Source organism: Streptomyces sp. NPDC006879 (genome assembly GCF_042869595.1).
GTDB lineage: Bacteria > Actinomycetota > Actinomycetes > Streptomycetales > Streptomycetaceae > Streptomyces.
In genome coordinates this window covers 55,267-112,525 of sequence record NZ_JBIAGC010000016.1, presented here as the reverse complement: position 1 = coordinate 112,525, position 57,259 = coordinate 55,267, and the positions used below count along the sequence as shown (strand labels likewise).

The following is a 57,259-nucleotide window of genomic DNA, read 5'->3' as shown; positions in this document are numbered from 1 at the left end:
GTCCGGGAGCTGAGGGAACTCGACGAAGGTGGTCACGCTGCCGGCTGGTGGAGTGACCCGGACCAGCTCGGGGATGTCGGCCGCCCACTCCAGCAGGATCTTCAGGTTGGCACCCGCGTGCTCTCGTTGGAGCGCCACGATCCGGTCGGCGTTGCGTACGGCCTTCTCGGCGAAGAACTCCAGCACGGGCGAGACGTACAGTGCGATGTAGTCGCGCAGCACCGCCATCTCCTCGTGGAGTCGCCTTGGCGCCAGGCACCAGCCGACCCGCATGCCCGCCAGGCCGTAGCTCTTGGAGAGCGTGCCGAAGGAGATGACCTTGTCGTAGCGGTCGTGCGGGAGGCGCAGTGGGGCCGAGGCGTACGTCATCTCTCCGAACGCGTTGTCCCACACCAGCCAGGCACCCGACTCGGCCGCGATGGCGATGAGCTCGTCCTGCTGCTCTGCCGTGATCGACACCCCGGTCGGATTGTGCGGGAAGTTCACCACGATCATCCGGGGGCCGGACGCGGCGAGTTTGCGCAGCAGCTCCAGGTCGGGGGCGAAGCCCTGGTCCGCGCGCAGGGGCCATCGGGTGATCCGGCAGCCCCTCGACTGGGCGATGTCGTAGAGCTGTTGGTAGGCGGGGTCGACGACGATCACTTCGTCGCCCGGGTTGAGCAGCGTGTGCATGACGATGTAGATCGCCTCGCTCGACCCGTGGGTGACCATGACCGGGTCGACGTCGCCACCGGTCCAGCGGTCCGCGAGGGCGGTCCGCAGCCCGGGGCCGCCGTACGCCTCGCTGTCGTGCAGCACCAGCGAATCCAGCTCGGACATCTCGAATCCGCAGAGCGCGCGCAGTTCCGCCATGGACAGATCGCGTACCCCGCTGCTGCCGATGTCATGGTCGACCTTGTGGTAGTAGTCGCGCATCCAGGCTTCGAGCTTGGCTATGGCGATGCCCATACGTAATTCCATCCCGTCCGCGGCTACTTCGGTGGGAACCTCGACGCCGACATTCGACAACTTCCCCAGCCTCAGCCAGCCTCCTGCACCGCCCCCCGCGCCCGCATGTCGTCCTTTCATGTGACACCGCTGCTCCGACTCGGCACGGGTAGTTTCGAAGCCGCAACAGCCCTTTTCGGTTTCCCCGGTTCAGCAAGGAGAGGTGGTCAGCCGGTGGACTTCGAGATCCACACCTGTGAGCGGCCGGTGTCGGACGAGGAGCGCGGGGCCGTCCTCGCCGCGCCCGGGTTCGGCAGGACGTTCACCGACCACATGGTCACCGTGCGCTGGGACGAGGGACTCGGTTGGTACGACGGCCGCCTCGAACCGTACGGGCCGATCAGCCTTGACCCCTCCGCCTCCGTCTTCCACTACGGCCAGGAGTGCTTCGAGGGCATGAAGGCCTACCGGCAGGACGGCGGCGGCATCGCACTGTTCCGGCCGGAGGTCAACGCGGCCCGGTTCAACCGCTCCGCGGCGCGCCTCGCGATGCCCGGCATACCGGAGCAAACCTTTCTGCGCGCGCTGGAGATCCTGGTCGCCCAGGACAGTGACTGGGTTCCCGACGGCGCGGGCAACAGCCTCTACCTGCGCCCCCTGATGATCGCCACCCAACACGAGCTCGGGTTCACCCTGCCCTCGCGCAGCTACCTCTTCGTGGTCTTCGCCTCACCCGCCACCGCCTACTTCGGTGCGGAGGGCGTCCGGCCGCTGACGGTGTGGCTGTCCGAGGAGTACACCCGGGCAGCACCCGGCGGCACCGGTGCGGCCAAGGTCGGAGGCAACTACGCCGCCGCCTTCGCCGCCCAGCGTCAGGGCGTCACCGAGGGCTGCGACCAGGTGGTGTGGCTGGACGCGGCCGAACACACCTGGGTCGAGGAGATGGGCGGCATGAACGTCTTCTTCGTGCTCGACGAAGGAGACGGCAGCCGCCCGCGGATCGTCACACCGCCGCTGACCGACACACTGCTGCCCGGCGTGACCCGTGATTCGCTGCTACAGCTGGCCCCGAAGCTCGGGCTGGACGCCGAGGAACGGCCCATGTCGGTGCCCCAGTGGCAACAACTGTGTGCGGCCGGGAAGATGACCGAGGCGTTCGCCTGCGGCACGGCCGCAGTCATCGCCCCGATCGGCAAGGTCAAGGGCGCCGGTGGCAAGGCGTGGACGATCGGCGACGGCGAACCGGGACCGGTCACCATGCGGCTGCGCGAGGAGCTGCTCGGTATCCAGTACGGACAGCTTCCCGACCCCAGTGCCTGGGTGCACAAGGTCTGTTGAGGGGCCGCCAGAGCCGGAGCCCGCCCCCGTGACCATCCGCCCTGCGTTGAGCCCGGGGCCCGGATGTCGTCCTTTCATGTGACAGTACGCGCGGGTTCCCTGCCGGTAGCTTCAGCTTGACGTCCAGCAGTAATTGGGCGGCCAGAGTGTGCAATTCGTCGACAATTCCGGGGCGACGCCGAAGCCGGCGCTCCATGAATCCCTGGTGCGGTATTCCAGCCCGACCCGCTCCACTCACAGCTGCCAAATCAAGGAGCCGATGAAATGAATCCCTTCGACGATTCCAACGGGACCTTCTCCGTTCTCGTCAATGGTGAGGAGCAGCACTCGCTCTGGCCCGTGAAACTGGATGTTCCGGCCGGCTGGACCGCCGTCCACGAGGGCACCCGGCAGTCCTGCCTGGACTACATCGACCAGAACTGGACCGACCTCCGCCCGCTCAGCGCACGCCAGGACCCGGCGGTCGCCTCCGCCTCCAGTTGAGCCTGCACGGTGTCGGTGAGCAGAGCCGAGCAGAGAATCACAAGGTAGGGAATCAGTGATGGGTAGCCTTCAGCCAGCTCGCTCGCCGCGCTGCGTGCACGACATGGTCGCGGAACAGGCCGCGCGGACACCCGAGGCGACCGCGGTCAGCCATGGCGACCGCAGCCTCAGCTTCCAGCAGCTCGACTCCGGCGCCGACGCCCTGGCACGGCGGCTGCGCGCGGCCGGTGTCGGCGGCGGGAGCACTGTCGCGGTGCTGCTCGACCGTTCGATGGACCTGATGGTCGTGCTGACGGCGATCCTCAAGGCGGGCGGCGCCTACCTGTACCTCGACCCGGCCGAGCAGGCGGAGCAGCGAGCCCGCATTCTCGACGACGCACAGGCACGTTTCGCCGTCGTGGACTCCGGCACCGCACCCCTGGCCCAGGGCATCGAGCACGTGCTCTCGATCGACGACCCCGCCGAGCCCGGAGCGGCCGAGCCCGGCCTGCTGCCGGCCACCGAGATCGGACCGGACAGCCCCGCCTACGTCTGCTACACCTCGGGCTCCACGGGCACGCCCAAGGGCGTGGTGGTCTCGCACCGCGCGATCTTCAGGCTCGTCGACGCTCCCTCCTGGATCGACGTCCGACCGGAGGACGTCTTCCTACAGATCACCCGCGTCGGGTTCGACGTGTCGACCTTCGAGATCTGGACCGCGTTCGTCCGCGGGTGCCGGCTCGCCCTGGCTCCGTCCGGCCGGGCCGATCTGGAGGAGATCGTCAAGACGATCCACGACGAAGGCGTCAGCATCCTTTGGTTGACCTCTGGCCTCTTCCACAAACTCGTCGCCCACCACCTGGAGAGCCTGGGCACGGTCCGCCACCTCCTCGCCGGCGGCGACGTGCTCTCCCCGGACCACGTCCGGCGGGTCCTCGCGGCTCATCCGCACCTGACGTTCACCAACGGCTACGGCCCGACCGAGAACACCACCTTCACGACCTGCTGGACCACCCGCACCAGCAGCGACAACGAGCGCGTCCCGATCGGTACCCCGATCGACGGCACCACAGCGGCCATCCTCGACGACGCCATGCGTCCCGTCCCGCCGGGGGAATGGGGCGAGCTGTGGGTCGGCGGAGAGGGGGTGGCCACCGGCTACCTCAACAAGCCGGGCGCCACCGCCGAGAAGTTCGTCGCCGACATCTTCGGGGACCAACCCGGGCGCCGCATGTACCGCACCGGTGACATCGTCCGCGAACTGCCCGACGGGGCCATGGACTTCCTGTGCCGAGCAGACCGCCAGGTCAAGATCCGCGGCTACCGGGTGGAGCCCAGCACCGTGGAGACGGAACTCCTCAAGGACCCGAGGGTGGAGGAGGCCGCCGCGCTCACTCACACCGACGGAGCCGGGGACACCCGCCTGATCGCGCACGTCGCCGTGGGCAGCATGCCCGAGGAGGAGGCGGCGGCACTCGGCGCCAGCCTCCGTGAGCAGCTCGCGGCCACCTTGCCGGCCCACCTCGTCCCCTGGGCGATCCTGGCCCTGCCGGAGATCCCGCTCAACGCCAACGGCAAGGTCGACCGTGCCGCCCTGCCGTCCGCGAAGATCCCGCGCAACGTGTGGAACGAGTACGTCGAGCCCACCGACGACCTCGAACGCCGCCTCGCGCAGATCTGGAGCGACGCCCTCGACGTCGAGCCCATCGGGATCACCGACAACTTCTTCGAACTCGGCGGGCATTCGTTGATGGCCGCCGAACTGCTCGCCGCGCTTCAGAACGACTTCAACGTCGAGCTGCCGGCCCGCACGCTGTACCTGCGTCCGACGATCGAGGACCTCGCCGAGAGCCTGCGGCAGCACGAGGGGACGGGCCCACTGACCTCGGCTGCCGAGCCGCGGCCGGATCAGCAGCCCGAAGCGACGAAGGAGGCCGCGGATGCGACCGTTCGATGAATCCACCGGGACCACGGCCGGAGCACGCGTGCCCGCCACCGGCTGCCCGGTCGGCAAGGCCGCCATGGGCCTTGCCGACCCCATGCTCTACAGCGACGGGGACTACCACCCGCTCTGGGCCGAGCTGCGCGAGAAGGACCATCTGACCTGGCAGCAGGTGGACGAAGCCAACGGTTTCTGGTCGGTGGCCAACTACCACGAGGCCGACCAGGTGTTGCGCGACTCCCATACGTTCACCTCGGAGCGCGGCACGCTGCTGAACATCCTCGGTGTCGAGGATCCGGCGGGCGGCAGGCAGATCGCGGCCACCGACCCACCGCGACACACCATCATGCGCGCCCGACTCCAAAAGGCCATGGCCATCAAGGCCATCGAACGCCAGGAGGAGATGATCCGGGAGCTGGTCCTGGAGATCCTTCAACCCCTCCAGGACGGTGGCCCCTTCGACTTCGCGGAGGCGATGCTGGCCCTGCCGGTCGCCGTCGGCGGTGTCTCCATGGGCCTGCCCCGCGAAGACTGGCCCTGGCTGGCCAAACTGCTCAACTCCTCCATCGCCGCCGACGACCCCGCCTACCGGCGGCCAGGCGGCACCCAGGAGACGCTCGACCACGCCCACCGCCAGCTCTTCGCCTATTTCCAGGACATCTACGGTGAGCGCCGACGCAATCTGGGTGACGACCTCATCAGTGTCCTGATCACCACCGAGGTGGACGGTCGGACCATGACGCCGGGTGAGGTGATGTCCAACTGCTACAGCGTGCTCCTCGGGGCCGTGGTCACCACCCCGCACTCGCCCAACTACATGATGGCCGAGCACCTTGAGGACGGGCTGCTCGACAGCTGGGCCTCGGACCTCAGCGTCACGCCCACCGCCGTGGAGGAGGCCCTGCGCATGGCCTCGCCGGTCAGCCATTTCATGCGGTACGCGGTCAACGACACCGTCATCCGCGGTACCCGTATCAGGGCCGGAGACGCCGTGGTGGTCTGGCTGGGGTCGGCCAACAGGGACGGGGCGGTGTTCCCGAATCCCGACACCTTCGACCTGCGCCGCAGGCCGAACAAGCACGTGGCGTTCGGCATCGGCCCGCACTACTGCGTCGGACACACCGTCGCCAGGGTCACCCTGAAGATCCTTTTTGCCGAACTCCTGGGAAGGTTCACCGACTTCGCATACGCGGGGGAGAAGTCCCGGCTCCAGTCGAACTTCATATCCGGCTACAAGAACCTCCCGATCACCGCCCGGCCGCGCTGATCCCCCTGCCCGGGACGACCGTTCCTCCACCACCCCGACCCCTGGAGACCCGCCGATGAACCACCGCCCCTCCGGCCGGAACCCATGGCTGCCGCACAGGCCCGCGGCAGGTGCCGCAGCGCGGGTGTTCCTCATCCCCTACTCGGGTTGCGGCGCCAGCATGTACCGACAGTGGCCACGACAGTGGAACGGGGTGGACCTCATCCCGGTGGAACTCCCGGGCCACGAGACACGGTTCGCCGAACCCAACTTCACCACCTACCAGGAGCTCGCCCGGGCGATGGCGCCCGGGCTCGCGGACCACCTGGACGTCCCCTTCGCCTTCTTCGGACACTGCGGTTCGGCGCTCGCCGCCTACGAGGTCTCGGCCGAACTGTCCCGCAGAGGCGGTCCCGTCGCGACCGAGCTGTATGTCTCCTCGCAGGTCGCCCCGCAGGACGGACCGGCGGGCCGCTTCCTGACCATGGACGACACTGAGCTGGGTGGCGAACTTGACAAGCTGATGAGGCGGATGGGTGGTGACCCCAGCCCGGAGATCCTCTCCTTCTACCTGGAGATCCTGCGGGCAGACGTCGACACCAACAAGCGGTACGTCATGCCGGACCCCTGTCGGCTACCGGGCCGGATCACCGCCATCGGGTGGACCGAGGACGACGAGATCCCCTTCGCCGACATGACGGGCTGGACGGAGTGCGGAGAGACCACCTCCGTGCTGCTTGAGGGGCACCACCACAAGTTCATGGAGGCACCCGAAAGCCTCCTCGACACCATGGCGGGCAACCTGCTGAAGGCGGGGACCCCGTGACCGGCCCGGCCCGCCCCGTTCCGGACGTCGATCGTCGCTGGTTCAAGCGGTTCGGCCGCAGCGGACCTGCCGAAACCCGGCTCTTCTGCTTCCACTTCGCTGGTGGCAGCGCATCTTTGTTCCGCCAGTTGCCGCAGCAGTTGCCCTGGTACATCGAGCCGGTGGCGGTGCAGCTCCCAGGCCGCGCGGACCGGTTCACCGAAACTCCGTACGAACGGATGCAGCCGCTGGTGGACGACCTCATCGAGGTGATGGAGCCGCTGCTCGACAAGCCGTTCGCCTGCTACGGCGTCAGTATGGGGGCCCGGGTCTCCTGGGCGCTGGCCCACGCCCTGCGCGAGCGCGGACTGCCGCAGCCGCGGGAGCTGTTCCTGGCGGCCAGCGTGGCGCCCGCGTGCGACGACGGCCAGTGGGAGTGGGACGGTCGGGAGGACGGCCTCGTCGGATATGTGCGTGACATGGGCGGAACACCCGTCGAGGTCCTGGAGCAACCCGATCTGCTCGCCGGGCTGCTGCCGACCCTGCGGGCGGACCTGACGGTGCTCACCACCCACGGCTTCCGGCCGGCCACGCCGCTCGACATGCCGATCCGGGCCTTCGCGGGCACCGAGGACCAAGAGGCCCACCCCGAGCGGATGGCGGACTGGTCCAAGGAGACCACGGGCCGGTTCGACCTGACACCGGTCCCGGGCGGTCACTTCTTCGATGCCGAGGGCCAGCGCCAGGTCGCCCGCACGATCGTCGAGCAGCTCACCTGACCACTCGCGACTTGAGGGACCTGGCGGATTCTGTCCGAAGATCGTTGGTCCACCGGTGGCTGCCCCGGTCTGTCCACGGGACAGCCCTTACCATGCGTTTATGGTGAATTTCGTGCTGGTGGCGGGTGCTTGGCTGGGAGCCTGGGCGTGGGACGAAGTGGTTCCGGAGCTACGGGCGGGCGGGCACACAGCCCATCCGCTGACGTTGTCCGGGCTCGCCGACAAGCAAGGGACCGCGGCCGGACAGCAGACCCACGTGCAGGACATCCTGGACGAGGTGGAACGCCTCGACCTCCGTGACGTCGTGCTCGTGGGGCACAGCTACTCGGGCATCCCCGTAGGTCAGGCGGCCGATCGGCTCGGCGAGCGACTGACCCGTGTGGTCTTCGTCGACTCCAATGTTCCGGCCGACCGCGAGTCCTTCGTTTCGGCCTGGCCGGATGGCAGGGACATGGTCGAGGCTTCGATCGCCGAGAACGGGGGCTTCTGGGCGCCGCTGGCCGCGGCTGACTACGAGGGCCAAGGGCTCACCGAAGAGCAGATCGGTCGGATCGTGGCCGGCTCGACGCCACATCCAGGTGCCACGCTGACCGAGCCCGCCGTGTTGACCCGCCCGCTCGGGGAACTGCCGGCGGTGTACGTCAAGTGCCTGCTCGACGGCGACGAACCGAACGAGGACGTGGTGGAGCTGCTGACCGCCGAGCGCTGGCGCCTGGTCGAGATGGACACGGGCCACTGGCCCATGTTCTCCCAGCCACGTGAACTGGCTCGGGTCCTCCTGGAGGCGGCTGCGCGTTAGCCGCGGCGGGCACGGGGCGCCGGGGTGGTTCGACGTCCTCGGCGCGCCGAACCGCCTCCGTCAGCCGTCAGCCGTCAGCCGTCAGCCGTCAGCCGTCAACCGTCAGCGGCCCGAAGGCAGTGGCCGCGGTGCCGCGTGCCTTGACAGCATGGAATCCCGACCGACCCGACCGCCCCGCGCCCACAGGAAACGGAACCCCGCCAGATGACTGTCTTCCGTATCAGCCCCGCCGTAGCCGAGGCCTTTCCCGACACCTGCATCGCCCTGGTCACCGCCACCGGGTTGCGCGGCCACGAGCCCTGGCCCGAGACCACCGGCGCCGTCGCGGACCTGGAGCAGCGGTTGGCGGACGGCTCCTGGCAGCCTGCCGACGAGGGCGATCCGCGCATCGAGGCGTGGCACACCGCCTACCGCTCCTTCGGCACCAACCCGCGCCGCATCCGGGCCAGCGTCGATGCACTGGGCCGACGCGTGGCCAAGAAGGGAACGCTGCCGCGGATCAATCCGGCCGTCGACTCCTACAACGCCGTCTCCGTCCGGCACGCCCTGCCTGCCGGCGCCTTCGACCTGGACCGGGTCGAGGGCGACGTCGAGATCCGGTACGCGGACGGTGCGGAGCACTTCACTCCGCTCGGCGAACCCGACACCGTGGAGACCCCCAAGCCCGGCGAGATCATCTATGCGGACGCCATCGACGTCCTGACCCGCCACTGGAACCACCGTGATGCGCACCGCACCCGCGTCACCGAGGACTCCAGCCATGTCGTCTTCATCCTCGAAACACTCCACGCCACCCGTGACGGAGGCCTCCTCAAGGACGCCGCGCACGAGTTGCAGGGCCTGCTCAACCCGCACGCACAGGACACCTCCGTGCACCACCTCAGCCCGGCAGATCCCGAGATCACCCTCTGACGCAAGGCCGGGAGGGGCGTGCCGCGGCCTGGTTGCTCGGTGGCGTGGCCCGGGGTCAGGGGGTGGCCTCCGCGGTCTGGCCCGCCCGCGGGGTGGCGTCGAGGACCGTCAGGAGCCCCTCCCGTGCCGCGGCGACCGACTCGTAACAGGGGAACACCCTGGTGAGACCGGTGATGCGGAAGATCTCAAGCAATGGCGCCCGGGTGCACACGAGGGCGATTCCACCGTTGGTCTGGCGCGCACGCTTGAGGGCGCCGACCAGAAGGCCGAGCCCGGGGCCGTCCATGCGGACGACGGCTTGGAGGTCGATCAGCAGCAGGTGACGTCCCTGATCAAGCAGGCTGTGCAGGGTCAGGCGGAGCCTGGGGACGCTGACCGCGTCGAGCCCGCCCTGGAGCGTTATCAGGGACATCACTGCGGAGAGGGGCTCATGGGTGCACTCCAGCCCGTCGGGGGCCTGGTTGAGGAGCGCGGAGCGTTCGCCGTCCTGCGTGGTGTTGCGGGGGCGCCGGAACAGCTGGGTGATCAGGGGCAGTCCCACCTCGGCCTCGGACACGGTCGAGTAGATGGGGAACACCTTGATCAGGCCTGAGCTCTGGAGGATCTTCAGGAGCCGACGGTCGGTGCACACGATGGCCACTCCGCCTTCGTGGGCCCTCGTCCGCTTGAGGGCTCCGACCATGACGCCGCAGGCGGTGCTGTCCAGGAAGTCGACCTTGCTGAGATCGATCACCACCTGGCTGTAGCCGTGGTTGATCGCCTCCACGATGCTCTCGCGCAGGAACGGCGCCCCGTAGACACTGATCTCGCCCACCGGTTTCACCACCGTCATCAACTCGGAGACGTGCTCATGACTGATGGTCAGCTCCATGACACTCCATGCTCCGGATGCCGTTTCAACAAGCGTACGTTCCATGTCGTCAACGTCCCCTGGATACCAGGACTTCGGTCCACGAGGTGAGTTGTTCGACGATGCGACGGGCCTTCGAGCCGTCGCCCCGCAGGAGGGGGAGGACAGCTACCGCTGGCAGGCTGGCCAGTGTCACCAGGACGAGTGGCAGAGACAGAACCGCCACCACGAGCACTCCGCACCCCGCATCGCCGAGCTTCCCCAGCCTGGCCACCCAAAGACTGAACATTCCTACCTCCGCCTCAGGTTCCCCGGTGCACCCTGGATGCGCACCGGGCCGTCGTTCCACCATGGGCCCGGTGGAATCGCCGTCGGTCGGGAGGCGACGGACGGCGATCGGACGGGGAGGACGGGAGACGGATGGCGATGAGAGGCGCCGAACGCCGCGGTGAGGGTCGCCGACCGCGGCTGATCGCCCCGCCGCGGGTGCCACCGGGACCGCTCAGGGACTTCAAACGGCACGTGTATCACCTCTATCTCGCAGCCGGCGCACCCGCGTTGGAGGACATCGTGAAGCTCGTCACCGAGGACGACACGCTGCCCGGCTGCCCGAGCAAGGACACGGTGAGCCGGCTGATCAGTGGGGGGACCCTGCCCGGTCTGCCGGATGCGGAGACGGTGGCCGAGGTGCTCGCGAGGGCCCAACCCGGGCCCGTCGATCCCACCGAAGCGGTGGCCCGGACCAGGAAGTTGTGGATCGAAGTCAATTCGAACCCGACGGCGCGGCCCCACACTGCCGAGCAGTGGGGAGCAGCCCGGCTCGGGGTGCTCCCGGCCGTCGGCGGGGAGGACGCGGAGGACACCCTCACTCCGTACCTCGTGCGCGCCCACGACCAGGTTCTTCGTCAACGAATCCGGCAATCGGTCGCCGACCGGGTCTCTGTCCTGGCCCTCCTTGTGGGGCAGCCGTCCAGTGGCAAGACCCGAGCAGCGTACGAGGCCGTGTGCGCGGAGCTCGGGGACTGGCCGGTGTTGATCCCTTCGGGCCCTCGGGAGCTCCTCGACTGGATCGGCACGGACTCGGTGGACGCCTGTACTGTGGTGTGGCTCGATGAGGCAGAGCGTTTCCTCACGGGGCCGCTGGGCGAGGAGACCGCGCTCGCGTTGGGCACCCTGCTGGAGCGGATCTCTCCTTGTGCGGTGTTGGGCAGCATGTGGCCCGAGTACGCACGCCGGTTGGCCAGCAGGGCGAGCGTGGCGCCGGAGGCACCGTTCCATGGGCGGGCCCTCCTCAAACGCAGCCGGGCGGAGATCCACGTGCCCGACTACCTCAGTGCGGACCTGCGGGTGGCTCGCCGGCTCGCGGCGCAGGACCCCCGGATCGCGGCGGCACTGCGGGCCGCACTCGTCGCCTCCGAGGACCGACCCCGACTGATCCAGCAACTGACGGGTGGGCCAGAACTGGTGCAACTCTATGGCCGTGGTCCAGGCAACGCCTTCTCGGAGATCGAACACGCGTTGCTGAGCGCGGCAGTTGACGTCCGTCGGCTCGGTCACAGCGGTGTGTTGCCGTCAGCGCTGCTGGCCGAGGCCGCCGTGGGCTACCTACCGGCGACCGCGCGGGTCACCCATGACAAGGCCTGGTTCGCCAACGCGGTCGAGAGTCTCGTCCAACAGGGGGCCCTGGTTCCAGGTCGTCTCGCCGCGGGGCTGGGGGAACCGGACGGCTACCACGTCTGTGACTACCTCGACCAGAGCGTTCGGCGCTCGCGAGCCCATCTTGCTCCGCCGCCCGAACTGTGGGGGGCGGTGGTGCGGCACGCCCCGGGGGCGGAGGACCTGTGTGCCCTGGGCGAGGCGGCGCAGGACCGCCGTCGTTACGGCCACGCCGTGCGCCTGTACCGGCGGGCGATCGCAATGGGCAGCGAGAACGCGCGGTCCGGTCTGGCCCTCCTGCTCGAAGAGGTCGGTGACGGGTCGGGCGCGGACACGGCGGCAGGCACGAGCGCCCGGGCCTGGCTTACGGTCGCCGTGGCCAGGGAGAACGCCGGCGATCCGCAGGCCGCGGTGCGTGCCTATGAACTCGCGGCGGAACTGGGTGGGGCAGGAGCCTGGGCTGCGCTGGTGCGGCTCGTGTACGCACAGGGCGGAGCGGGCGGTACCGAGGTGGCGGCACGGGCTGCTCGGGCCGGCGACGCCGGGGCTTGGATCGCCCTGGCCCGTCTGCACGAGCAGTCCGGTGCGACCGAGCCGGCCCGGCAGGCCTATCGGGCGGCTGCGGCGGAAGGGGAGCCCTGGGGGTGGATGGGGCTCGCGCGCTTATGTGAGCGGGCGGCGGATCTCCTGGGGGCTGCGATCGCCTACGGGACCGCTGCCGAGGCGGGTGTCTCGTCGGCCTGGCGGGAACTGGTGCGTCTGCACTGGGATGCGGGGAGGCGAGGGGACGCCGAAGAAGCGGCGCTCACCGCCGGGGCTGCCGGGGCCGAGGCCTGGCTCGACCTGGCCCGCAGGCGGTCGGCGTGCGGTGACCTCAGGGGTGCCGAATCTGCCTACCTCGCGGCCGAGTCGGTTTGCGTCGGCAGCGCGGCCACGAAGCTGGTCGCTCTGCGTGAGGCCGCCGAAGACCCACGAGGGGCGGAGGAGGCGGCGGCGAGTGCGGCGCGCTCCGGCGACGGGCAGGCGTGGGGTCTCCTCGCACGGCTTCGGGAGCGCGGTGGTGACCCGGTAGCCGCTGATCGTGCTGCTGAGGAAGCTGCTGCGGTGGGGGACCTGGAGGCGTGGGTGGTCCTGACCCGGATGAGGGAGGCTGCCGCCGACCGGCCGGCGGCTGAGCGGGCGGCGCTCAAGGCTGCTCAAGCGGGTGAGCCAAGTGCTTGGTCGGCGTTGTCGCGGATGCGTGAGCGCTCTGGTGACCGCGAGGCTTCGGAGCGGGCGGCGCATCGTGCGGCGGAGCTCGGCGAGGTCGGTGTGTGGACGGCACTCGGCCGGGTGCGGGCGGAGACGGGGGACCCGGAGTCGGCCGAACGGGCCTTCGAGCTCGCGGTCGGCGCCGGTGATCCGGAAGCGTGGGGTCCGATGGGTGGGCTTCGGGCGGCGCGAGGTGATCACGCTGGGGCGGAGGAGGCCTACCGTTCCGGTGTTGACGCGGGCGATACCGAGGCTTGGGAGGGACTCCTGCGCACCGTCGGGCGCCGGCGGCGCAAGTCGGGCGAGGTCTGGTTCGGCCTGGCCGACGACGGCGGGCTCGTTTCCCGTCTAGCCGACGAGGAGTGGGAGGGAGGCTGATGTGGAGGGGTGCGCCGGCGCGTGGTGACGGGCACCGGGCCGGGGTCCCACGGGTTCCCAGCCCCGGTGCCGATCTCCGCGGCGGGTCAGCTCGGGATCCGGGGACTGCTCTCAGCGAGGCCGATCGCGGCGACGAGGTGCGCCATCTCGGGGTTCCGGGAGGCTTCGGCGAGTGCGTCGCGCAGCACCGCGTTGTGCTCCGGCCTGGCGCGGTCGAGCAGGGCGAAGCCGGCCGGGGTGACCTCGCTGTAGATGCCCCGGCGGTCCTCGGGGCACAGGCAGCGTGCGAGTAGCCCACGGTCCTCCAGTCGGTTGACCAGCCGTGTGGTGGCTGCCTGGCTCAGGGCCATGGCCTTGGCCAGTTGTCCCATCCGCAGGTGGTGTTCCTCCTGGCGGGACAGCAGTTCCATGACTCCGTACTCGCTGACGCTGAGTTCGAAGCGCGCCTGTAGGACCCGCCCCAGTCGCGTCTCGATGCGGGCGTGCAGTACGGCGAGCAGGCGCCAGCCGTGCACCTGGGCCTCAACCTCTTCGTCAGCCAGCGACACGGGCTCCTCCTCCGACGGACCTGCTTCCACGATATCGCCCAACGAGGACTACCCGCGCCAGCAAGGATCTGCTGGCGCGGGTAGTCCGCTTCCGGCCGGAGGTCAGCCGGCGGCGCTGCTCAGCGGCTCGCGGGCGGCCGGTGCCACCTGTGCCTGCGGCTTCAGCGAACCGATCACCAGGACCAGGAGGCCGGCCACGGTGACGGCGGCGCCGACCCACAGGGGGGAGACGAACCCGAACCCGGCGGCCAGAGCCAGACCACCCAGCCACGCACCGAGGGCGTTGCCCACGTTGAAGGCGGCGATGTTCGCGCCGGAGGCCATGGTGGGGGCGTCCTGGGCGTACTTCATGGTTCGCAGCTGCAGGCCGGGGGCGGTGGCCAGGCCGACCGTGCCCATCAGCAGCAGCGAGACGATGGTCATGACCTTGTTCTGCGCGGTCAGGGCGAAGACGCCGAGGACCACGGCGAGCAGGCCCAGGATCACGATGAGGGAGTTGTTCAGGGACTTGTCCGCGGCCTTGCCGCCGAGGTAGTTGCCGACGAAGGTGCCCGCTCCGAACAGCACCAGCAGCCACGGCACCGTGGTGCTGGCGAAGCCGCTGACCTCGGTGAGGGTGAAGGCGATGTAGGTGAAGCCGCCGATCACGCCACCGAAGGCGAGGGCGCTGACCGCGATGGAGACCCACACCTGCGGCCGGCGGAACGCGCCGAACTCACTGCGGAGGCTGGTCTCCGCGGGGGCTGCGGTCTGGGGCACCAGCAGTTTGATGCCGGCCAGTGCGACGACACCGATGATCGTGATCGCCCAGAAGGTCGAACGCCAGCCGAGCTGCTGGCCCAGCATGGTGCCCAGCGGCACACCGAGCACGTTGGCGGCGGTCAGTCCGGCGAACATCAGCGAGATGGCTCCGGCGCGACGGTTCTCGGCGACCATGTCCGCGGCGACGACCGCGCCGACGCCGAAGAAGGCGCCGTGGCAAAGAGCGGCGACGATCCGACCCGTCATCAGCACCGAGTAGACCGGGGCGATGGCGGAGATCAGGTTGCCCGCGATGAAGAGCACCATCAGCGAGAGCAGGACCTTCTTGCGGTCGTAGCGGGCGATCGCTGCGGTCAGCGCGACGGCACCGATGGCCACGCTCAGCGCGTAGCCCGAGACCAGGTAGCCGGCTACGGATTCGGTGACACCGAAGTCCGCCGCCACCTCGGGCAGCAGACCCACGATGCCGAACTCCGTGAGCCCGATGCCGAAGCCCCCAAGTGCCAAGGCAATAAGCCCGATAGGCATGTCCAAACCTTCCGATTGTAGATCAAACTGGATTTTTATGCCGCGTGCGCAATCATTGCACGCGCGGGCTATCGTCACAAGCGCCATAGTTTGGAGTGGCATGGCTGCTGTGACCACGGGTCCCTGAGCTGCCCTCCTGTGAACTTCTCGTTCAGGCAGTGGTCTTGAGGCCGGGTGGGGCCGGCGCTCCTCAGGTCCAGCTGCGGGCGTGAGCGAGCAGCAGGTCCTGAGCGGCCAACACGTGGGGGCGACTGACATCGGCTGATCTCGTCGCCACGTAGGCGGTGGTGATGGGAGGGACCTCGGGTTCCACGAGCTCCACCAGATCCCCACGGGCGAGATCGTCGACACAGAGGTAGGTGGGCAGGACCGAGATGCCGACGGAGGCCTTCACCGCGGCCAACACGGCGCGCTGATCAGGAACCACGACGTCAGGGTCCGTGGGTTCGTGGACGTGGAAGACCGACCACCAGTAGTGATCGATGAGCGGTAGGGACTCGGCGAAGGCCACCAGCGGGTACTTGGCGAGCACCTGCGGGCCCTCTTCGGCGATGCGCCCGGGCGGGATGTCGCGGGCGGTGTCCGCCGAGGCCACCAGGCTGCACTCCTCGTCGTAGAGGGGCAGCGCGGTAACCCCCTTCAGTCGGGGCCGCCCGCGAGCGACGACGATGTCGAGTTCACCGGAGGCCAGTTGGTCGATCAGGGAATCGGACCGGGTCGGGGAGGAGCGGAGTTGTACGCGGTCCCGGAGCATGTTTGCGAGTACGGGCAGGATGCGCTGGCTGATCAGGTCGCTGGGCGCACCCAGACGGAGCAGACGAGCTTCCCCACCCGTGCCGAAGTGCCTTTGCACCACTGCGTCGAGAGCGTCGACCGGGCCCATGGCGTCACTGGCGAGCGCGTCAGCCGCCGGCGTGGGCCTGGAGCCGGTGGGATTGCGGATGAACAGACAGGTACCCAACTTCTTTTCCAGGGCGCGGATCTGCTGAGTGACGGCCGGCTGCGAGATGTTCAGCCGTTGTGCGGCCTTGCCGAACGAGCCGGTGCGGTAGACCTCGATGAAGGTGCGAATCCAAGCTGGGTTCACTGGTCCCATCTCCCCCGATCGCCGCCCGTGTTGCGGGACGGCCCCTCAATGTGTGGCCCCATGTGGTCCGCCGCCACCCCGTGGCCCGCGGGCGCGTCACGGGCCGAGCGGGGCTGCCGTACGGCTGGGGGTGGTGCTCCTCGGGTGGGGCGGTGGCCCTGGGGAGTGGTCTCGCCACCCGGCTGCGTTGACGGGGGCACCTGCATGGTCGGTCGTTGTGCGGCCCGGCCGGTGGTGGCCGGAGGACTCCTGGTCGCAGAGGCCGGGTCGGTGGGCCGGTGTGGTGCGGCGGGACATCGAGAGCCCTGGCGCCGGGCTCTTCGGCTGGTCGGTCATCTGAGTGGGTCGGTTCGGCTTCGCCGGTGTGGCGGTCGGGAGAGTACGGGGCGGGCGGCGTGGAGTGCCCGAGCGGAGTTCGAGGGGGCGCCGGTCCGGGGCCGGCGGGCTCGTGGTGGTTGATCGGACCATGGGCATCGCGCTGTGGCCCGGTTGACGTCGTGGGCCGCGGTCGCGGTCGGGCGGTCGAGTAGCGGTGGTGCGGTCGAGGGGTTCGAGAGGTTCGCTGCGAATCGGAGGTTGGACACGCAATGACCTTTCTCGTGACAGAAGTTCGGCTTCGACCGAATGGAAGGTAGCAACGAGGGTGGCGCTCGTAGGCAACTGCGTGGTAATGCAGTGTCATTGCACGATCACGGGCTTCCGGTACGGGCTCCGGGCGGGTCCTGGCGACAAGGGGGTCCTCGGGGCGCTCATGTGGCCCGCCGACACCTGATCGCAAGGCGGTGCGCAAGGCCGCAGGGCGTCGCGGTGGTCAGACGTGAACGCGCCATTCGCTCCGGTCGGGGCGGTGCGGTGAGGAGGCCCCGCCCGAAGGTGCCGCCCCCGCGGTCTTGATCGCCGCTGGTCGTGCCCAGAACCGGCGTACCGGTGCTGTCGGGGCCCGCGCGCACCGGGGCGCGGCACGTACGACGTAGGGCGTGAATCCGCCACCGGCCCGATAAGGGAAGTTATCTCCCTGATAGTGGCCGTTATTTGACGCTCAGATGTTCCCGTTGTTCTAGTGGTGATCGGTCAGCCCTCCCCAGACGGCGCGGAATTTCCTGGGGGCTCCATGTGGATGGCATTCCGCAGCTGCCCGAGCTGGCCCTCTCCCTTCCTCCGTGTGCCGTACCCATCTGAGAACGAGAACGGGCTGGGATCGCTCCCAGCGGCGTGAGCGACCAGTCAGAACATGCTTCCCAAACCTGGAAACCCGATCCTCCCGGGCCCTGGCAGAGGGCCCACCGTCCAGACAGTCGATCCAGGTGCTCCACCTGCCGCCGCACCTTGATGCCCGGATTCACAGGCGGAACGGCTGTGACCGACCCGAGCCGGCCGGTGACGGCATGTCGCTGCCGAATTCCGCTGCCTGAAAGATTCCAACGGCCGTGCTGGCCATTACTTGTGGGGGAAAGCTGTGCCCGCCAAAGCTTCGGAAGTCTCACGTCAGGACCTTGAACTTCGCGCTGCTACCGCGCCAGCCGTGGAAGTCAGTCCGAGTGAGGATCCGGACATGGATGTGGTGAGCGGACCTACCCTTCCGGGGTTCTCGGGCAGCAGCGCGCCGCCAGGCTTTTCCCGGTCCTCCGCGACGGCCCGCTTCGTGGGATTCTTCCCCGGTCTCGGAAGCCGTGCTGTCTATCAGAACCTGGGCCGGGCTCTGCTCGACTGCGGAATCCCGGAAGTGGTCGCCGTCTATGAGGAGGGCGCCCGGGCAATGGGATTCCCCGGGCAGCCCGAGAAGATTCTGATGACACCGCAGAACATGCCCACGGGAAAGATGGAGCAGCAGGGTTTCATAGGTGCGGCGTTCTTGGTTCACAACCTGGCCCTGGAGAGCCGACTGCGCACCCTCGCACGGCGGCGGTCGACGGGTCCGCGCTTCGTGGCCTACACGGGGGAGAGCTTTGGTGCCCTCACCGCCGCGGTGGCCAGCGGGTCCTTGTCCGTGGGAGACGGGGTCAAGATCGCGCGTGCGTTCACCCCGCTGATGCTGTTGGCCGCATCCGGTGGGACCGCGAGTGACGCCTTCACCCGGGACATGGTTGCTTACCTTCCCGAGGAGATCAGGGGTGTGAAACTGGTCCCCGAACCCTTCTGCGTGGTCGGGCTCAAGGGCGCGCCGGAAGACCTCGCACAGCTGCTCAAGAGCATTACGAGAACATACCCGAAGGCTGATGTCGAGCTTCACAAGCTCTATTCGCCAACGCAGCGGAACATTTACGTCCGGACCGGTATGAAGTCCGACTTCGATCGGTTCCTCCAGGGCTTTCCGGCTGTGCAGGCCGACGAGTTGAAGAGCCCCACCACGTTCTTGGCCCATTCGGAGCGAATGGGTGGGGCCCGCTCTGCTCTTGAGCGCTTCATCGAGGATCAAGGAGTCCTGTTCAAGGAGCCCCGTACCCCGGTGGTTTCGAACCACCGCGCCGGACTTCTCACCACGGCCGAGCAGGTTCGTGGCGGAGTTCTGGCAATGACCGACGAAATCATGGCATCCCAGACGACGGTAGAGATCCTGGGCGGCCTTCATCCTGATGCGATCATTGAGCTTGGATTGGGGAACAAGTCCATGCAACTCCTGACCGACAACCACGTCGAAGCGCCTGCCATGGCTTACACCGGGAACCGTGAAGAGACGGATCTCCTCCTTCGCGTAGCGGAGATCATGGACGGATTGATGGCGGACCTGGAGAAGCTCTACATATCCGGCGAGCAGCTGCACGGGCAGCATTACGAAACCCTGCGCACGCTATTCCAGTTGGCCGATAGAAGCCCCTTCTGTGAGAGCTATTTCTACCGGGCGATGGGGCGCGTCGTCACCGAGGAGATGCTCCAGAAGGAGCGGGAGGGATCGCCGGCCTTCTACCAGTTCCTGGAAACCTTCCAGCACACCTGCAACCACCGGGAAAGCATCGACCTCGACAAGGGTGAGCTGGTGCTGCGGGCACGGCTGCGGAAGAGGCTCGTGGGACACCCCGACTCGGTGGGCAAGGTCTATGCCGAGCTGAAGGTGATCGACGGACGGGGCGAGGTGGTCGACCGCAGTTCGACCCGTGTCAGGCAGCCCGAGGTGGTGGTCTTCCACTTCGACCGGCTGGGGGACCTTGAGTACCCGCAGTTGGTCCGGCGGACGCTCGCCCTGCTGGAGGCCCAACCCGTGGCCCGTCAGATCCACCAGGACCTCCTGCGTGAGCTTCGGATCGAGGACCAGGACCTGCACGCTCCGGGCGGCCCCGGCGAGCCCACCGCCGCGCAGCTGGCCGTGGGAAGGGTGGTCTACCAGTCGGCCCTCTTCCAGACGCTCCGGCTGGAGCGCCCGGCGCTGTTCGCGCAGAGCGACCACTACCTGGAAGGAAGCGATCCGCTGGGTTGGCTGGTGGCCCTCGCGGCCTCCGGGGCCGTGCCGCTGGCCGAGGTCGTGGAGCCGTACGCGCTGTGGCTGCTGGCGAGTCCCGGAGAGGAGCGGCTGCGGACCGCCCTGGAGCGGATGCTCTCCTCACTCGTGGCGTCCTCGGTTCCGGTGATCTCCCCGGGCGGTGTGCCGCTCCAGTCGAAGAAGGACCTGGAGGCCGCCACCCGCGCAGTCTTCCTCGACGGCGCCCTCCAAGCCGGCGTCCGGCGCATTCACCTCAACGGGAACTGCCAGATCCTCTCGCTCGGCTCCGACTTCGACCGGGCCCGGGTGGACGCCGGGCCGTACGCGACGGGCGTGATCAGCCTGCTCACGCCGAGTGAGGTCTGGAAGAAGCAGGTCAACTTGGCCCTTGATGCCTTCGAGGACCTCTCCACGTGGACCCTGACCAGTGAGAACGAGAGTGTGCTGCGCTATGCGCAGAGCCGGCGTCTGCTCAGCAGCACCGTCTACGCCTACGTCAACAGCGGTGAACGGATCGTCGGATTCGGTAAGGGCGGCAGCGAGTCCATGACCTTCTTCCTCCAGAAGGAGGGCGAGAGCCGGATCACTGTTCGCAAGATCCTCAGCGAGGCGCTGACCACGGCTCACTGGAACCCGGACGGAGAGGGGGTGATGCTCCCGCCCTTCGCCAAGGCCAAGAAGCAGGCGGAGTACCTGCAGGCGTTGCCCGACGCGGTACGCGGGTACTTCCCGGAGGTCTACGAGGTCCTGGAGAGGGAGATCCCGGTCCCTCCCCACCAGCGCGCGGCGGGAAAGAGCACCTTCGAGGAGGTCATCTACGAGATGAGCTACGTCGAGGGTGAGGAGGTCAGCCGGTTCATCGAGAAGCACTCTCCGCCGCCCGCCGTCATCGCCCGCCTCTACGAGCAGATCTTCCGGGTGCTGAACGACGAGGTGCACTCCGTCAACCGGACCCCGGCGCCCGGAAGGTCCTTGGACGTTTCCTACTTCAAGAAGATCGAGGACCGGTTGGCCCTCTGCCGCCAGACCGCCCCGAGGACCTTCAGCCGCGAGCTGCTCGACACCGAACGGATCGTCATCAACGGTGTTCCGTACCGCAACCACGCGGTGCTGCTCAAGCGCTTCCGCGAACGCCCGGAGTACCTGAGGATCCTGGAGCCGCAGTTCCACTCCCTGGTCATGGGGGACACGAACACCGAGAACATCAAGATGGCCCATACCGAACCGCTCCTCGCAGCAGCGCGGTTGGTGCAGGAGGGAGCTGCCCAGGAGGAGATCGACAGGGCGCTGGCCGCGATCACCCCGGAGTCCCTCGGCATCAAGTTCCTGGATCCCCGCGCGATCGGATTCCGGAGCGACGGTGGTGACACCCGCGACGACGCGATGTACGACAACAAGCCCTGGCACAACTCGGTGGGCCACTACGACGAGATCCACTACGAGCAGTTCCGGCTGTCGGTGCGTACCGGACGGGGACGGACACCGCTCGTGGACATCGAGTTCCACGAGTCAAACCCCTACCAGCAGGCCTATCGCGTGCGTGATGTGGCGGCGAAGGGCGGTCGCATCGACCCGACCGCGGCCCCGCAGGGGATGGAGGACTACTTCGCCCCCGTGATGACGGCCGTGTACGGGCTGGACGATCCGCAGTCGCGAAACCTGCGGGACGACCCCTACTGGCTCATCCGGTTCGTCTTCATGATGGGGACCCACTTCACGGCCATGCCGCCCTTCCACTTCCAGGCCGAGCTGGACGGGACCCTGACGGACACCTATCAGACCCAGCGGCGCCCGGTGGCCATCTACTGCGAGGGCATCAAGTGGCTGAACTGGGCGCTGGAGATGCTGGAGGGCGAACGCGAGGAGTTCCTGGGCATCGAGGTGCCGCCCCTGTTCCATCTGGCGGAGGTGGAACAGGTCCGCTCCGAGGACCTTCCGGTCAGGTCCCTCCAGTCGCACGCGCTGGTCTGAGCCGGCGGTCGTCGCCGGGTGCGGGCTCCGCCGCCCCGCACCCGGCCCCCGCAACGGGCGCCGCAGAGCCCCGCTCCTCAACCCCTCTTCGCACGCGGTCAGTGATGACCTCTACAGGGAAGGCCTCAACCATCATGGCCCTCGCTTCGAACTCCCCCGTCCTCCCCGTCAAGGGGCTGGCCGACCTGTCGAACGAGTCGCGGATGATCGCGACTCCATGGAGCCGCATGGTCCGTGGCATCGGTCTGGGCCAGTACCCGGTGGACTACGATCCGGCCACCGCCACCCGCATCCGTCGGGCATTCGATCTCCTGGCGGTGAAGGTGCCCGCCTCGAACTCCTACACCCTCTTCTCCCGACGGCTCGCCGAGTTCGTCCTGAAGTTGGTCGACCCGGAATGCGAGTTCGGCTCCGCCGAGACCCAGCGCGACCTCGATGGAGTGCTCGCAGCCGTCAGGTCCGAGGGGAATCCGTACTGGCGGCTGATGGCCGGCTGCATCCTCATGGACGCGTTCGCCAAGCTCCGCCTGGACCGCACGCTGCTGGTGAACGAGCGCCTGGACTTCCCGGCCGAGGTGCTCGCACTGGTGGACCGGATCGAGCCGGACCAGATCAAGGACGAGAACGCCGGACGCCACGGGGACTACGAGAAGCTCTCCGCCTTCTCCGCGGTATTCCTCGCCCTAGGGCAGTTGGGCCTCAAGGAGCGGCTGGTCACCAGCGACCGCCACTACGTCAAGGAGTCCCTGAACCTCCTGGAGAGGGTCCCGGCGCCCTTCTTCCGCGGGCGCGGCGGTTCCATGCTCTTCTCGGTGATCTCACTGCTCGGCCATGACGCTCTCATCTTCGACGGAGAGCGCAACTACATGCGGGAGGTCCTGGACCACCTGGACCGTGCCGATGACTTGGGTAGCCCCCCGGCATTTCCTCAGCCCATGTCGGCAGAATTCTCGAAGATATACCCGCTCGTCACCATGTTGAACGCCGTCGCGATGTCCGGCAGGTCGGAATACCTGACCTACGGCCGTGACCGGCTGGCACAGATGAAGGAGTTGTGGGCCGGCATCAGCCCGGTGGAGCGCACCCACATGGGCCTGTACTACCTGGTGGCGCTGCACAACCTGGGGCGCCTGGAAGACCAACTGCCCGACAAGGACGCCTTCGTCGAGGGTGTGGTGGGCATGTGGGAGCAGGTGGATCCGGGAGCGAACTTCTTCCTCAACGGAATCGCCTACGCCTACATGATCGAGACGGCCATGCTCACCGGCCGGATGGATCTGATCACCGAGCGGATGCTCGACCGGGTGGTCGATTCCTATCCCGATCTGGACCGTACGGACCTGGACCGGGTCAACCGCCCTTATCCGTTCGCCTATCTGGTGAACATGCTCGGCGAGATCGGCCAAGCGCAGAGGCTGTTCAGCGGGCGTGAGCGCTATGCGGGTGAATCGGCCTTCGCCTGGGTGGTGGACCACCTGTCCCCCGCGGCCACCGAGGAGGGCAGCCGGCTCTACATGCTGGATCACGCCCTGATCAGTCAAGCGCTTCGGATGCGTGGCGCCGAGCGTGCCCAGACGAGCCTGTTCGAGGACTTCCGCTTCCGTTCCGCAGCGCCCGCGGAGATCTCAGCCGCTCTCCCGCGCTGACACGGAGGACAGGGCCGAGACCGGCGGCCCACGCAGCCCGACCGGGCCGTACGTAGCTCCAAGTACCGGCGTACAGAAAAGACATGACCGGCTGCCGCAGCAGTCGCACGGTGAGTCGACCCGTCTGCACCACCTCGTGCGGTCAGGTCGCCTCCCGTGACCTTCGGCCTGATAGGAGAAGCATGAACACGGTGAAGCGGCTTGTCAGCGAGGGCGTGGCGATCTGGCTCGCGGTGAACAGCGAGGCGCTGGACGCCGGTCATGTCCGAGAGCTGGTCACCGAGGGTGTGAGTGGACTGCGTCTGCCACCGGGGTCACCCTGGTTCGCCCATGACGTCCAGGAGGCCTGCTCGGCACTGGGCCCCGTCCATGAGCGCACGGCCGGCCGGGACGGGCTGGTGTCGGTACCGCCCGGGTCCTGGCTGCCCGGAGACGCGGGGGCGCTGGTGGCCGCTATCCGCTCGGTACGCAGGGAGGTGGACCGGCCGAACCTGCTGGTGCAGATCCCCGCCACCGAGGACGCGCTGCCTGCCGTGACGGCCTGTCTGGCCGAAGGCATCGGTGTCGAGGTGACCTCGATCTGCTCGACACGACGGTACGGCGACGTGGTCGACGCCTTCCTCCTGGGGATGGAGCGGGCCCGCTCCACCGGACGTGACCTCTCGGGCATCGCCTCAGTGGCTTCCTTCCCGCTCGCCGCCTTCGACGCCAGGATCGACGGCCTGCTGGAGAAGGCCGGTACCGCTGAGTCGAAGGCCCTGCGGGGAAGGGCTGGCATCTCCCTGGCCAGGCTCGCCCACCAGGTGCGGGAGGAGAAGTTCGGCACCCACCGTTGGGCGGCTCTGGCCGCGGCCGGAGCCCGGCCGCAGCGCCTGCTGTGGGAAGCGGCCGGGGCGGCGGGAGGCCCTCGCGTCGACACCCGATACGTCGAGGAACTGGTGACCCGCGGGACCGTCAGCGCCATGCCCGCGGCGACCTTGCGAGCGGTGGCGGAGCACTCGCTGATCGGGGGCGACCGGGTGCGCCGGCACTACCGGCGGGCCGCACAGAGCCTGCACTACCTGAAGTGGGTGGGAATCTCACCGGAGGCGGTCGCCCGCTCGCTGGAGGAGGTCGGCCAAAGCGTTTCGACGGGGCAGCGCGCGCGGCGAGTCACCGCGTCACCGGTGCTCTGACCTCCACGGCAGTGCCGCTGCGTAGATGGCACCCCGCGGCCGAGTCGGACCGGCGCGTGGTGGGCGTTCGGGGCGCACCGCGGGGAGTCAGGTCACCCCCGGTGCCGGCGGGTGGCGCGATTTCGCGTACGCGCGGGGGCCGCGGTGGGAGGATGGCCGCTGTGGTCCACGTCACCAGGGGGTGCCATGAGCGCTGATGCACGCGACAGGCTTGCCGGACTCGGCGTGGACCTTCCGGGGGTGAGCCCGCCCAAGGGGGCCTACGTCCCGGCGGTGCGCAGCGGCCGGCTGGTTTTCGTCGCGGGACAGATTCCGCTGGTGGACGGCGAGTTGGTGGCCGTCGGCAGGGTCGGGGCGGAGGTCTCGCCCGATCGGGCCCGGGAGTTGAGCCGGATGTGTGGGCTGGCCGCGCTGGCGGCGGTCGACTCCGTGGTGGGGTTGGAAGCCGTCGTGCAGGTGGTGAAGGTGGTGGGATACGTCTCCTCCGCCGAGGGTTTCACGGGGCAGGCCCAGGTGGTGGACGGGGCGAGCGAGCTCTTCCTGGCCGTGTTCGGGGAGGCGGGTCGGCATGCGCGCAGCGCGGTCGGGGTGGGCATCCTGCCGCTGAACTCGCCGGTGGAGATCGAGATCGTGGTGGAGGTCGCCGGCCCCTGAGGTCGGCGGAAACCCCGACCCGCCGCTTTGCGGTTCGCCCCGCCACGCCTGGCGCCGCGGGATGACCTCCAGGGGCCGCCGGGACAGCCCCCGCGGAGGTCAGGGCCGCTGGGCGCGGTGTGTTCGGTGAGCCGCGCCTGTCAGTGCAGTGCTACCGCGGTGCCGGTGACCTTGATGCCGGCCGTGTGGTCTTCGGGGACACCGACGGTGATCAGGCTCGGCCGTCCCATGTCCACGCCCTGGTGGACGGTGAGCGTGGTCGGGGTGTCGACCAGCCCGAGCTCGCGCAGATAGCCGCCGAAGGCCGCGGCTGCGGCTCCGGTCGCCGGGTCCTCCACCACTCCGCCCGGCGGGAACGGGTTGCGGGCATGGAAGACGGTGTCCGACTCGCGCCAGACCAGGGCGACGGTGGCCCAATCCCGGCGGGCCATCAGGGAGCTGAGGGCGGGCATGTCGTAGTCGAGGTCGGCGAGCCGGGTCCGGCTGGCAGCGGCGAGGACCGGGTGCCAGGCTCCGGCGTAGGCGGCGCGTGGTGGCAGCTTCGGGTCGAGGTCTTCGGCGGACCAGCGCAGCGCGGTGAGGAGCTCGGCCAGGTCGGGATCGGTGAGGGCCGTCGAACGGGGCGCCACGCTCACCAGGGTGGCGAGCACGCTTCCGTCGGCCGCGGTCTCGGTGGTGACGGGGACCGGGCCGGCCTGGGTGTGCAGCAGCAGTTCGCCGACCCCGTGGCGCTGTGCGTGTGCCACGGCGGTGGCGATGGTGGCGTGACCGCAGAAGGGCACCTCGGTCTGCGGACTGAAGTAGCGGATGCCGAGGCTGCCGTCCTCGCGCGGCACCACGAAGGCGGTTTCCGAGTAGCCGACTTCCGCTGCCAGGGCTGCCATGGCGGTCTCGTCGACGCCGGTGGCGTCCAGTACCACCCCGGCAGGGTTGCCCCCCGAGGTGTCGTTGCTGAAGGCGACGTAGCGCAACAGGTCCATCGGCTGAACGTAGCGGCGCCGCGGGAAGGGCGTCAAAACCCTTGTACGGCGCCGCCCTTGGGCTTCCAGCGCGAAAACGGGCTGTTCGTCGGCGCTGTCAGGCCCAGGTGAGGAGCTCGGCGGTGTCACTCAGCCCCACCGCGAATCCCAGTGCGATTCTCCGGGCGCCGTCGCTGGGGCGCACGGCATGGAAGTTCCGGGGGTCGATCAGCAGGGCTTCGCCGATCTCGGGCGAGATCTCGATGGACTGCGCGTCACCCACCACCTCCTCCGCGTAGCCGTAGGACCCTGGAAGTCGGAATGCCTCGTCGGCGGGGTGCCAACGGTGACGCCACAAAATGGTTTCGCCCCCCGCGGGGGGCACACTGAGGTAGAGGTTGAAGGCGAACTGGGCCAGGAGGGCGGAGTCCAGAAGGTTTCCGCTGTACTCCCGCAGAGCATCGTCGAAATGGACCTGAAAACCGCTGTTGGGCTCCCGTGCCACCCCGTCACCCAGCTCCCGGCCGCCGCGACGGCCGACGCTCACTCCGCCCGGCCACCGGGCTCCCAGCTGTTCCCGGCAGAGTCGGAAGGGGTCGAAGGGAAGGCCGAGGCTGCGCCAGGCCTTGTGGTGGCCCTCCAGGGCGTCCCAGTAGCTGTCGGCGACGCCCCCCTTGGACATGTGGTCGCTGACGCCGATGCCGAAGCGCATCACCGGCGGATCGACACGGGCCGTGCCATAGACGTCGAAACGGCTGCGCTCCAGCGCCTCCCGCACCTCGGTGCACCGACCGGGTGTGAAGAAGCCGGGTACCCGGACGGCCGCGCAGCGCCCGGCTGCGAGGTCGGTGATGAGTTCGCGGGTGAAACAGGTGGAGGTCACCACACGGAAGAACGGGTCTGGTAAATGGCCTGGGGTTGATTCTCCTGATGTCATTCTGCCGCCCCCCGGTCTAGGGAATCGCTACGCGGGATGCGATCCGCTGGTGGTGCGGAATGCGGACTTGGCATCGAGTTCCAGTGCCTGGCGCCCGGTGTCCAGAGCTTCCATGGCGATGCGTCTTCCGATCTCTGCCTGCATCTCCTCCAGAGCGCTCCCCGGAGCACCCCATTGATGCGAGTGATCGTTTTCCGTATCGGAATGGACAGCAGCCATCGGCGGACCTCCGCGTATTCCAGTGTTGGATGCGTCACACAGAGTGCGGGCACGCTCAGGCTACGCGCAAGTCCTCAATAGGTGGGTTCGTTCTGGTCAACTGCGTCGAGGATCTGTTTGCCCGGCCCCGGCATCTCGCGTCGGGTCTTCTCCAACAACTCCTTGACCACCTGTTTTAGCGGTATGTCAGATTCGTGCACCCGGGTCAGGTCGCTCTGCAGGTCCGTCAACTCGTTCACCGCTTCGGGGGTACGCCCCGCCAAACCCAGCAACACCAGGGCGTGGGTGTAACGCAACCGCATCACCAGGTGGGAGTCCCTCGGTTGGGCGGCGTCCTCCAGGGCTTTGTCGATCACACGCTCGGCCTCCTCCGCCTCGTCCTGTTTGAGTAGGCAGTGGGTGAGCGTCTCGCGCACCCGCAGGATCTCGGGTGTCGCGGGCGGCCAATGGTTGCGCTCGCTGATCTCCAGGATCTGGCGCGTCTCCGACTCGGCCTCGCGGTCCTTGCCGAGCGCCAGCACGGTACGGGCCAGGGTGTGCCGCACGACCAGGGTGTCGTAGTGCTCCGGGCCGCGAACGGTGCGTTCCGCGGTGATGATGGAGCGCAGGATCGGCTCGGCCTCGTCCTCGCGACCGGTCTGCTCGTTGATCGCGCGGGCCAGTTTGTGGCGGCTGGCGAGGGTGTCGGCGTCGTCCTCGCCCAGGATGGTGGTGCGGGCGGAGACGACGAGCCTGAGCTGCTCCTCGGCCGCCGTGAGCTCCTCGCGTTCGAGCAGGATGCGACCCCTCTCGTGGCGCAGGCCGAGGATCTCCCGGTCGTCCTGGTCGAATCCGAAGGAACCGCACCTGCCGATGATCGGCAGGACCAGTTCGTCGGCGGGGCCGAGCAGGCCGGTGGCGATGAGGAAGCGGGTGGTCAACCGTGCCAGCTCCAGTGCGGCGGTCAGCACCGAGCGGTCGGTCAATGCCGCTTCACCCAACAGGCAGGCCTTGCAGACCTCCAGGGCGTGGGGAGCGATCGCGCCCCAGCGGGGCCAGTTGGCGGGGTGGTCCGGGGAGGACCTGCCGGCTGCCGACAGCAGCATGCGGACCGCCAGGCCGTAGTAGTCCGTGGCACGCTCACGAACACCTTCGTCCTCGCGCAGGATGCCGTGCACCACCGGATGCAGGGTCAGTACGTGCGCCAGGTCCTGGTCGGTGGTGTCGGTGCGCTCCGAGGAGTCCACCAGGCCGAAGTCCTCCAGCCCTTCTAGGACGGCCTTGCGCTGGGTGGTGGAGAAGCCGGGGAGGAGTGGGGACTGGGCGGGGACCTCGCCGTTCAGTAGGCAGCGGTACGGAACCGGGGCGATGCTCAGGCAGGCGAACACCTTCAGCAGGGTGGCTGCCTGGGGGAGGTCGCGCTGACTCAGAAGCTCCAGTGCGATGCCGCAGACCTTCTGGACGATCTCCTGGCCCATCAGTTCGGTGAAGTTGGCGCGGTCTGGTCCCGGGAGGCCGGGACCAGACCGCACCGCGTCACCGAACCGCCTGAAGTCCTGGGGGTCGCTGTCGAGGGTGAGGTGGCTTCCCTGCACCGCCCTGATGACGTCCGCGGCGTGCCGCAGTGCCAGTGGCAGCCCGCCCAGCAGAGAGGAGAGCGTGCGGGCTTCCTCGTTCGTGCCGCCGATCCCGCCGGTCCGCTCCAGCAGCAGGGAAGCTCCGTCCTCGTCGCCGAGCGGGAGGACCTGATGGACCCGGCTCCAGTCCCCCCAGGTCTGTTGGCGTCGTACCCGGCTGGTGACCAGGACCATGCCGTTCTCAGTGAGGGGTTTGCGGAGCCAACCGGTGCCGTCCGAGACCGGCTCGTGCCCCGAGCCGAGCCGGCGGGGCTCATCGGCGTTGTCGAACACCAGCAGCCAGGGCTCCGGGCAGGAGTTGAGCCGCTCCCACACCAGCTCCATGGCGCGGCCGTGCACCCAGGCCCGCTCCACCTGCATCGAGGGCGCCCCCAGGTCGAGGGCCAACGCCCGCATGCGGGCGCTGAGTTCCGGGATCGAGATCCACCAGACCTTGCGGCCGGTGGTGCGGGCCCGGTCAGCGATCTCCAGGGCCAGCCGACTCTTCCCGGATCCGCCCAGCCCCGCCAGTACGTGCACCCGCTGTGCGGAGTCCGGGGACTGCGGGGTGAGGAGCGAGGCGATCAGGCGATGTCGGTCCTGGCCTTTGAGTTGGCCTTCTTCCAGGCGCACGTACGGCGGCACCGGCGAGTAGCCCACCGGGGACTCCTCGGCGGAGGGGCGTGCGGGGGACGGCTCGCGGGGGATGCCCGCCCCTGCTGGCCGGGGTGCTTCGACGGGGGTGGTGGGTGCCGGGACCGGCCGTGGGGGCGACGGTGTCCTGGGGGTCGGCGTGCCGACCTTCAGCAGGGCGGCGCGTACGGACAGGTAGGGCAGGGCGGTGCGGTCGGCGGGGCGGATGATGGAGAAGTGGTCCGCGGTGACCACCCCGCCTTCGGGGAACACTCCTCTGGCCACCACTGGCGGGACGATGTTGTCGGCGCTGCCGCCGAAGGCCTGCACCGGGATGGGGCATTCGGTGTCGCTGATGGTGCGGGCATGCACCACGGAGCTCAGGACCGTACGTTGGGCTTCCGTCACTGAGCGGTCGAATGGCCGGAGTTGGCGCTCCTGCGCATTGGCGAGCCCTTTGAGGTTCTTGCGTACCGACAGGAAGAAGCCCGATCCGGTATTGGGGCAGGCGAACATCGTGAGGTGTTTGATGCGTGCGAGTTCGGTGCCTGCGCCGTTCCACAGCTTGCGCGCCAGGAAGCGCTGGACGATCAGGCCGCCCTGGCTGTGGGTGAGCAGCATGATGCGTTCGGCGTCGGCGAGTTGGGTCTGGAGAAAGGTGCCGAGTTGGTCGGCGATGTCGTCGGTCTCGGCGACGCGGCGGTCCGGGCGGAGTTTGGTGACCGCAGAGTCGTACTCGAAGCGGTGAATGCTGACCCAGTCGCGGAGTTCGGGGTCGGTGGCTATCAGGTCGTGAAAGGCCTTCCACGCCCTTCCTGACGAGAACAGGCCATGCACGAGCACCAGGTGAACGCGCATCTGTGCCACCATCGCGAACCTCCGCAGCCAGATTGCGAGTTGAAGCAGATGGATTTCGGTCGGAAGGTAAAGAAGCAGCCGGTTCAATGATGCACGAGAGGTGACGGGGGGAGCCAGAAAGAGACAGCTGTGGATGGCTGGTATCCAGGTGGCGCAGGGAAATGTCACTCAGATGGCGTATTTGGGAGCACGTGGGGGCGCACACTCTGAACCGGTGCCTGACCGTGGGAAAAGGGAGAGCCCTCCCCGGCGGAGCCCATTCGTGGAGGTGTCCATGACCGTCCTCGACCGGACCGGCAAGATCTGCATCTACACGGTCAAACCCGGTGACTCACTTCCCGCCATCGCCCGTCGCGAACTCGGCCACGAGAGTCGCTGGTCCGACCTCTACCGCATCAACCGTCACGTCATAGGCGACAACCCCCACCTGATCCATCCAGGCCTTCTCCTCACCCTGCCCCGCTGAACCGCCGCCGGAGCGGACCCCGTAACCAGATCAAGGCGAAGAACCTTTCCGAACACGGCGAAGGTCGGTCCCGGACCCTTGGTTCCAGGACCGACCTTCGCGGCCGTCTCAGCCGTGGCCGTCCTCTTCTGCCGCCCCCGCTTCCCGGTCCTGCCGCTCCGCCGGTCCGCTGCCGTCCACGGAGCTGAGCGGAGACCGCTCGGACACTTCGGTTGCCGCCGGCGGCTCCACCAGCCAGTCCGGGTTGGCCTGCCGGTCCCACCACTTCCAGGCTGCGACCGCACCAGCCGCCACGACCACCGCGAGTGCGGTCACTCGCAGGGCACGGCCATAGGCCGCGCGCCGCTCATGGCGTCGGATCAGCCGCTTCACTTCCTTGGCGGACACCTGCCCGCGCAGCGCTGCGACTGCGGCCACCGAGCGGGCAGCCGCCTCCTCCGCCACCGGCTGCGCCGCGGCCACGGCGCTCTCCACCCGCGGGCCCGCGTAGTCGGCCGCCTGCTGAGCGGCCTTCCGGGTCCGCAGCACCGCCTCACGCGCCGCCCGGTCGACCTTCGGGGGCACGTGGCATCGCGCCTGTTCCACCCGGGCCGCTAGGTGCTCCTCGTACTGGGACCGGACCTGCCGGGCGGCCTGGGCCGCGGCCTGCGACATGGGCGGGCCCAGTCGGTCCCGTGCTTCCTGCGCGTAGTGCACGGCGGAGTCGCGCGCGGTCGCTGCGTAGGGCGCCACCACCTCCGCGGCGTGCAGAACGCCGTCCTTCGCCGTGCCGGCCGCGGTGCGCACGCTGTCCTTGCGGCTCACGTCATCCTCCTCGTCGGTGGCGGACACACATCACCTTTCCACCCTCTGTCGGATCATGCCTGCCGGCAGCCGGCCGGGCATGCGAGGCGGGGCATCCGGGTGGCACGGGCCGCATTCGGCCACGGTCGGGGCTCTCCGTGACGGCCGGGGCCGTGCGAGGATCGGGTGACGCGAGAGACGACTGACGAGGATGGAAGGCAGATTCGTGGCCGAGCAGCTGTACGCCACCTTGAAGACCAACCGCGGCGACATCGAGGTGCGGCTGCTGCCGAACCACGCGCCGAAGACGGTCCGGAACTTCACCGAGCTCGCCACGGGCGAGCGCGAGTGGGTGGACCCCAACACCGGCAAGCCGAGTCACGGCCGCCTCTACGACGGCACCGTCTTCCACCGTGTCATCGGCGGGTTCATGATCCAAGGCGGCGATCCCCTGGGCAACGGCACCGGTGGCCCGGGCTACGAGTTCGCCGACGAGTTCCACCCGGACCTGGCGTTCACCAAGCCGTACCTGCTGGCCATGGCCAACGCCGGGCCCGGTACCAACGGCTCCCAGTTCTTCATCACGGTGGCCCCCACGGCCTGGCTGACCGGCAAGCACACGATCTTCGGCGAGGTCACCGATCCGGCCAGCCGCGAGGTGGTGGACGCGATCGCCACCACGGCCACCAACCCGCGCACCCACCGGCCCGTCGATGACGTGGTGATCGAGTCGGTCTCCGTCGAAAAGCGTTGAGCACCTCCGCCAGCGACCGACCGGGGAACCTTTGCGCCCCGTCCGTCCGTACTTCCTACGTACCGGACCGGCGGGGTGCACCGCCCTGCCGTAGACAAGAGGGGACCGATGGACCAGCAGCCGCCAGGACGTCCTGATCAGGACGCCGCCACCCACCGTCTTCCGGGCTGCTACCGCCACCCCGACCGGGAGACCGGTATCCGCTGCACCCGATGCGAGCGGCCGATCTGCACCGAATGCATGGTGAACGCCTCCGTCGGGTTCCAGTGCCCCGAGTGTGTCCGGGCCGGGTCCGGCACGGGTCACTCGGCCGCGGCCTCGACGCCGAGGACGGTGGCGGGTGGCGCCGTCGCAACCGATCCGCACCTGGTGACCAAGGTGCTGCTCGGGATCAACGTCGTGGTGTTCCTCGTCGGCGCCGTCCTGGGCAGGTCCTTCCTGCTGCCGCTGGAGCTGGTCGGCCGGTACGTGGAGGAATTCGGCGCCCCCTTGGAGGGGGTGTCGACCGGCCAGTGGTACCGGCTGCTCACCGCGATGTTCCTGCACGAGCAGACGTGGCACATCGGTTTCAACATGCTCAGCCTGTGGTGGCTCGGTGGCCCCCTGGAAGCGGCGCTCGGCCGGGCCCGGTACCTCGCGCTGTACCTGCTGTCGGGGCTGGCCGGCAGCGCCCTGACCTATCTGTTGGCCGCGCCCAACGCGCCTTCGCTCGGCGCTTCCGGCGCGATCTTCGGTCTGCTCGGCGCGACCGCGGTGCTGATGCGCCGGATGCGGTACGACATGCGGCCCCTGATCGCACTGCTGGCGATCAACCTGGTGATCACCTTCGCCTGGCGGGACGCGATCGCCTGGCAGGCGCACATCGGTGGGCTGGTCGCCGGCGCGGTGATCGCGTACGGGATGGTGCACGCGCCCCGCGACAAGCGGGCGCTGGTGCAGTGGGGCACCTGTGCACTGGTGGCGCTCACCAGTGTGGTCATCGTGCTCCTGAGGACTGCGGCGCTCAGCTGAGCGACTGTTGTCCACAGTCCGTGGTCGATTTGGTGCTCCCTGTGGAACTCCTTGCACACACCTGAGCCCCTTGTCTCCGATTCCCTGGTTTTCCAGGGGGGACAAGGGGCTCAGGCGTACGCTGGGGCTGGCCGGAGGATCCGGATCAGTCACACCGGTGTCAACCGGTGGTGACGTTATCCACAGATCTTCTTCCTTATCCTCAGCTGTGGATAGCGCTGTGGATAACTCGCCCCCAAGCTTGACAGCGCTACTTCCACTGTGTGGAGACACCGAAGCCAGCGGCGACGAAGCCGAAGCCGACCACGATGTTCCAGTTGCCCAGGGCTTCCACCGGCAGGCGGGTGTCCGTCACGTAGAAGACGACGATCCACGCCAGACCGATCAGGAACAGGGCGAGCATGATGGGAGCGATCCAGCTGCTGCCGGAAAGCCTGATGTTCGTCGCCTGCCTCGCCGGCGGCGGCGTGTAGTCGTTCTTCTTGCGGATCCGTGACTTCGGCACGAGGGGTATCTCCTGTCGATGCGCTGGGGACTGGCCTCCCCCGGGCGTCCGTTAGCGTAGTGCTTCAGCGGCGTTGAAGGAGAAGGGTACGTTGACCAATCCCGAGGGCGGCGGTGCGGGTACCGACAACACGCACCACCGTCGTTTCGACAGGCGGCCGGTCCGGCTGCTCACCCTCGCCGTCTTCGTCCTGGCCGGACTGATCTTCGTCACCAGCTTCAACACCTCCCACGGTACCGACATCCGCACCGATGACTCCTTGTTGAAACTCTCGGATCTCATCCAAGAGCGCAGCCGCAGCAACGAGGAGCTGGAGAAGAGCACCGCGGCGGTCCGTGAGGAGGTCGACGCCCTCGCCGAGCGTGACAACGGCAGCACCGGAGCCGAAGACGCCCGATTGGCCGCACTCCAGCGGACCGCCGGTACCGAGCCACTGGCCGGACCCGCAGTCACCGTCACCCTCAACGACGCGCCCCCCGGAGCGACCGCGCGCATCCCCAACGTGCCCGAGCCGCAGCCCAACGACCTGGTCATCCACCAGCAGGACCTACAAGCGGTGGTCAATGCCCTGTGGGCCGGCGGGGCCCGCGGCGTGCAGGTCATGGACCAGCGGCTGATCTCCACCAGCGCTGTGCGCTGCGTGGGCAACACCCTCATCCTCCAGGGCCGCCTGTACTCGCCCCCCTACAAGGTGACGGCCATCGGCGACCAGGCGAAGCTCAAGCAGGCCCTCAACGACTCCACCGCGATCCAGAACTACCAGCTGTACGTGGACGCCTACGGCCTGGGCTGGAAAGTGGAAGAGAACAAGAGGGTGACTCTTCCGGGGTACTCCGGCACAGTGGACCTCCACTATGCGGAGCCGGCGAAGTAGTGCGCCGAGGCTGATCGTCCGTACCTTCAGCGAGGTGTGCCTGACGGTCGGCACCCTCATCGTGCTCTTCGTCGCCTACCTGTTGCTGTGGACCGGGGTGCGGGCGGAGCAGTCCATGACGGCGGAGCTGGAGCGGTTACGCGACCGGTGGCCGACCGGCCCCGCCGCGGCCCCCGGGACGGCCCGCCGGGCCCCGTCCGAGCCGCCGCCGGGCGGGGAGGCCTACCCGCCCGGGCGGCCCTTCGCCGAAATGCACATCCCCCGGTTCGGCACGCACTGGACCAAGCCGGTCCTTCAGGGCACGGGAGCCGACGTACTCAAGCGCGGCCTGGGGCACTACCCGGGCTCCGGGCAGCTCGGCGTAGAGGGCAACTTCGCCGTGGCCGGACACCGGCGAACCCACGGGGACCCCTTCAAGGACTTCCCCCGGCTCAGGCCGGGTGACGCGGTGGTGCTGAACGACGGCGTCACCTGGTTCACCTACCGGGTGGCGAACCGGCCACTGCGCATCACACCGCAGGAGGTGGACGTCCTCGACCCGGTGCCGGCGAAGTCGGGCTTCCGGGCGCCCGGCAAGTACCTGACGCTGACCACCTGCGAACCCGAGTGGGGTCACAGCCACCGCCTGGTGGTGTGGGCGCGGCTGACAGCCGCGGATCCGGTGACGGCGGGCCGACCGTCCGTTCTGCGGAGCTGACTCACCCTCCGGGGTCGCTGCCTTTACTCTGTTGCGGTATCGCGGACGCGGTACCGCAGTGAAAGGGGCGGTATGTACGGCTGGATCTGGCGGCACCTGCCCGGCAACGCGTGGGTGCGGGCCGCGATCTCGCTCGTACTGGCCCTCACGGTGGTGTTCGTGCTGTTCCAGTACGTCTTCCCGTGGGCTGAGCCGCTGCTCCCGTTCAATGATGTGACCGTCGACGAAGGATCGGGGACCGCCAGGTGAGCGCGCGCATTCTGGTCGTGGACAACTACGACAGCTTCGTTTTCAACCTGGTCCAGTACCTGTACCAGCTGGGTGCCGAATGCGAGGTGCTGCGCAACGACGAGGTGGCACTCGCCCACGCGCAGGACGGTTTCGACGGTGTGCTCCTCTCCCCCGGACCGGGGACGCCGGAGGAGGCAGGTGTGTGCGTCGATATGGTGCGGCACTGCGCCCGGACTCGGGTGCCGGTCTTCGGGGTGTGCCTGGGCATGCAGTCCATGGCGGTGGCCTACGGGGGCGTGGTCGGCCGGGCCCCGGAGCTGTTGCACGGCAAGACCTCGCTGGTGACGCACCAGGGCAGGGGCGTGTTCGCCGGGCTGCCCTCCCCGTTCACCGCGACCCGCTACCACTCGCTGGCCGCCGAGCCGATGACGCTTCCGGAGGTTCTGGAGGTGACGGCGCGGACCGAGGACGGGATCATCATGGGCCTGCGACACCGTGAGCACGCGGTCGAGGGGGTGCAGTTCCACCCCGAGTCGGTGCTGACGGAGTGGGGTCACCTGATGCTGGCCAACTGGCTGGCGGAATGCGGTGACCCGGGAGCCGTCGGACGCTCCCGCGGGCTGGCGCCGGTGGTGGGCAAGGCGTGACCGACTTCCGCCCGGCGGCGGATCCGTACGAGTGGTACGCGGCACCCCCACCGCCCCCGGTACCACCGCCTCCCGCGCCACCACCGCCGGCGGCCACCGGCGGTCGTGCCGCCCGGCGGGTCGCGGCCCGGGAGGCCGCGAAACAGGCGGCCCGGCGCCGGCGCGGAAGCCCGTTGGTGGTGGCCTGCCGGACGGTGGGCGAACTCTTCATCACCATGGGCGTGCTGCTGCTGCTGTTCGTGACGTACCAGCTCTGGTACACCAATGTGCTGGCCACCCGGCAGGCGAACGGCGCGGCCGGCAGCCTCCAGCGGGACTGGGAGCGGGCCACCGGCGCGGCGCCCGAGCCCGGCCCCACGGCGTTCGAGCCCGGGCAGGGCTTCGCGATCATGTACATCCCGAAGCTCGACGTGAAGGTGCCCATCGCGGAGGGCGTCAGCAAGTCCAAGGTGCTCGACCGGGGCATGGTCGGGCACTACGCCCAGGGTCGGCTGAAGACGGCCATGCCCTCTGACGAGAGCGGCAATTTCGCCGTGGCGGGTCACCGCAACACCCACGGGGAGCCCTTCCGCTACATCAACCGGCTACAGCCGGGAGACCCCATCGTGGTGGAGACCCGGGACGCCTACTACACCTACGAGATGACCCGCATCCTGCCCTCTACCCCGCCCTCGAACGTGGCGGTCCTCAACCCGGTGCCCGCCGGTTCCGGATTCACCGGCGCTGGTCGCTATCTCACCCTCACCACCTGCACTCCCGAGTTCACCAGCACGTTCCGCATGGTCGTCTGGGGCAAGATGGTCGCCGAACGACCCCGCGCTCAAGGCGCACCACCGGCGCTGGCGGTGCGCTGAGCCCGCCGAGGAAGCAGGAAGAGTGTCCGACCGCCACTCCCGCCGCCCCCGACCTGCCGTCGTCCTCGGCCTGCTGGGCGAGTTCCTGATCACCGCCGGTCTGGTGCTGGCGATGTTCGTGGCCTACTCGTTGTGGTGGACGAACGTACTGGCCGACCGGGCGGCTGCCGAGCAGGGCAACGAGGTGCGTCAGGTGTGGGCCGCGGCCCCGCCCACCGTGGCCGGCCCCGGCGCCCTGGACACCAAGGGCGGCATCGGCTTCCTGCACGTCCCGGCGATGGGCGGCGCGGAGGTGCTGGTCAAACGGGGCACCGGACCCGAGGAGCTCAACGAGGGCGTCGCGGGCTACTACACGCAGCCGGTGCGCTCCGCCCTGCCCTGGGAGACCTCGGGGAACTTCTCCCTGGCCGCTCACCGCGACGGACACGGCGCGAAGTTCCACAACATCCACCGGCTGCGGACCGGCGATCCGATCGTCTTCGAGTCCAAGGACACCTGGTACGTCTACCGGGTCTTCGCCATGCTCCCCCAGACCAGCAAGTACAACGTCTCGGTGCTGGAGCCGGTACCGGAGGACTCCGGGGCGACCCGACCGGGCAGATACATCACCTTGACCACGTGCACACCCATCTACACCTCCACCTACCGGTACGTGGTGTGGGGCGAACTGGTCCGTACCGAAGCGGTGGACGCCGACCGCACCCCGCCGGCCGAACTCCGCTGAGAGCGGCTCACCGGACCGGGCCCGCACGGGGAAACGGGCGGGCCCGGGGCGGCGTCCACCGATGAGGGGAGCCGACCCGGGCCCGTGCGCGCCGGTTCGTCAGGATCAGCGGAAGACTCCGAGACCGCGGTTGTCGTTGTTCCCGTCCCGACCGAAGGTGCGGACGTTGACCGGGGTGTTGGGGGCGACCTGCTGGCCGAAGCTCGGATCGGTGGCCCTGATCCGGGCGTCCTCCTCCTGGGAGCCTTCGAGGATCTGACCGAAGACCAGGCCGGCGCTGGCCAGCTCCTCCCGGGCCTCGCCCACGGTCTTGCCGATCAGGAAGGGAACCGCGACCTGCTCGGCGGCCTTCGCGACCTTGATGTCCACCGTGGAGCCGGGCCGTACCTCGGCTCCGATGGACAGGCTCTGCTCCACGACCGTGCCGGGGGTCGCTTCGGCGGACTCGATCTCGGTCTGGCTACCGAGCTTGAGGTCGGCGTCCGCCAGCGCCTTGCGGGCCTCCGGGACGCTCTTGCCCAGCAGGTCCGGGACGACGGACTTGGCGGCTTCCTTGGCGACCGTCAGCTTGACGGTGGAGCCGCTCTCGACACTGGAGTCGCCCTTGGGCTTCTGGTCGATGACCGTGCCCACGCTGCGGTCGGACTCCTCCAGTTCCTTCTCCACCACGAAGCCCTTGGCCTTGAGTTGCTCCTCGGCGGACTCGAAGGACAGCCCCTGGACGTCGGGGACCTGGACCTTGGGGGCACCGGTGGACACGGTCACGTTGATGGGCGTGCCCACCTCGACCTTGGTACCGGCCTCCGGGCTCTGGGAGCAGATCTTGCCCTTGGGCTGGTCCGCGCAGGGCTCTTCCTTGGCCTTGTTGACCTTCAGCTCGATGTTGCCGGCCCGGGAGACCGCCCTCTCGAAGGTCTCACCGACCAGCTGGGGGACGGTGGGGCGGTCGTCGCGGTCACCGCTGGCCAGCGCCTGGCCGATCAGGATGGCTCCGACGAGGACCAGTAGCCCCGCGGTGACGAGCAGGATGGTGGAGGTGTTGCTCTTCTTCTGGTTGCGGCGCCGCTGGGTGCCGCGGTCGTCGTAGCCGTAGCCGCCACCGTCCGGGTTCATCGGCGGCATCATGGAGGTCTGCTGGGGGTCCGCGGTGCGCAGCGCGGTGGTGGGCTGGTCGTGGTGGCCGTAGCCGTTGTCGTAGCCCCCGTACCCGCCGTAGCCGGCGGCGCCCATGGCCGCGGTCGCCGCGACCGGCTGCCCGTCGAGGCAGGCCTCGATGTCGGCGCGCATCTCGTCCGCGGACTGGTAGCGGTAGGCCGGGTCCTTGACCAGTGCCTTGAGGACGATGGCGTCCATCTCGGGCGTGATCTCGGGGTCGTACACGCTCGGGGGCTGCGGTTCCTCCCGGACGTGCTGGTAGGCGACGGCGACCGGTGAGTCGCCCACGAACGGCGGTCGGACCGTCAGCAGTTCGTACAGGAGGCAGCCGGTGGAGTACAGGTCGCTGCGGGCGTCCACCTGCTCGCCCTTGGCCTGCTCCGGGGAGAGGTACTGGGCGGTGCCGATGACGGCCGCGGTCTGCGTCATGGTCATGCCGGAGTCACCCATGGCGCGGGCGATACCGAAGTCCATCACCTTGACCTGGCCGGTGCGGGTCAGCATGACGTTGGCCGGCTTGATGTCGCGGTGGACGATTCCGGCCCGGTGCGAGTACTCCAGGGCCTGGAGAATGCCGACGGTCATCTCCAGGGTGCGCTCGGGCAGCAGCTTGCGGCCGGAGTGCAGGAGCTCCCGCAGGGTGGACCCGTCGACGTACTCCATCACGATGTACGGGATCGAGACACTGTCGACGTAGTCCTCGCCGGTGTCGTAGACGGCGACGATCGCCGGGTGGTTGAGCGAGGCGGCGGACTGGGCCTCCCGGCGGAACCGGGCCTGGAAGGACGGGTCGCGGGCGAGGTCGGCCCGCAGCGTCTTCACGGCGACGGTGCGGCCGAGCCGGGTGTCGTGGGCGAGGTAGACCTCGGCCATGCCACCACGGCCGAGCACCGAGCCCAGCTCGTACCGGCCGCCGAGGCGACGCGGCTCTTCCATAACTGTCTCCAGCCCTCTCCGTCAGTCCCGACCGCACCCTTGTGTGGTCCGGCGGTGTGCTGTTCGCGCAAAGGCTACCGGCCCGCGTCGGACCGGTCCGACCGTGGCCACGGGCCGATACCCGACCGGTATCACCACGTGCTCGGATCTCCCCCGACTGTGAGGGAGATCACCGGGCTTCGGCTGCTGGCCGCGGAGGGGGGCGTCACTGGCGGGAGTCCAGTACGGCCTTCATGACGGCCTTGGCGACGGGGGCTGCCAGGCCGCCGCCGCTGATGTCCTCGCGGCTCGCCGCGCTGTCCTCGATGACCACCGCGACCGCGACCGGCGAGCCCTCGCTGGTCTTGGCGTAGGAGATGAACCAGGCGTAGGGGCGCTTCTTGTTGCCCTCGCCGTGCTGGGCGGTACCGGTCTTGCCGCCGACCGTCACGCCGTTGATCCGGGCGTTGCCGCCGGTGCCGTTCTCGACGACGTTGACCATCATCTCCTGCACCTTTTGGGCGTTCTCGGGGCTCAGCGGTCGGCTCATCTCCTCCGGGTCTTGCTTGTCGAGCACGTCCAGGTTGGGGGCGGTGAGCTCCTCCACCATGTAGGGCTTCATCAGCTTGCCGTCGTTGGCGATCGCGGCGGCGACCATGGCCATCTGGAGCGGGGTGGCGGCGGTGTTGAACTGGCCGATGGAGGAGAGCGCGTTCCCGCCCCGGTCCATCTCCTTGTCGTACACGCTGGCGAAGGCGCGGACCGGAGTGTCGACCTTGTCGTTGTTGAAGCCGAACTTCTCCGCCGTCTCCAGCATCTTGTCGCGAGTGATGTCGTCGCCGAGCTTTGCGAAGACGGTGTTGCAGGAGATCCGCAGCGCTTCGTTGAGCGAGGCGTTCTTGCAGTCTCCGTGGCTGTTGGGAAGCTCGCGGCTGGACAGCGGCAGGATGTACGGGTCCGGGGTGTCGGTCGGCGCGTTGATGTCCGAGACCTTGCCGTGCTCCAGGGCGGCGGCGGCGGTGACGACCTTGAAGGTGGAGCCGGGCGGGTAGGTCTCCCGCAGCGCCCGGTTGGTGAGCTCCTTGTCCTTGCTGTCCTTGAGTTCGACCCAGGCCTTCTCGTCGTTCTTGGAGTTGCCCGCGAACCGGGACGGGTCGTACGAGGGTGCGCTGGCCAGCGCGAGGATGGCTCCGGTGCGCGGGTCGATGGCCGCGACGGCGCCCTTGTTGTCGCCGAGGCCCTTGTAGGCCGCCTCCTGGGCTGCTGCGTTCAAGGTGGTGATGACGTTGCCGCCCTGCTTCTTCTCACCGGTGAACATGCCGATGGTGCGGTCGAAGAAGAGCCGGTCGTCGTTCCCGGTCAGGATGCCGTCTTCGAGCTTCTCCAACTGGGTGGAGCCGAAGGCCTGGGAGGCGTAGCCGGTGACGGGCGCCCACATGGGGCCGTCCTTGTACGTGCGCTTGTACTTGTAGTCACTTCCGTCGGTGACGATCGAGCCGGTGATCGGCTTGCCCCCGACGATGATGTTGCCGCGCTCCTGGGCGTACTGGGCGATCTGGACTCGGCGGTTCTCCTTGCGCGTGCTGAGTTCGCCCGCCTGCACGTACTGCAGCCAGTTGGTGCGGACCAGCAGGGCGAGGACGAGCAGTCCACAGAAGATCGCGATTCGGCGCAGGGGCTTGTTCACGGTCGGACCACCTGGGTCATCTCGGAGTCGGTGGAGGGGGCGGGGGCGGGTGCCGGGCGCCGGGCGGTGTCGCTGATGCGGATCAGGATCCCGATCAACGCCCAGTTGGCGATGACGGAGGAACCACCGGCGGCGAGGAACGGCATGGTCATACCGGTCAGCGGGATGAGTCCCATCACACCGCCGGCCACCACGAAGATCTGGATGGCGAAGGCTCCGGACAGGCCGATGGCGAACAGCTTGCCGAAGGGGTCCCGTGCGGCCAGGGCGGTGCGCACGCCACGCTCGATGATCAGGCCGTAGATCAGCAGGAAGGCCATCACTCCGGCGAGGCCGAGTTCCTCGCCGACGGTGGAGAAGATGAAGTCCGAGTTGGCCGCGAACAGGATCAGGTCGGAGCTGCCCTGGCCGAGGCCGGAGCCGAGGACCCCGCCGGATCCGAAGGACATCAGGGACTGGCCGACCTGCTCACAGGCGCCGGAAGTGGTGTAGCAGCTGAAGGGGTCCAGCCAGGCGTTCACACGGGCCTGGACGTGACTGGCGAAGGAGGCCACCACGACGGCTCCGCCGACCGACATCAGCAGGCCGATGACGATCCAGCTGGTTCGCTCGGTGGCCACGTACAGCATGATCACGAACATGCCGAAGAACAGCAGCGAGGTGCCGAGGTCGTTCTCGAAGACCAGGATGAGCAGGCTCATCGCCCAGATCATCAGGATCGGTCCGAGGTCGCGTCCGCGCGGTAGGTACAGACCCATGAAGCGGCGGCTGGCCAGGGCCAGGGCGTCCCGCTTGACCATGAGGTAGCCGGCGAAGAACACCGCAATGATGATCTTTGCGAACTCGCCCGGCTGGATCGAGAAGCCGGCGACGCTGATCCAGATCTTCGCGCCGAAGACGTCGGCGCCCAGGCCCGGGACGACCGGGAGGATCAGCAGCACCAGGGCGGTCACCATCGAGATGTACGTGAACCGCTGCAACACCCGGTGGTCCTTGAGGACCAGCAGCACGCCGACGAACAGCGCGATGCCCACCGCGGTGTAGAACAACTGGTTGGGTGCGGAGGCGCTGAAGACGCCGTACTGCCGCTTGGCCAGGTTCTGGAGCCGCTCCGACTGGTCCAGCCGCCAGATGAGGACCAGACCGAGGCCGTTGAGCAGGGTGGCGAGCGGCAGCAGCAGCGGATCCGCGTACTTGGCGTACTTGCGCACCACGAGGTGACCGACGCCCGCGAGCAGCCCCAGCCCGAGGCCGTAGGCCAGCATCCCGGGCGGCAGTTCCCCGTGGATGGCCAGCCCCACGTTGGCGTAGGCAAAGATGGGGATGGCGACGGCGAAGACGAGCAGCAACAGCTCGGTGTTGCGCCGACTCGGCAGCTCGATGGCTCCGATGGTCGTCGTGTTGGTGACAACGCTCATGGTGTGGCAGGCCCCCTGTGCCCGCTTACTGCTTGCCGCACTGGCCGACCAGCTTCTGCTCCTCGGCGGTCAGGCTGGGACCGGGTGACGGTGTGTTGGTGTTCTGGGCGTTCTCCGGCTGGGTGCCGGCCGTGCCTTCCTGGCCCTCGGTCTCGGTGGAGGGCTTGCTGATCTCCGCTTCGGCCTTGAGGCGTGCTTCTTCCTTCCTACACGCACTGACCTGTACGGAGAGTTCATCGATTTTCCGCTGGGCGGTCTCGCGGCTGCCCTCGGAGATCGTCGCCTCGACCTTCTTGCGCTTGAAGGAGGGCAAGTACTTGAGTTCGATCTCGGGGTGGTCCTTCTCCACCTGCGAGAGCTTGATCCAGGCCAGGTCCTGGCTGATGCCCCGGTAGAGCGCCACGTGCTGGTCCTTGACGCCTACGTAGTACTGGTTCTGTGTCCAGCGCCAGGCGCCGTAGACACCGCCGCCGAGGACGCCGAGGGCGAGCAGCAGGACGAAGGAGCGTTTGGCCCACTTGCGGCCGGTCCGTGGCTTGGCGCGGTCGAAGTTCTCGTACTTCTCGTACTCGTCCTCGTACTCGCCCAACGAACCGTCGGGGGTCTGGTAGCCGGGCTCGCCGCCGCTGCCGGGGGGGCCGAAGGCGCCGGAGGCGGGCGGCTGGCGGCGCCCGAGGCCGGAGGCGCGGCCGGCCGGGGTCTGCATGGCCCCGCCATCGAAGAGCTGGTGCTGGTTCTCGGCGACCGCACCGACCACGACCGGGGTGTCACTGAGCTGGGCCGCCAGCGGGTCGTTGGTGTCGGTGTCGAGGACGTCCGCGACGATGCAGGTGATGTTGTCGGGGCCGCCGCCCCGCAGCGCCAGTTGGATGAGCTCCTGCACCGTCTCCTGGGGGCCCTGGTAGCTGGCGAGGGTGTCTTCGAGGGTTTGGTGGGACACCACGCCGGACAGTCCGTCGGAGCAGATCAGGTAGCGGTCCCCCGCCCGGACCTCACGGATCGACAGATCGGGCTCCACGTGGTCACCACTGCCGAGCGCCCGCATCAGCAGGGACCGCTGTGGGTGGGTGGTCGCCTCCTCCTCGGTGATCCGGCCCTCGTCCACCAGCCGCTGCACCCAGGTGTGGTCCTGTGTGATCTGGGTCAACAGGCCGTCCCGCAGCAGGTAGGCCCGGGAGTCCCCGACATGGACCAGGCCCAGACGCTGACCGGTCCACAACAGGGCCGTCAGCGTGGTGCCCATGCCTTCGAGCTGTGGATCCTCCTCGACCATGACGCGCAGTTGGTCGTTGGCGCGCTGCACGGCGCTGCCCAGTGAGGTGAGCAGGTCCGACCCGGGAACGTCGTCGTCGAGCTGGACGAGGGTGGAGATCACCTCGGAGCTGGCGACCTCACCGGCCGCCTGACCACCCATGCCGTCCGCGATGGCGAGCAGGCGCGGACCGGCGTAGCCGGAGTCCTCGTTGCCCTCGCGGATCATGCCCTTGTGTGAACCGGCGGCGAACCGCAGGGACAGACTCATGCGCACCTGCCCAGTCGACGATGCCTCCGGGTACAACCGGTCTCGAGCCACACTGCCCACCCTCCGGTCGGGAGCGCGCTCGGGTCCGGCAGACGGACCGCTGCGGCTCGCTCGCTCCGCTCACTCATTCTCGTACTACTTCCGCAGCTCGATGACGGTCTTGCCGATGCGGATCGGGGCGCCCAGCGGGATGGGCGTCGGAGTGGTGAGGCGGCTCCGGTCCAGATACGTACCGTTCGTGGAACCGAGGTCCTCGACGATCCACTGGCCGTCACGGTCCGGGTAGATCCTGGCATGTCGGCTGGAGGCGTAGTCGTCGTCCAGCACGATCGTCGAATCATGTGCCCGGCCCAGGGTGATCGTCTGCCCCTGGAGCGCGACGGTCGTGCCGGTGAGGGTGCCTTCGGACACGACCAGCTTGGTGGGGGCGCCACGGCGCTGGCGTTGCGTCGGTGGCTGAGCGGCCTGCCGACCGCCTCCGCCCTGCTGCTGCCCGGCCCGCCCCTCCGCGTTGCCGCGGCGCGAGCCCCGCTGGGTGACTCGCGTCCCGAACAGGTCGCTCCTGATGACCTGGACGGCCACGATGACGAACAGCCACAGTACGGCCAGGAAACCCAACCGCATGACCGTCAGGGTCAGCTCTGACATTGCCCCCGCTTCACCCTTCGGCTTGCCGATAAATGATGGTCGTGCTGCCCACGACGATCCGCGAGCCGTCGCGGAGCGTAGCGCGGGTGGTGTGCTGCCCGTCCACCACGATGCCGTTGGTGGACCCGAGATCCTGGATCGTCGAGGGCGTTCCGGTCCGGATCTCACAATGCCGGCGGGAGACGCCGGGGTCGTCGATCCGCACGTCTGCTTCGGTGCTGCGGCCCAGCACCAGCGTCGGGCGGGAGATCTGATGGCGGGTGCCGTTGATCTCGATCCAACGGCGGGCCTGGGCTCCGCCGGGCACCGCCGCGCCGGGGCCGGTGGGCGCCGGGCGAGATGGCATGCCCGCGCCGGCTCCGGGAGGAGCGGGGGGCATCGGCGGGGCGCCGCTGGGCTGCGGGTAGCCGTAGCCGCCCTGCTGCCCCTGCGGATAGCCGTAGCCGCCCTGCTGGCCCTGGCCCTGCGGGTAGCCGTAGCCGCCGCGGTGGCCCGGGGCCTGCGCGTACGGGTCGGGCGTCTGGCCCTGTGGCTGGGAGCTGCTGGAGGCGAGGGTGCGACTGCGGACCCGGTACAAGCCGGTGTCGAGGTCCTCGGCCTTCTCCAGGTGCACCTTGATGGGGCCCATGAAGGTGTAGCGCTGCTGTTTGGCGTAGTCCCGGACCAAGCCGGCGAGCTCGTCGCCGAGCTGGCCCGAGTAGGGGCTCAGCCGCTCGTAGTCCGGTGCGCTGAGTTCGACGATGAAGTCGTTCGGTACGACGGTCCGCTCGCGGTTCCAGATCGTCGCGTTGTTGTCGCACTCGCGCTGGAGGGCGCCGGCGATCTCAACCGGCTGCACCTCGGACTTGAAGACCTTGGCGAAGGTGCCGTTGACCAGGCCTTCGAGCCTCTGCTCGAAACGCTTCAGGACTCCCATGGGGCACCTCCTCCGTCGCTGTCGTCCTGGTACTGCTTACTGATCGTATCCACGCGTGGGGGAAACGGCTGGTTCCCCTTGGCTGCCTGGGTCGTGAGTGTTGGTACTCACAGGGGGATCGTAGAGGCGGCCCCCGGACAGTGTCCCGCACCGGGCGGGCGGTGCGGGAGGGGAGGCGCGTTCCGACCTCCCCGCCCGGGTGCGTTGCCCACTGGAAAGGGATGTGAACCCACCCCTTCCGACGTGCTAATGTTCCGGTGTCGCCAGGGGAACGGACCGAAAGGGAAGGCCACTGGGACGCTGCTCGGGCGAGTGGCGGAACGGCAGACGCGCTGGCTTCAGGTGCCAGTGTCCTTCGGGACGTGGGGGTTCAAATCCCCCCTCGCCCACCAGGGAGCATCCTTAACAAGATGGTCTCGGGAACGACGAAACGGTCGTCATCGTACTCACGATGGCGGCCGTTTTGCGTGCGCCCGAGACAGGTCGGCGATGCGGCGGCCCGTCTGCACCGCACACCTGGCGGCGGCGGTGACCGATGAACGTGTCGGGAGCGAAGCCGAGGCCGAGGCCCGCTGGCTGGACCAAGAACGCGGGTAGGACGAGCCGAGCGGCGGTAGCACGAAGGGCCACGACCCCCGTGATGAGCGCCACGGCGCACGGGCCGCCACAGGGCCGGGGCACCGCTACCCCGCGGGCGGGCCGGTGACCCCTCGCGCGACTTTCGTCGGGCGCGGCGCGACGAAAGGAGGGCGTCGCCGGGCGGGGCCGCTGCCTAGGGTCGGGGGGTGGATGTGACTGCGAAGCTCCAGGACGGCTGGGCATGGCTCAAGGGGCCCGAACCCTGGACCCGCAGGCGGGTCGTGGGCGAGAGTCTGCTGGCGGCCCTGCTGATGCTCTTCGCGGCCGGAATCGAGGACCTGGACCACCAGTCGGTCCTCCGTCAGGTGCTGGTGGCCCTCGTGGTGGCCGGGTTGTCGCTGCTGCGCCGCAGGCTGCCGGCGAGCGTGCTGGTGGTGGTGTCGGCCGGCGCTGCGATCCTGGGCGGACTGGCTCCGTTGTTGGTGCTCGCGGGCTGGTCGGCCGGCCGGCGGATCACCGGGGTGGGCCGGGCGCTGGGTGCCTTCTGCCTCGCCTACGTCCTGAACCTGGGGGTGTCGGTGGCCGACCAGCCGCGGGCGCTCCCGCCGCTGGTCATGATGCTGCTGTCGACCCTCTTCTTCGTCGCCCTGGTGGTGGTACCGGGGCTGGCCAGCCGCTACTGGACGCAGCGGCGCAGTCTGCTGCACGCCCTTCAGGAGCGCAATGTGCAACTCCTGCGGGAACGGGAGATGGTGGCTGGGCAGGCTCGGCTCCGAGAGCGGCAGCGCATCGCCCAGGACATGCACGACAGCCTCGGACACCAACTGGCGTTGATCTCCGTGCACACCGGGGCGCTCGAAGTCGACCCGCAGCTGACCGACCGACAGCGGGACGCCGTGTCCGTGCTGCGCGGGGCTTCGGTGGCGGCGATGCACGAGCTGCGCGAGGTGGTGGGCATCCTCCGGGACGGGACCGAGGCCCCCGTACCGTCCGAGGACGCGCAGCCGGCCGCACGTGGCGTGGCGGGGCTGGGCGGTTTGGTGGAGGTGGCGCGGGCGGCTGGCACCGAGGTGGACCTCAGGGTGCTCGGAACACAGCGGGCGCTCCCGGCCGCCTGCGATCACGCGGCGTACCGGATCGTGCAGGAGGCGCTGACCAACGCCTACAAGTACGCGCCCGGTGCAGCGATCACCGTGGAGCTGCGCTACGAACCGGATTCACTGGTGGTGGAGGTCGCCAACGGGCCGATCGGGTCGGGGCAGGCCCCGGGGCTCGCCACCCTCGTCAGCGGCGGGCAGGGGCTGACCGGGCTGCGCGAGCGGGCGCGACTGGTGGGCGGCATGGTGCATGCCGGTGCCACCGAGCACGGCGGCTTCCGGGTGGCCGGCATGCTGCCGTATGGGGCGGAGGCGACCCAGCCGGTGGTGAACGCGGTGGCCGGTGCGGACGATTTCCGGCAGCAGTCGAGGCCGTCGAAGGGTTCCGGCGGTGAGGTGGACTGGGCAGCCGTGGAGCAGGATTTCGTCAGGCGCGAGCGCGGGGGACGCTCGGGTTTCCTGGTCGGTTGCGGTCTGTCCCTGGTGGTGATGGTCGGTGTGCTGGTGTTGTTGGGGGTGGCGTTCTTCATGCTGGCCGGCTCCCTCGACGAAGCAATGATCAGCAAGGAGGAGTACGACCAGGTGCGGGTGGGGGAGTCGGAGCGGCAGGTGCGCGAGCGGCTGCCGAGCGGGGACACCGCCCTCGTCGCCGGTCTGGAAGGGACGGGGCCGCCCAAACCGCCGGGCTCGGCCTGTCTGGTGCTGATGTCCTCCGAGGACGGCAGCAGCTTCACGGCCGAGCCGGTTTTCCGCTTCTGCTTCAAGGACGGCAAGCTGGTCGAGAAGAAGGCTTACGAGACGGAACGCTGAGGGCAGGTCAGAACAGCGGGACCGGCGGTGGCCGGGACGGTCGGGTCGGGTGTGGTGGGAGTGGCGGTGACGGGCAGCGAAGCGGTGATCCGGGTGGTGATCGCCGATGATGAGCCACTGATTCGTGCGGGCATCCGCATGATCTTGACCTCCGACCCGTCGATCGAGGTGGTCGCGGAGGCGGTGAACGGTCGGGAGGCGGTGGAGCTGGTACGGGCCCACGCGCCCGACGTGGTGCTGCTGGACATCCAGATGCCGTTGATGGACGGTCTGGCGGCGCTGGGCGAGGTGCGCCGGGTGGCCCCGGGGGTGCGCGCTCTGGTCCTGACCACCTTCGGGGAGCGGGACAACGTCCTGCGTGCGCTGTCCCAGGGGGGAGCGGGTTTCCTACTGAAGGACTCGGCCCCGGCCGAGTTGATCCAGGCGGTGCGGGCCGCTGCGGCGGGGGACGCCTATCTGTCGCCGGGTGCCACCCGCCATGTGGTGGATCAGTTGGTGTCCGGGCGTGCCGCCGCGCGAGGGGAGGAGGCGCGGCGCCGCATCGCGGAGTTGAGCGAGCGGGAGCGCGGGGTGCTCGCCCTGTTGGGTGAGGGGCTCTCCAACGCGGACGCGGGCCGGCGGCTGCACATGAGCGAGGCGACGGTGAAGACCTATGTGAGCCGCATCCTGGCGAAGTTGGAGTGCGAGAACCGGGTGCAGGCCGCGCTGTTGGCGCGGGACGCGGGCCTGTGAGCGGTGTGCGTCCGGCAAGCACCGGGCGGTGGGTTCAGTTGTGGGGAGACCGGCCGGAACATGCTGCGGAAAGGGGTTCGACGCCGCGTACGTGCTCCCGGGCCCGCCCTTCGGGGGGTCTGAGCGGGCGGTGCCGGTTCACGGGCCGCGGCTCTCGCAGCCGCTCACCCGTCAGGGTGAGGGCCCTGTCCACAAGCTCTGCTTCGTCCACAGGCTGAAGACGGCTCTTGGGCGCGGTTGTACGGTCGTGCGCGGTTGAAGTTCTACGAGGCGGGGATGGCGAGATGAGCGTGGTCGGCATGACGGTTCCGCAGGAAGCGGGGGCCGGCGGGGCAGCGACAGCGCAGCGCGTTCCGTGGGTGGCGGGGTTCGCGCCACGGGCGGTGGCTGGTGCGGCTGGTTCCCCGCGGCAGGAGGGCAAGGCCCTGCGGGCGCGCGTCCCCTTCGCAGCCCACGCCGATATGACCCCGGTCGTGGACCGCCCCGACGCCGTGCGCGCCGTCGAGGAGTCCAACCAGGGCCGGGTGCCCGAGCTCACTCCCATCCGGGTCGGCCGGATGGCTGCCTCGCCCTTCGCGTTCCTGCGTGGTGCGGCCGGCCTGATGGCACACGACCTGGAGGGCTGCCCGGTCACCGAGATCGGCGCGCAACTGTGCGGGGACGCACATGCGGCGAACTTCGGGCTGTACGGAGATGCCCGGGGCCGGCTGGTGATCGATCTCAATGACTTCGACGAGACCGTCTTCGGACCGTGGGAGTGGGACCTCAAGCGACTCGCCGCCTCCCTGGTGTTGGCCGGGCGTACCGTTGGCGCCTCAGAGGAGGTCTGCCGGACGGCCGCGGTGGACACCGTGGGGGCGTACCGCCGCACCATGAGACTGCTGGCCAAGCTGCCGTCCCAGGACGCCTGGAACGCCATCGCGGACGAGGAGCTCGTCTCCCACACCGACGCCCGTGACCTGTTGGGCACCTTGGAGCGGGTCTCGCACAAGGCCCGCAAGAACACCAGTGCGCGTTTTGCCGCGAAGTCCACCGAGGCGGTGGAGGGCGGGGGCCGTCGTTTCGTGGACGCGCTGCCGGTGCTGCGCCGCGTCGGCGACCAGGAGGCGCACGCGGTGGCCGCCTCGCTCGGTGAGTACCTGGCGACGCTGCCCCCGGACCGGTTGCCGCTGCTGGCCCGGTACGCGATCCACGACGTGGCTTTCCGGGTGGTCGGCACCGGCAGCGTCGGCACCCGTTCCTACGTGGTGCTGCTGCTCGACCACCGGGGCGAGCCCCTGGTGCTCCAGGTGAAGGAGGCCCGCCCCTCCGTGCTGCTGCCCCATCTGCTGCGGATCGGGTTCCCGGGAGAGCCGGAGCGCCACGAAGGGCGCCGGGTCGTGCTGGGGCAGAAGCGGATGCAGGTGGTCTCCGACATCCTGCTGGGCTGGACGACCGTGCAGGGCCGGCCCTACCAGGTGCGCCAGTTCCGCAACCGCAAGGGCAGCGTGGACCCGGCCGCCCTCACTCCCGAGGAGCTCGACGACTACGGTCGGATGACCGGCGCGCTGCTGGCCCGCGCGCACGCCCACAGCGCTGACCCCCGCCTGATAGCCGGCTACTGCGGCAAGACCGAAGAGCTCGACCGGGCGATGGGCACCTTCGCGGTGCGCTACGCCGACCGCACCGAGGTCGATCACGCGGACCTGCTGGCGGCGGTCCGCAGCGGACGGATAGCCGCCGAGACAGGGGTTTAGGGGCTGCCCCGAGGTCTCCCGGTGGGGCGGTGCGCGGTCCACAGGCTCCGGTGGTGGCGGGCCTGTCCCCGGGCGCTGCGGCCGTGTGGCTGGGCGCCGCGGCTGGCGCGGTGCGCCCGCCCGGGAGCGTGGGCCAGGCCTTGGGCGTGGGCCAGGCCTTAGGCTGGGCGGGTGAGCGAGGAACACGCCGGCGGCGCGGCCGGCCCCCAGGAGGACGACCGACCCGAGGCACGTCTGGAGCGGGCGGTCCGAGCCGCGGAGCAGGCGCTGATCGAGTTCGAGATCGCCGTGGAGACCTTCCGGGTCGAGGTTGAGAACTTCTCCCGACTGCACCACCAGAAGCTGGGCCCGATGTACTCGCGCCTGGATGAGCTGGACGCGCTGATCGCGGAGGCCAAGGCAGCCGAATCGGGTGACCCGGAGGACCTGCGCCGGGCGCAGGAGGCGCGGGCGCTGGTGCAGCCCATGCCGGGTGTGGAGGAGCTCTTCCATGACTGGCTCGGCTCGGAGGGCCTCTCGCCGGAGGCCTCCGCGATGCTGACGGACCAGCCGGTTCGGCCGCCGGAGAGGGTCCGTCCCTCCGAGGAAGTACGCCGCATCTACCGTGAGTTGGTTCGCCAGGCCCACCCCGACCTGGCGCAGGAGGAAGCCGAGCGGGAGCGCAGGGACGCTTTCATCTCCCGGGTGAACGCCGCCTACGCGCGTGGGGACGAGGCCGAGCTGCGGGAGCTGTCGCACGAGTGGGCGGCCGGACCGGCTCCCGCCGAGCCTCAGCTGACCGAGGCTGAGGAGCTGTACGCCCGGCTGGAATGGCTGGCCCGGCGCAAGGAACTGCTGACGGTGGTGGCCGGGGACCTGGAGGGCAGCGCGATCGGGTCCATGCTGCGGATGGCTCCCGACGACCCGGACGGCCTGCTCAACGAGATCGCCGAGCAACTGTTGGCCCAGGTCGCGGAGCGCGAAGCGGAGCTGGCCAAGCTCGTCGGTTAGGTTGCTGGTGTCCGATGACTTCGTGGAAGAAGGCGTGAATGAACTTCGGCTCGCTCCCTTCGGTGGCCGCTGCCGCTGTGCCAGTGGACGGTTTCGTCCTGGATGTGCGTGAGGACGACGAGTGGGCGGCGGGACACGTCGAGGGTGCCCTGCACATCCCGATGAGTGATTTCGTCGCTCGCTTCGGTGAGTTCACCGAGGCCGCTGAGGACGGTCGCAAGGTGCATGTCATGTGCCGGGCTGGCGGCCGGTCGGCCCAGGTCACCCAGTACCTGGTGCAGCAGGGCATCGACGCGGTGAACATCGACGGCGGTATGCAGGCATGGGAAGGCGCGGGGCGGCCCATGGTGGCCGAGAGCACCGAGCCCGCTTTCGTCCTCTGAGTCCGCCCCACCCGACGGGTTCGTGCATCGGAGTGGTTCCTCGGCTCGCCTGCCCGGCCTGATGAACCACTCCGCCCGACCGTCCGGCACCCCTGCCGGTGGGGTCGCCCCACCGTGGAGCGATACATACCGGTGTTCTGGGGCGGGCCCGGGCGTTGGCGCAGTCAGTCCAAGGAACTTGCAGCCAGTAGTGCGCCGAGGGCCTCCTCCTGGGCGGCTGCCGGACCGAGGAAGAGTTCCCACTGCTTGGCCCAGGCGTGATAGCGGTGTAGCGGGTAGTCGGTGTCGGCACCGATGCCGCCGTGCAGGTGCTGTGCGGTCTGGACGATCCGACGCACTCCTTCCGAGGCCCAGATCTTGGCCACTGCGATGTCCGCGTCGGCGGGCAGCGGTCCCGGAGCTCCGCTGGTGATCCGCCAGGCCGCCTGCCACAAGGTGACCTCCATGGCCCGGAGATCGATGTACCGGTCCGCGGCCTGCACCGCGACTGCTTGGAAGGTGGCCACGGGGTGGCCGAACTGTTCGCGTTTGCCGGTGTAGGCGGCGGTCATGGCCAGGACGGCGGCGCCCAACCCCGCGGCCAGCGCGCAGGTGCCGGTGGTCAACAGCCGGCGCAGGTGTTCCACGGCTTCGGTGGCCTCAATGACCCTGGAGCCGGGGACCCGAACCCCGCGCAGGGTGAGTTCGGCCAGTGCTTCGCCGCTGGTGGAAACCTGCCCGGCGGTGGTGAGGCCGGTGCAGGTCGCAGGGAGGAGGGCGAGGACGCCGTGGCCCTCCCGGGTGTGCGCGGGTATGGCGATCAGATCGCAGTTCTGCGCCCACGGCACGGCGCTCTGTTGGCCGTCCAGCACCCAGGCCGTACCTTCTCGGACCGCGGTGACGGCGAGCTCCGCCGGCTCGTGCCCGCTGCGGCCGTGGGCCGCGGCGGTCAGCACCAGTTCGCCGCGGGCGGCTCGTGGCAGCAGGTCGGCGGCCAGTTCGGGCCCACCGAAGCCCTGCAGGGTCATGGCCGTGGCGCAGTGTTCCAGGAGGGGCACTCGGGCGAGGACCTTGCCGGCTTCGCGGAGCACCTGGCACAGCGCGATCGCGTCCAGGCCTGATCCGCCGTACCGGGGGTCCAGTACCAGGCCGAGCAGGTCGGCGTCCGCCAGTCGTTGCCACAGCGCCCGGTCGAAGTCCTCGGCGACCGCTGCGGGGGTGAGGGCCGGGCTCGGCACGCTGTCTGCGCGTACGTCGGCGAAGACGGCCCGTGCCGTTTCGAGTGCTGCCTGTTGTTCCTCGCTGAAGGTGAAGTCCACTACCTGTCCTCCCGCGCCGCGACCGGTGGGTCCGACGACGATCCAACGGGAATCTGACGGACCGTCAAGATAGGCCAGGTGCAGGCAAAAGCACAGGGGCGAGCAGCGGCGGGTACGTGAGGGCCCCGAGCCGCTGCCCGCCCGATCCGGGCGCAGAGTGGGCGCTCAGCGGTCGAAGTCGAGCTCCACCTCCGGGGTCACCGGATGGGACTGGCAGGCGAGGACGAAGCCCGCCTCGGTCTCCTCCGATTCCAGGGCGAAGTTGCGGTCCATGCGCACCTCACCGGAGACCAGGAAGGCCCGGCAGGTCCCGCAGACGCCGCCCTTGCAGGCGTAAGGAGCATCCGCACGGTTGCGCAGCACCGTCTCCAGCAGGGACTCGCCGTCCTGCACCGGCCAGGTGCCGGAGCGGCCGTCGAGGCGTGCGGTGACCCGACTGTCGGTGGGGGATGCCGCGCGCACCGCCGGAGCAGGAGCCTCGTCCACATGGAAGATCTCCTCGTGGATGCGGGCACGGGGCACCCCGAGCCCGCCAAGGGCGCGCTCAGCCCCCTGGACCAGACCGAAGGGCCCGCAGAGGAACCAGCCGTCGATCGCCTCGACCGGCAGCAGGGCCGGCAGCAGGGCGGTGAGACGGTCCTCGTCGAGGCGGCCGGAGCTCAGACCGGCCTCCTGCTCCTCCCGGGAGAGCACAGTGACCAGCTGGAAGCGGTCCGGGTAGCGGTCCTTGAGATCGGCGACCTCCTCCAGGAACATCGTGGAGGCCGCGGTTCGGTCGCTACGGACCAGGCAGAAGCGGGCCGCCGGCTGCCGTGCCAGCAGGGTGGCGGCGATGGACAGCACCGGGGTGATGCCGCTGCCGCCGACGACGGCCGCATAGTGTCCTGGCCGTTTCGGTTCCAGGGTGAAGCGCCCGGCCGGGGTCATCACGTCCAGCAGGTCGCCGGCCTGGACCTCCTTGTGGGCGTAGACGGAGAACTCGCCGCCCTCGACTAGCCGCACTCCGACGCGGAGGCGGTCAGGTGCCGCTTCCTCGGCGGGGGCGCAGATCGAGTAGGTGCGGCGGACCTCCTGGCCCTCTTCGGTGGTGCGGCGCAGTGCGAGGTGTTGACCGGGCGTGAACCGGTAGATCTCGCGCAGCTCTGGCGGTACCTCGAAGGTCAGGGCCACCGCGTCATCGGTGAGTCGGTCGACGGCCGCCACCTTGAGCGGGTGGAACACGCCGTGGCGAGCCGCAGCCATCTAGAGCTCCTTGAAGTGGTCGAACGGTTCACGGCAGGCCGCGCAACGGCGCAGCGCCTTGCAGGCCGTGGAGGAGAAGCGGCTGAGCAGCTCGGTGTCGGTGGAGCCGCAGTGCGGGCAGCGGACCGAGAGGGTGAGCGGTACGGGGCCGTCCGCCGGGTGCGGACGGGGCGGCGCGATGCCGAACTCGCTGAGTTTGCGGCGACCTTCGGGGGTGATGTCGTCCGTGGACCAGGCGGGTGCCAGAACGGTTCGAACTCCCACCTCGGCCACGCCGTGCGCGTGCAGCACCTGCTCGATGTCGGCGGCCATCGCCTCGATGGCGGGGCAGCCGGTGTAGGTCGGGGTCAGCTGCACCTCGACGCGGCCGGAGCCGTCCACGCTCACTCCGCGCAGCACCCCCAGCTCGGCGAGGGTGAGGACCGGAAGCTCGGGGTCGGGCACCGAGCCGGCCAGCTCGGCCAGTTCCGCTTCCAGCGCGGTCGTGCTCACCATGACGCCCCCGGGTGGCTGCGGTGCAGGTGCTGCATTTCGGCGAGCATCCGGCCGAAGGACTCGGTGTGCAGGCCCTGTCGGCCGGCACCGGCCGCCCGGGCGCCGGTGCGCGGCCCGCCGGGCAGGCCCAGGGTGGCGCGCTCCACCGACTCGGTGACGGCGTCCAGCCAGTTGGACTCCAGGGCCGCCCAGTCCAGGTCGATGCCGTCGACCGGCTGGAACATCTCGCCGGTGTACTTCCACAGGGCATCCACGGCCTGCTGCATGCGCCGATGTGACTCTTCGGTGCCGTCGCCCAGCCGTAGGGTCCACTGCTCGGCGTGGTCGCGGTGGTAGGCGACCTCTTTGACCGCCTTCGCCGCGAGTGGGGCCAGCGGGCCTCCGCCCGCGGCCAGCTGCCCGTAGAGGAGGTGTTGGTAGACGGAGAAGTACAGCTGTCGGGCGATGGTGTGGGCGAAGTCGCCGTTGGGTTGTTCGACGAGTTGGAGGTTGGTGAAGGCCCGCTCTTCGCGCAGATAGGCCAGCTCGTCTTCGTCGCCGGCCAGCGACAGCAGGGTGCGGGCCTGGCCGAGGAGGTCGAGCGCGATGTTGGCGAGGGCGACTTCCTCCTCCAGTACGGGGGCGTGGCCGGCCCACTCGCCGAGACGCTGGGACAGGACGAGGGCGTCGTCGCCGAGGGCGAGTGCGGCCGTTGTGCTCGCGGAGGTCGTGGTCACAGGTGGCGCACCCCCTCGGGGATCTCGTAGAAGGTCGGGTGGCGGTAGGGCTTGTCGGCCGAGGGCTCGAAGAAGGTGTCCTTCTCGTCGGGCGAGGAGGCGGTGACGGCCGTGGAGGGCACCACCCAGATCGACACGCCTTCGCTGCGCCGGGTGTAGAGGTCGCGGGCGTTGCGCAGGGCGAGCTCCGCGTCGGGGGCGTGCAGGCTGCCGGCATGGGTGTGGGACAGGCCCCGGCGGGACCGTACGAACACCTCCCACAGCGGCCAGTTGTGCGTCATGCCTGCTCCTCCTCGTGCTGTGCGGTGGCGGATGCGTGACGCAGCCGCTGCTTGTCCGCGTAGGCCCCGGCGGCCTCACGGACCCAGGCGCCCTCTTCGTGGGCCTTGCGCCGCTGGGTGATCCGTTGCTCGTTGCACGGGCCGTTGCCCTTGAGTACTGCCCAGAACTCGGCCCAGTCGATGGTGCCGAAGTCGTAGTGGCCGCGCTCCTCGTCCCACCGGATGTCGGGGTCGGGAAGCGTCAGGCCCAAGGACTCGGCCTGCGGGACCGCGTAGTCAACGAAGCGTTGGCGCAGTTCGTCGTTCGAGTGGCGTTTGATCTTCCAGGCCATGGACTGCGCAGAGTGGGCCGATTCCTCGTCGGGAGGGCCGAACATCATCAGTGAGGGCCACCACCAGCGGTCCACCGCGTCCTGGGCCATGGCGTGCTGCTCGGGGGTGCCCTGGGCGAGGGCGAGCAGCAGCTCGTAGCCCTGGCGCTGGTGGAAGGACTCCTCCTTGCAGATGCGGACCATGGCGCGGGCGTACGGTCCGTAGGAGCACCGGCACAGCGGCACCTGGTTGGTGATGGCGGCGCCGTCCACCAGCCAGCCGATGGCGCCGACGTCGGCCCAGGTCAACGTGGGGTAGTTGAAGATCGAGCTGTACTTCTGGCGGCCCGAGTGCAGCCGGTCCAGCAGCTCGTCCCGGCTGGTCCCGAGGGTCTCGGCGGCGCTGTAGAGGTACAGCCCGTGGCCGGCCTCGTCCTGGACCTTCGCCAT

At 69.2% G+C, this 57,259-nt stretch carries 49 protein-coding genes, 1 tRNA gene and 2 pseudogenes (2 of these 52 running past the window's edge); 28 read left to right on the top strand and 24 right to left on the bottom strand.

All coding sequences use genetic code 11. The annotated features are described in order from the left end of the window. Window positions 1-1,008: the 5' portion of a capreomycidine synthase gene (gene vioD / locus ACFYMC_RS15390; RefSeq protein ID WP_388524383.1), read on the bottom strand. Its footprint begins 189 nt before the window's first position; the window shows 1,008 of its 1,197 coding nt (coding positions 1-1,008); it begins with the start codon at window positions 1,006-1,008; the stop codon falls past the left edge of the window. Between the two features lie 153 nt (window positions 1,009-1,161). Here vioD and ACFYMC_RS15385 point away from each other — a divergent pair, with 153 nt between their 5' ends. From ACFYMC_RS15385 to ACFYMC_RS15350, 8 genes are all read left to right on the top strand, one after another. Then, complete coding sequence (locus ACFYMC_RS15385; RefSeq protein ID WP_388524380.1) at window positions 1,162-2,265, top strand: branched-chain amino acid aminotransferase; 1,104 nt, start codon at window positions 1,162-1,164, stop codon at window positions 2,263-2,265. A gap of 264 nt (window positions 2,266-2,529) precedes the next feature. Beyond that, window positions 2,530-2,748 carry an MbtH family protein gene (locus tag ACFYMC_RS15380; RefSeq protein ID WP_388524377.1) on the top strand — a complete coding sequence of 73 codons (219 nt, stop codon included), beginning with the start codon at window positions 2,530-2,532 and terminating at the stop codon, window positions 2,746-2,748. Between the two features lie 58 nt (window positions 2,749-2,806). After that, a complete protein-coding gene (locus ACFYMC_RS15375; protein ID WP_388524374.1) occupies window positions 2,807-4,684 on the top strand; it encodes an amino acid adenylation domain-containing protein in 1,878 nt (625 codons plus the stop codon). Continuing rightward, a complete protein-coding gene (locus tag ACFYMC_RS15370) occupies window positions 4,668-5,936 on the top strand; it encodes a cytochrome P450 (RefSeq protein ID WP_388524371.1) in 1,269 nt (422 codons plus the stop codon). Before ACFYMC_RS15375 ends, ACFYMC_RS15370 begins: the two co-directional genes overlap by 17 nt. A gap of 55 nt (window positions 5,937-5,991) precedes the next feature. Next, complete coding sequence (locus ACFYMC_RS15365) at window positions 5,992-6,741, top strand: thioesterase II family protein (RefSeq protein WP_388524370.1); 750 nt, start codon at window positions 5,992-5,994, stop codon at window positions 6,739-6,741. Beyond that, a complete protein-coding gene (locus ACFYMC_RS15360) occupies window positions 6,738-7,499 on the top strand; it encodes a thioesterase II family protein (RefSeq protein WP_388524367.1) in 762 nt (253 codons plus the stop codon). The genes ACFYMC_RS15365 and ACFYMC_RS15360 overlap by 4 nt, the downstream gene beginning before the upstream one ends. Before the next feature lie 100 nt (window positions 7,500-7,599). After that, window positions 7,600-8,298 (top strand): alpha/beta fold hydrolase, encoded by a 699-nt coding sequence (locus tag ACFYMC_RS15355; protein WP_388524365.1) that lies wholly within the window; start codon window positions 7,600-7,602, stop codon window positions 8,296-8,298. A gap of 204 nt (window positions 8,299-8,502) precedes the next feature. Continuing rightward, entirely contained in the window at window positions 8,503-9,210 is a 708-nt protein-coding gene (locus ACFYMC_RS15350) for a B3/4 domain-containing protein (protein WP_388524363.1), read from the top strand. A gap of 55 nt (window positions 9,211-9,265) precedes the next feature. Here ACFYMC_RS15350 and ACFYMC_RS15345 read toward each other — a convergent pair whose 3' ends face one another. The 3 genes and pseudogenes from ACFYMC_RS15345 to ACFYMC_RS15335 form a co-directional block, all read right to left on the bottom strand. Next, the gene (locus tag ACFYMC_RS15345; RefSeq protein WP_388524416.1) at window positions 9,266-9,622 is read right to left on the bottom strand and encodes an STAS domain-containing protein; all 357 of its coding nucleotides are present in this window, start codon (window positions 9,620-9,622) and stop codon (window positions 9,266-9,268) included. 132 nt (window positions 9,623-9,754) lie between these two features. After that, window positions 9,755-10,081 (bottom strand): annotated as a pseudogene (locus ACFYMC_RS15340) (STAS domain-containing protein); the annotation flags it as partial. Between the two features lie 49 nt (window positions 10,082-10,130). Continuing rightward, complete coding sequence (locus ACFYMC_RS15335) at window positions 10,131-10,349, bottom strand: hypothetical protein (RefSeq protein WP_388524361.1); 219 nt, start codon at window positions 10,347-10,349, stop codon at window positions 10,131-10,133. Between the two features lie 131 nt (window positions 10,350-10,480). On the opposite strand from ACFYMC_RS15335, the gene ACFYMC_RS15330 reads away from it, so the two are divergent. Beyond that, a complete protein-coding gene (locus ACFYMC_RS15330; protein WP_388524358.1) occupies window positions 10,481-13,345 on the top strand; it encodes a hypothetical protein in 2,865 nt (954 codons plus the stop codon). A gap of 86 nt (window positions 13,346-13,431) precedes the next feature. Here the strand turns inward: ACFYMC_RS15330 and ACFYMC_RS15325 are convergent, their stop codons facing one another. From ACFYMC_RS15325 to ACFYMC_RS15315, 3 genes are all read right to left on the bottom strand, one after another. Next, a complete protein-coding gene (locus ACFYMC_RS15325) occupies window positions 13,432-13,893 on the bottom strand; it encodes a MarR family winged helix-turn-helix transcriptional regulator (RefSeq protein WP_388524355.1) in 462 nt (153 codons plus the stop codon). 102 nt (window positions 13,894-13,995) lie between these two features. After that, a complete protein-coding gene (locus ACFYMC_RS15320; RefSeq protein ID WP_388524353.1) occupies window positions 13,996-15,183 on the bottom strand; it encodes an MFS transporter in 1,188 nt (395 codons plus the stop codon). A gap of 190 nt (window positions 15,184-15,373) precedes the next feature. Continuing rightward, entirely contained in the window at window positions 15,374-16,270 is an 897-nt protein-coding gene (locus ACFYMC_RS15315; RefSeq protein ID WP_388524350.1) for a LysR family transcriptional regulator, read from the bottom strand. 1,642 nt (window positions 16,271-17,912) lie between these two features. Between ACFYMC_RS15315 and ACFYMC_RS15310 the strand changes: the two genes are divergently transcribed. The 4 genes from ACFYMC_RS15310 (at window position 17,913) to ACFYMC_RS15295 (ending at window position 25,131) form a co-directional block, all read left to right on the top strand. Then, complete coding sequence (locus tag ACFYMC_RS15310) at window positions 17,913-21,656, top strand: ACP S-malonyltransferase (RefSeq protein WP_388524347.1); 3,744 nt, start codon at window positions 17,913-17,915, stop codon at window positions 21,654-21,656. 134 nt (window positions 21,657-21,790) lie between these two features. Continuing rightward, complete coding sequence (locus ACFYMC_RS15305; protein ID WP_388524344.1) at window positions 21,791-23,302, top strand: hypothetical protein; 1,512 nt, start codon at window positions 21,791-21,793, stop codon at window positions 23,300-23,302. Window positions 23,303-23,484: 182 nt separating this feature from the next. After that, complete coding sequence (locus ACFYMC_RS15300) at window positions 23,485-24,477, top strand: transaldolase family protein (protein ID WP_388524341.1); 993 nt, start codon at window positions 23,485-23,487, stop codon at window positions 24,475-24,477. A 186-nt stretch (window positions 24,478-24,663) separates the two neighbouring features. Continuing rightward, on the top strand, window positions 24,664-25,131 hold the full coding sequence (locus ACFYMC_RS15295) for a RidA family protein (protein ID WP_388524339.1): 468 nt from the start codon (window positions 24,664-24,666) through the stop codon (window positions 25,129-25,131). Window positions 25,132-25,271: 140 nt separating this feature from the next. On the opposite strand, the gene ACFYMC_RS15290 is transcribed toward ACFYMC_RS15295, so the two are convergent. The 3 genes from ACFYMC_RS15290 to ACFYMC_RS15280 form a co-directional block, all read right to left on the bottom strand. Further along, entirely contained in the window at window positions 25,272-26,111 is an 840-nt protein-coding gene (locus ACFYMC_RS15290; protein ID WP_388524336.1) for a PhzF family phenazine biosynthesis protein, read from the bottom strand. A gap of 97 nt (window positions 26,112-26,208) precedes the next feature. After that, complete coding sequence (locus tag ACFYMC_RS15285; RefSeq protein ID WP_388524334.1) at window positions 26,209-26,973, bottom strand: proline hydroxylase; 765 nt, start codon at window positions 26,971-26,973, stop codon at window positions 26,209-26,211. A gap of 347 nt (window positions 26,974-27,320) precedes the next feature. Continuing rightward, window positions 27,321-30,332, bottom strand: coding sequence for a tetratricopeptide repeat protein (locus tag ACFYMC_RS15280; protein WP_388524331.1), 3,012 nt, complete (start codon window positions 30,330-30,332; stop codon window positions 27,321-27,323). 274 nt (window positions 30,333-30,606) lie between these two features. Between ACFYMC_RS15280 and ACFYMC_RS15275 the strand changes: the two genes are divergently transcribed. Continuing rightward, window positions 30,607-30,798, top strand: coding sequence for a LysM peptidoglycan-binding domain-containing protein (locus ACFYMC_RS15275; RefSeq protein WP_388524328.1), 192 nt, complete (start codon window positions 30,607-30,609; stop codon window positions 30,796-30,798). A 108-nt stretch (window positions 30,799-30,906) separates the two neighbouring features. Here the strand turns inward: ACFYMC_RS15275 and ACFYMC_RS15270 are convergent, their stop codons facing one another. Next, window positions 30,907-31,602 (bottom strand): DUF5324 family protein, encoded by a 696-nt coding sequence (locus ACFYMC_RS15270; protein WP_388524413.1) that lies wholly within the window; start codon window positions 31,600-31,602, stop codon window positions 30,907-30,909. Window positions 31,603-31,807: 205 nt separating this feature from the next. Here ACFYMC_RS15270 and ACFYMC_RS15265 point away from each other — a divergent pair, with 205 nt between their 5' ends. Both ACFYMC_RS15265 and ACFYMC_RS15260 read left to right on the top strand, forming a co-directional pair. Continuing rightward, a complete protein-coding gene (locus ACFYMC_RS15265; RefSeq protein ID WP_388524325.1) occupies window positions 31,808-32,335 on the top strand; it encodes a peptidylprolyl isomerase in 528 nt (175 codons plus the stop codon). A gap of 108 nt (window positions 32,336-32,443) precedes the next feature. Beyond that, window positions 32,444-33,346: a rhomboid family intramembrane serine protease gene (locus ACFYMC_RS15260; RefSeq protein WP_388524322.1), complete on the top strand. Its 903-nt coding sequence runs from the start codon at window positions 32,444-32,446 to the stop codon at window positions 33,344-33,346. 250 nt (window positions 33,347-33,596) lie between these two features. On the opposite strand, the gene crgA is transcribed toward ACFYMC_RS15260, so the two are convergent. Continuing rightward, window positions 33,597-33,851, bottom strand: coding sequence for a cell division protein CrgA (gene crgA / locus ACFYMC_RS15255; protein WP_388524320.1), 255 nt, complete (start codon window positions 33,849-33,851; stop codon window positions 33,597-33,599). Between the two features lie 91 nt (window positions 33,852-33,942). Between crgA and ACFYMC_RS15250 the strand changes: the two genes are divergently transcribed. From ACFYMC_RS15250 to ACFYMC_RS15225, 6 genes and pseudogenes are all read left to right on the top strand, one after another. Continuing rightward, a complete protein-coding gene (locus ACFYMC_RS15250; protein WP_388524317.1) occupies window positions 33,943-34,725 on the top strand; it encodes a DUF881 domain-containing protein in 783 nt (260 codons plus the stop codon). Beyond that, window positions 34,706-35,422 (top strand): class E sortase, encoded by a 717-nt coding sequence (locus tag ACFYMC_RS15245; protein ID WP_388524315.1) that lies wholly within the window; start codon window positions 34,706-34,708, stop codon window positions 35,420-35,422. Before ACFYMC_RS15250 ends, ACFYMC_RS15245 begins: the two co-directional genes overlap by 20 nt. Before the next feature lie 72 nt (window positions 35,423-35,494). Then, window positions 35,495-35,671, top strand: coding sequence for a hypothetical protein (locus ACFYMC_RS15240; protein WP_388524312.1), 177 nt, complete (start codon window positions 35,495-35,497; stop codon window positions 35,669-35,671). Continuing rightward, on the top strand, window positions 35,668-36,300 hold the full coding sequence (locus ACFYMC_RS15235) for an aminodeoxychorismate/anthranilate synthase component II (protein ID WP_388524309.1): 633 nt from the start codon (window positions 35,668-35,670) through the stop codon (window positions 36,298-36,300). The genes ACFYMC_RS15240 and ACFYMC_RS15235 overlap by 4 nt, the downstream gene beginning before the upstream one ends. A gap of 56 nt (window positions 36,301-36,356) precedes the next feature. Further along, window positions 36,357-37,154 (top strand): annotated as a pseudogene (locus ACFYMC_RS15230) (class E sortase); the annotation flags it as partial. A 22-nt stretch (window positions 37,155-37,176) separates the two neighbouring features. Continuing rightward, window positions 37,177-37,878 carry a class E sortase gene (locus ACFYMC_RS15225; protein ID WP_388524306.1) on the top strand — a complete coding sequence of 234 codons (702 nt, stop codon included), beginning with the start codon at window positions 37,177-37,179 and terminating at the stop codon, window positions 37,876-37,878. Window positions 37,879-37,983: 105 nt separating this feature from the next. On the opposite strand, the gene pknB is transcribed toward ACFYMC_RS15225, so the two are convergent. The 6 genes from pknB to ACFYMC_RS15195 form a co-directional block, all read right to left on the bottom strand. Next, complete coding sequence (pknB, locus tag ACFYMC_RS15220; RefSeq protein WP_388524304.1) at window positions 37,984-39,969, bottom strand: Stk1 family PASTA domain-containing Ser/Thr kinase; 1,986 nt, start codon at window positions 39,967-39,969, stop codon at window positions 37,984-37,986. Between the two features lie 205 nt (window positions 39,970-40,174). Beyond that, complete coding sequence (locus ACFYMC_RS15215; RefSeq protein WP_388524301.1) at window positions 40,175-41,635, bottom strand: peptidoglycan D,D-transpeptidase FtsI family protein; 1,461 nt, start codon at window positions 41,633-41,635, stop codon at window positions 40,175-40,177. Then, complete coding sequence (locus ACFYMC_RS15210; RefSeq protein ID WP_388524299.1) at window positions 41,632-43,053, bottom strand: FtsW/RodA/SpoVE family cell cycle protein; 1,422 nt, start codon at window positions 43,051-43,053, stop codon at window positions 41,632-41,634. Before ACFYMC_RS15210 ends, ACFYMC_RS15215 begins: the two co-directional genes overlap by 4 nt. A gap of 25 nt (window positions 43,054-43,078) precedes the next feature. Beyond that, a complete protein-coding gene (locus tag ACFYMC_RS15205) occupies window positions 43,079-44,575 on the bottom strand; it encodes a PP2C family protein-serine/threonine phosphatase (RefSeq protein WP_388524296.1) in 1,497 nt (498 codons plus the stop codon). 135 nt (window positions 44,576-44,710) lie between these two features. After that, window positions 44,711-45,223 (bottom strand): FHA domain-containing protein, encoded by a 513-nt coding sequence (locus ACFYMC_RS15200; protein ID WP_388524293.1) that lies wholly within the window; start codon window positions 45,221-45,223, stop codon window positions 44,711-44,713. Between the two features lie 10 nt (window positions 45,224-45,233). Further along, window positions 45,234-46,139 (bottom strand): FhaA domain-containing protein, encoded by a 906-nt coding sequence (locus tag ACFYMC_RS15195; RefSeq protein WP_388524290.1) that lies wholly within the window; start codon window positions 46,137-46,139, stop codon window positions 45,234-45,236. Between the two features lie 306 nt (window positions 46,140-46,445). On the opposite strand from ACFYMC_RS15195, the gene ACFYMC_RS15190 reads away from it, so the two are divergent. The 6 genes from ACFYMC_RS15190 to ACFYMC_RS15165 all read left to right on the top strand — a co-directional run bounded on the left by ACFYMC_RS15190 (window position 46,446) and on the right by ACFYMC_RS15165 (window position 52,466). Then, a tRNA-Leu gene (locus ACFYMC_RS15190) sits at window positions 46,446-46,531 on the top strand. Between the two features lie 393 nt (window positions 46,532-46,924). Continuing rightward, window positions 46,925-48,625: a sensor histidine kinase gene (locus ACFYMC_RS15185; protein ID WP_388524287.1), complete on the top strand. Its 1,701-nt coding sequence runs from the start codon at window positions 46,925-46,927 to the stop codon at window positions 48,623-48,625. A gap of 66 nt (window positions 48,626-48,691) precedes the next feature. Continuing rightward, complete coding sequence (locus tag ACFYMC_RS15180; protein ID WP_388524284.1) at window positions 48,692-49,357, top strand: response regulator; 666 nt, start codon at window positions 48,692-48,694, stop codon at window positions 49,355-49,357. Between the two features lie 284 nt (window positions 49,358-49,641). Continuing rightward, a complete protein-coding gene (locus ACFYMC_RS15175; protein ID WP_388524282.1) occupies window positions 49,642-51,093 on the top strand; it encodes a DUF2252 domain-containing protein in 1,452 nt (483 codons plus the stop codon). Window positions 51,094-51,264: 171 nt separating this feature from the next. After that, window positions 51,265-52,083 carry a hypothetical protein gene (locus ACFYMC_RS15170; protein WP_388524279.1) on the top strand — a complete coding sequence of 273 codons (819 nt, stop codon included), beginning with the start codon at window positions 51,265-51,267 and terminating at the stop codon, window positions 52,081-52,083. Between the two features lie 38 nt (window positions 52,084-52,121). Next, window positions 52,122-52,466, top strand: a complete 345-nt coding sequence (locus tag ACFYMC_RS15165; protein WP_388524276.1) for a rhodanese-like domain-containing protein — start codon at window positions 52,122-52,124, stop codon at window positions 52,464-52,466. Between the two features lie 164 nt (window positions 52,467-52,630). Here the strand turns inward: ACFYMC_RS15165 and ACFYMC_RS15160 are convergent, their stop codons facing one another. The 6 genes from ACFYMC_RS15160 to paaA all read right to left on the bottom strand — a co-directional run. Next, a complete protein-coding gene (locus ACFYMC_RS15160) occupies window positions 52,631-53,764 on the bottom strand; it encodes an acyl-CoA dehydrogenase family protein (RefSeq protein ID WP_388524273.1) in 1,134 nt (377 codons plus the stop codon). Window positions 53,765-53,929: 165 nt separating this feature from the next. Further along, window positions 53,930-55,006 (bottom strand): 1,2-phenylacetyl-CoA epoxidase subunit PaaE, encoded by a 1,077-nt coding sequence (paaE, locus tag ACFYMC_RS15155; protein ID WP_388524270.1) that lies wholly within the window; start codon window positions 55,004-55,006, stop codon window positions 53,930-53,932. Next, entirely contained in the window at window positions 55,007-55,501 is a 495-nt protein-coding gene (paaD, locus tag ACFYMC_RS15150; protein ID WP_388524267.1) for a 1,2-phenylacetyl-CoA epoxidase subunit PaaD, read from the bottom strand. Further along, window positions 55,495-56,217 carry a 1,2-phenylacetyl-CoA epoxidase subunit PaaC gene (gene paaC / locus ACFYMC_RS15145; protein ID WP_388524264.1) on the bottom strand — a complete coding sequence of 241 codons (723 nt, stop codon included), beginning with the start codon at window positions 56,215-56,217 and terminating at the stop codon, window positions 55,495-55,497. The genes paaD and paaC overlap by 7 nt, the downstream gene beginning before the upstream one ends. After that, window positions 56,214-56,498: a 1,2-phenylacetyl-CoA epoxidase subunit PaaB gene (gene paaB, locus ACFYMC_RS15140; RefSeq protein WP_388524261.1), complete on the bottom strand. Its 285-nt coding sequence runs from the start codon at window positions 56,496-56,498 to the stop codon at window positions 56,214-56,216. The genes paaC and paaB overlap by 4 nt, the downstream gene beginning before the upstream one ends. Next, on the bottom strand, window positions 56,495-57,259 hold the 3' portion of the coding sequence (gene paaA / locus ACFYMC_RS15135) for a 1,2-phenylacetyl-CoA epoxidase subunit PaaA (protein WP_388524258.1). 225 nt of this gene lie beyond the right edge of the window; the window shows 765 of its 990 coding nt (coding positions 226-990); its start codon lies beyond the right edge, outside the window; it ends in the stop codon at window positions 56,495-56,497. Before paaA ends, paaB begins: the two co-directional genes overlap by 4 nt.

What these genes read in the sequence shown, in the direction of transcription:
- ACFYMC_RS15380 (WP_388524377.1), top strand. Translation starts at nt 2,530, where the DNA reads ATGAATCCCTTCGACGATTCCAACGGGACCTTCTCCGTTCTCGTCAAT.
- ACFYMC_RS15375 (WP_388524374.1), top strand. Translation starts at nt 2,807, where the DNA reads ATGGGTAGCCTTCAGCCAGCTCGCTCGCCGCGCTGCGTGCACGACATG.
- ACFYMC_RS15370 (WP_388524371.1), top strand. Translation starts at nt 4,668, where the DNA reads ATGCGACCGTTCGATGAATCCACCGGGACCACGGCCGGAGCACGCGTG.
- ACFYMC_RS15365 (WP_388524370.1), top strand. Translation starts at nt 5,992, where the DNA reads ATGAACCACCGCCCCTCCGGCCGGAACCCATGGCTGCCGCACAGGCCC.
- ACFYMC_RS15355 (WP_388524365.1), top strand. Translation starts at nt 7,600, where the DNA reads ATGGTGAATTTCGTGCTGGTGGCGGGTGCTTGGCTGGGAGCCTGGGCG.
- ACFYMC_RS15350 (WP_388524363.1), top strand. Translation starts at nt 8,503, where the DNA reads ATGACTGTCTTCCGTATCAGCCCCGCCGTAGCCGAGGCCTTTCCCGAC.
- ACFYMC_RS15345 (WP_388524416.1), bottom strand. Translation starts at nt 9,622, where the DNA reads ATGTCCCTGATAACGCTCCAGGGCGGGCTCGACGCGGTCAGCGTCCCC.
- ACFYMC_RS15335 (WP_388524361.1), bottom strand. Translation starts at nt 10,349, where the DNA reads ATGTTCAGTCTTTGGGTGGCCAGGCTGGGGAAGCTCGGCGATGCGGGG.
- ACFYMC_RS15330 (WP_388524358.1), top strand. Translation starts at nt 10,481, where the DNA reads ATGGCGATGAGAGGCGCCGAACGCCGCGGTGAGGGTCGCCGACCGCGG.
- ACFYMC_RS15320 (WP_388524353.1), bottom strand. Translation starts at nt 15,183, where the DNA reads ATGCCTATCGGGCTTATTGCCTTGGCACTTGGGGGCTTCGGCATCGGG.
- ACFYMC_RS15305 (WP_388524344.1), top strand. Translation starts at nt 21,791, where the DNA reads ATGGCCCTCGCTTCGAACTCCCCCGTCCTCCCCGTCAAGGGGCTGGCC.
- ACFYMC_RS15300 (WP_388524341.1), top strand. Translation starts at nt 23,485, where the DNA reads ATGAACACGGTGAAGCGGCTTGTCAGCGAGGGCGTGGCGATCTGGCTC.
- ACFYMC_RS15295 (WP_388524339.1), top strand. Translation starts at nt 24,664, where the DNA reads ATGAGCGCTGATGCACGCGACAGGCTTGCCGGACTCGGCGTGGACCTT.
- ACFYMC_RS15290 (WP_388524336.1), bottom strand. Translation starts at nt 26,111, where the DNA reads ATGGACCTGTTGCGCTACGTCGCCTTCAGCAACGACACCTCGGGGGGC.
- ACFYMC_RS15280 (WP_388524331.1), bottom strand. Translation starts at nt 30,332, where the DNA reads ATGCGCGTTCACCTGGTGCTCGTGCATGGCCTGTTCTCGTCAGGAAGG.
- ACFYMC_RS15275 (WP_388524328.1), top strand. Translation starts at nt 30,607, where the DNA reads ATGACCGTCCTCGACCGGACCGGCAAGATCTGCATCTACACGGTCAAA.
- ACFYMC_RS15260 (WP_388524322.1), top strand. Translation starts at nt 32,444, where the DNA reads ATGGACCAGCAGCCGCCAGGACGTCCTGATCAGGACGCCGCCACCCAC.
- ACFYMC_RS15245 (WP_388524315.1), top strand. Translation starts at nt 34,706, where the DNA reads ATGCGGAGCCGGCGAAGTAGTGCGCCGAGGCTGATCGTCCGTACCTTC.
- ACFYMC_RS15240 (WP_388524312.1), top strand. Translation starts at nt 35,495, where the DNA reads ATGTACGGCTGGATCTGGCGGCACCTGCCCGGCAACGCGTGGGTGCGG.
- pknB (WP_388524304.1), bottom strand. Translation starts at nt 39,969, where the DNA reads ATGGAAGAGCCGCGTCGCCTCGGCGGCCGGTACGAGCTGGGCTCGGTG.
- ACFYMC_RS15210 (WP_388524299.1), bottom strand. Translation starts at nt 43,053, where the DNA reads ATGAGCGTTGTCACCAACACGACGACCATCGGAGCCATCGAGCTGCCG.
- ACFYMC_RS15205 (WP_388524296.1), bottom strand. Translation starts at nt 44,575, where the DNA reads ATGAGTCTGTCCCTGCGGTTCGCCGCCGGTTCACACAAGGGCATGATC.
- ACFYMC_RS15200 (WP_388524293.1), bottom strand. Translation starts at nt 45,223, where the DNA reads ATGTCAGAGCTGACCCTGACGGTCATGCGGTTGGGTTTCCTGGCCGTA.
- ACFYMC_RS15195 (WP_388524290.1), bottom strand. Translation starts at nt 46,139, where the DNA reads ATGGGAGTCCTGAAGCGTTTCGAGCAGAGGCTCGAAGGCCTGGTCAAC.
- ACFYMC_RS15175 (WP_388524282.1), top strand. Translation starts at nt 49,642, where the DNA reads ATGAGCGTGGTCGGCATGACGGTTCCGCAGGAAGCGGGGGCCGGCGGG.
- ACFYMC_RS15165 (WP_388524276.1), top strand. Translation starts at nt 52,122, where the DNA reads ATGAACTTCGGCTCGCTCCCTTCGGTGGCCGCTGCCGCTGTGCCAGTG.
- paaE (WP_388524270.1), bottom strand. Translation starts at nt 55,006, where the DNA reads ATGGCTGCGGCTCGCCACGGCGTGTTCCACCCGCTCAAGGTGGCGGCC.
- paaD (WP_388524267.1), bottom strand. Translation starts at nt 55,501, where the DNA reads ATGGTGAGCACGACCGCGCTGGAAGCGGAACTGGCCGAGCTGGCCGGC.
- paaB (WP_388524261.1), bottom strand. Translation starts at nt 56,498, where the DNA reads ATGACGCACAACTGGCCGCTGTGGGAGGTGTTCGTACGGTCCCGCCGG.